Genomic DNA, 56,511 nt, shown 5'->3' with positions numbered 1-56,511 from the left:
TTCCCCGACACCGACCCTGAATTTAAAGATGCTGATTCCCGCAAATTATTGACCCATATCTGGCAATATGTTAAAGAACAGGGCTATGAACTGGGGAATGTCGATTGTACAGTGATTGCCCAGAAACCAAAGCTTGCTCCATACATTGAACAGATGCGCCAATCGATTGCTGAGTTGCTGGAAGCGGATGTTTCGCAGGTCAATGTAAAAGCCACCACTTCAGAGAAGCTGGGGTTTACAGGACGGGAAGAAGGGATTGCAGCGTTGGCCGTAATTTTATTGACGTCACGCCCGCTTTCACTGGACGTTCCGGAATGATAGAATAACAGAAGGATTAACGTAATTTTAGGAGGAAATCAAATGACACAAGAAGTACGCGTACGTTACGCACCGAGTCCGACTGGGCATTTACATATCGGCGGTGCCCGCACAGCCCTTTTCAATTATTTATACGCACGCCACAACGATGGCAAATTCATCGTCCGTATTGAAGACACGGATACGGGCCGCAATATCGAAGCTGGAGAATTGTCCCAACTGGATAATTTGAAATGGTTGGGTCTGGAGTATGACGAATCAGTGGATATCGGCGGTGAATACGGGCCGTATCGTCAGATGGAGCGGCTGGAAATTTATCAGGCCTACGCAGCTGAAATGCTGGATAAAGGAAGTGCCTATAAATGTTTCTGTACACCTGAGAAGTTGGAAGCCGAGCGTGAAGCACAACGCGAAGCGGGCATTGCTGCCCCTCAATACAGCGGGACTTGCCGCAATCTATCAGCTGCTGAAGTAGCTGAAAAAGAAGAGGCAGGAATGCCTTTTACCATTCGAATGAAAGTGCCGGCTGACGTTACGTATAAGTTCGATGACCTGGTGCGCGGCCCGATTTCTTTTGAATCGAAAGATGTGGGAGATTGGGTGTTGATGAAAACAACCGGCATTCCGACGTATAATTTCGCAGTAGTCATTGACGATCATTTGATGAAAATTTCCCATGTATTCCGCGGGGAAGAGCATTTGTCCAATACGCCAAGGCAGCAAATGGTGTTTGATGCATTCGGGTGGGAATACCCTACCTATGGTCATATGACACTGATTATTAATGAAGAACGGAAAAAATTATCAAAACGTGATGAGTCAATTTTGCAGTTCATCTCTCAATACAAGGAACTTGGCTATATTCCGGAAGCCCTGTTCAATTTCTTTGCGCTTCTTGGCTGGTCTCCTGAAGGAGAGGAAGAGATCTTCTCGAAAGAGGAACTTATCCGTATCTTTGATGTAGAGCGTCTGTCAAAATCTCCTTCCATGTTCGATAAACAAAAATTGACGTGGATGAACAACCAATACATCAAGCAAAAGCCGCTTGAAGAAGTGGTGGAGCTATGTTTGCCCCATTTGAAAAAAGCCGGGAAGCTGCCGGACACTCTGTCAGAAAAACAGGCGGATTGGGCGGAAAAGCTGGTTGCCCTTTATCATGATCAATTGAGCTTCGGAGCAGAAATCAATGAGCTTTCCGAATTGTTCTTTGTTGACGAACTAACATATGGAGACGCTGAGAAAGAAGTGCTGGCCGGAGAACAGGTTCCTGAAGTGATGGCAGCCTTCAAGGAACAGTTGGAGTCACTTGAAGCATTTGAACCAGCGGAAATCAAAGCCGCGATCAAAGCTGTTCAAAAATCGACTGGCCACAAAGGGAAAAATCTATTCATGCCGATCCGTGTAGTCACAACAGGGCAGACGCATGGCCCGGAATTGCCGGATGCTATTTCTTTATTGGGCAAAGAAAAGACCATTGCCCGTGTCGCACAGTACGCAAGTGCGTAAAATTGACTTCTCCATTGAAACGTGTACAATGAACTTACTATTATTCAAATCATTGACGAGAAGAAGTACAGACAGCATGCTCTAAAGAGAGGGTCATCACCGGCTGAAAGTGATCCGAGCCCCTGTTGTTTGGAAATGCCTCTCTGAGTGCTGAGTCGAATCGAGTAGACCAGACGTAGGCCTGCGTTAAAGGCGTTGGAGAGAGAAAGGCCAGTACCATGTCCTTTCTAATCAGAGTGGAACCGCGCATGTAAGCGTCTCTGTCATTAAGTTGACAGGGGCGCTTTTTAATTTGCAGAAAAAAGGAGTTGTGTAATGTGTGGAAATTTTTGAAAGACGATGTTGACGTCGTTTTCGAACAAGACCCGGCTGCGCGAAATTATTTAGAAGTGATTTTGACATATTCAGGTTTGCACGCCATCTGGCTGCACCGTTTGGCACATTTCTTTTTTACAAAGAAGCTGTTTTTTATCGCTCGTGTCATATCGCAAATCAGCCGCTTTTTAACAGGAATTGAAATTCATCCGGGTGCTGTGATCGGCCGCCGTTTCTTCATTGATCACGGAATGGGTGTTGTAATTGGAGAAACCTGTGAAATCGGTAATAATGTCACGCTTTACCAAGGCGTGACCCTCGGGGGAACGGGTAAAGAAAAAGGAAAGCGTCATCCTACACTGGAAGACAATGTGCTGGTCGCGACAGGAGCGAAAATTCTCGGCTCAATTGTAGTCGGCGTCAATTCAAAAGTAGGGGCAGGGTCTGTTGTATTGAAAGATGTGCCGGCTAATTCGACGGTTGTCGGCATACCCGGAAAAGTCGTCATTCAGGACGGCGTGAAAGTAAAACGGGATCTGAACCACCAGAATATGCCGGATCCGGTGATGGATAAATGCGATGCAATGGAAGCGAAAATTGCTTCGCTGCAGCGGGAAATCGAATTACTGAAAAAAGCTAAGCAGGAAGAAGGGAACACGGAATGAGTATTCAGATCTTCAATTCATTATCGCGTCAAAAAGAAGAGTTTGTTCCATTGGAAAAAGGAAAAGTGAAGATGTATGTATGCGGACCGACAGTCTATAATTACATCCATATTGGCAATGCCAGACCGGTCATCGTCTATGATACAGTACGCCGTTACTTGAGTTACCGCGGCTATGACGTTACGTATGTGTCTAACTTTACTGACGTTGACGATAAATTGATCAATGCGGCACGGGAACTGGGAGAAGAAGTGCCGCAAATAGCCGAACGCTTTATCAAAGCTTATTTTGATAATACGAAAGCGCTGGGTTGCGCCGAAGCGGATGCTCATCCACGTGTTATGGAGCATATGCCCCAGATTATTGAATTCATCGAAGCGCTGATTGATAAAGAGTATGCCTATGAATCGCAAGGTGATGTCTATTACCGTACGCGTAAATTCGACGGGTACGGCAAACTATCCCACCAGTCGGTTGATGAACTGAAGAGTGGGGCCCGTGTGGAGATGGGCGATAAAAAAGAGGATCCTTTGGACTTTGTACTGTGGAAAGCAGCCAAGCCAGGGGAAATTTCCTGGGACAGCCCATGGGGAGCAGGCCGCCCGGGGTGGCATATTGAATGCTCCGTCATGGCGCGTGAGCATTTGGGTGACACCATCGATATCCATGCCGGTGGCCAGGATCTTACTTTCCCCCATCATGAAAACGAAATTGCGCAATCGGAAGCAATGACTGGAAAACCATTCGCACGTTACTGGATGCATAATGGCTATATTAATATTGATAACGAAAAAATGTCGAAGTCCTTGAATAACTTTGTTCTCGTTAATGACATTTTAAAAGAGCTGGACCCGCAAGTGCTGCGGTTTTTCATGTTATCCGTCCATTACCGGAATCCGATCAATTATTCGCAGGAGCTGGTGGAAGATGCCATCGCGGGCCTTGAACGTTGGCGGACAGCTTACAACAATGTAAAGCATCGCCTGAGTGTTACAGCCGATCTGGGCGACCAGACGGATATCTGGCAGTCAAAAGTCGACGAAATCAAACAAGCCTTTATCGAAACGATGGATGATGATTTCAATACAGCAAATGGTATTTCCAAGCTATTCGATTTGTCGCGTCTGTCCAATCAGTACCTGGCGGAAAAACAGACGTCAAAACAGGTGCTGGAATCCTTTATCCAGACATTTGAAGAGCTGGCGGGCGTTTTGGGCTTGCCATTTCAGCAGGAAGAAGAGCTGCTGGACGCAGAAATCGAAGCCTTGCTGGAAGAGCGGATCGAGGCACGGAAAAACCGCAATTTCGCCAGAGCGGATGAAATCCGGGATTTAATGAAAGAGAAAAACATCCTTTTGGAAGACACAGCGCAAGGCACTCGCTGGAAGAGGGGGTAATGAAGTGGATGTGTTGCGAAACAATGATGTGGACCAGCTGAATGCGCTGGCACTGGCTTATATGGGCGATGCTGTTTTTGAGCAGGCAGTTCGTGAACATCTGCTGCGTTCCGGAAGGGTAAAGCCCAATACGCTGCATCGGCAATCGACAGCTTTTGTTTCTGCCAAAGCCCAGGCCATGGTGTTGAAGCGATTGACTGAAGAAGGGTTTTTGACAGAAGCGGAATTGGCTGTCATGAGAAGAGGGCGCAATGCCAAGTCGGGAACGGTGCCGAAAAATACAGACGTGCAGACCTATAACTTCAGTACCGCATTTGAAGCGGTACTGGGCTGGCTGTACCTGAAGAAACAACAAGATCGGCTTCAGGAAATGGTATCTTACGCCATTGAAATTGTCGAAGAGCTGAGAGGAGTGATCAAATGACTGAAGACATGTCCCCCGAAATCATCGGCGGCAAAAATCCGGTACTTGAAGCATTGCGGGCCGACCGTGACGTCAATAAGATATGGATTGCAGAAGGCGTACAGAAAAAAGGCCTAACAGAATTGCTGCAACTGGCAAAAGAAAAAGGAGTTCTTGTGCAGTTCGTGCCGAAAAAAAAGATAGACGGCTTGACGGACTCAAATCACCAGGGAATTGCTGCTGCAGTTGCTGCCTATAATTATGCCGAACTTGAGGATCTGTTTGAAATTGCTGCTTCCCGATCTGAAGACCCGTTCTTTCTCATTCTGGATGAGTTGGAAGATCCTCATAATCTTGGTTCGATCATGAGGACGGCAGACGCAGTGGGAGCCCACGGGTTGATTATCCCTAAGCGACGCGCTGTGGGACTGACAGCAGTGGTGGCTAAATCTTCCACCGGTGCCATTGAGCATATACCGGTTGTGCGGGTGAACAACTTATCCCAAACCGTGGACGAGTTGAAAAAGCGTGGCGTCTGGATCGCAGGTACAGACGCAAAAGAGTCGGTGGATTACCGGAAAATGGATGCCACTCTTCCGCTAACGGTAATCATCGGCAGCGAAGGACGAGGAATGAGCCGAATTTTACGGGACAAATGTGATTTCCTTTACCAATTGCCGATGATTGGGCATGTGACATCGCTGAATGCCTCTGTAGCAGCAAGCCTGCTCATGTACGAAGTTTATAGAAAGCGCCATCCAATCGGTTGAGCATATGAACATTCTGCTTGTGGACGGCTATAACATCATCGGTGACTGGCCGGAGTTAAAGAAATTAAAAGAGGACAAGCTGGCAGATGCGAGAGATCGCTTGATCGAATTGATGGCTGAGTACCGGAGTTACAAAGGGTGGCGTGTCATTATTGTTTTCGATGCGCATTTTGTTCCCGGCATCGAAGCGAAAAATGTCCAGCATGAAGTAGAAGTTATTTTTACACGGGAAAACGAATCGGCGGATGAGCAGATTGAGAAGTTAGCGATCAGTTTAAAGAACCGCCGTGATCAAGTGTATGTGGCAACGTCTGATATGACCGAGCAGTGGGTGATTTTCGGTAAAGGAGCGCTGCGGATTTCTGCCCGGGAACTGCAAATTGAAATGGAAGAAATCCAAAAGAAAATCTCTTTGAAAGTGAAGGAAATACAGGAGCAGCAGGCATTTTCCAAAATACATTTATCCGTAGAAGTGGCAGAAATTTTTGAAAAATGGCGCCGCGGGCAGAAATGACAGGTTGACGCTCAAATTTTTCTTCCTGTATACTGAATCTATCGAGGCTCGCGCAACCGGAGGGATACCCGTGGGAAATCATGAGCAAGTTCAACCGCAACCATTTACAGCCATGACAGATGAAGAACTTGTCGATCTAGTCCACAGCGGAAATTCCGAAGCATTGGACTTTTTAATCACAAAGTTTCGGCATTTTGTCCGCATGAAAGCCCGTTCTTATTTTTTGATTGGCGCAGATAAAGAGGACATTATCCAAGAAGGCATGATCGGTTTGTACAAAGCAATCCGGGATTTTCGAAGCGACAAACTGTCTTCCTTCAAGGCGTTTGCAGAATTGTGTATTATTCGTCAAATTATCACGGCGATCAAAACAGCTACCCGGCAAAAGCATATTCCTTTGAATTCCTATGTATCGTTGGACAAACCCATTTACGATGAAGAATCCGACCGGACTTTAATGGATGTACTGACCGGAAATGGTGTGGACGATCCGGAAGAGCTGATTATCAATAACGAAGAATTTTTGTATATGGAAGAGAAAATGGGCGAAGTATTAAGTGAGCTTGAGCGTGAAGTATTGACGCTGTATTTGGATGGGCAGTCTTACCAGGAAATCTCCGAGAAACTTGAACGCCACGTCAAATCAATCGATAACGCACTTCAGCGAGTAAAGCGAAAGTTGGAGCGGCACCTTCAGGCAGATGAAACGAGGACGTCCTGAGCTGAGTTGACAGTCAACAAGTAAGGTGATAACCTTGAAAAAGCTTCAAACTCGAATAAGGTGAAAAAATGGCTAAAAAAATCGTTTTGAGCTGCTCGAAATGTGCATCACGCAATTATGCGGTTCCGTCTAAAGCGGAGTCAGGCACTCGTTTGGTTCTCAAAAAGTTCTGTGCCTATTGCAATGAGCATACCGAGCATAAACAGACAGTATGAATTTCAGGGATATACCAGACGATATAAAGTGATATTGAAATTCGGAGGTTAGTAATACCATGGGTAACATTGGCGCTTTCTTTAACAACGTCATGTCGGAAATGAGAAAAGTCAGCTGGCCGAGACGCAAAGAATTGACGAAGTATACAGTTGTCGTTCTTTCGACGGTAATTTTTATGGCTCTCTTCTTCGCAGTGGTCGACATAGGCATTTCAGAATTATTCCGCTGGTTCATCGCATTTTAATGGCAGCAAACAAGAATAACGCATAAAAAATAGCCCGTCATTCTACGCGAACGGGTTTTTTCATTTGGAGAAAAAGGAGGGATGGACGCTTAGTCCGCACGAATATGGAGAAAAATTGGTATGTGGTCCATACGTATTCCGGTTATGAGAACAAAGTGAAAGCCAACCTGGAAAAGCGTGTTGAAACAATGGGCATGCAGGATAAGATCTTCCGCGTCATTATTCCGGAAGAACAGGAAACGGATTTTAAAGACGGCAAAAAGCGTACAGTCATGCGCAAGACTTTCCCCGGCTATGTGCTGGTGGAGCTGATTATGACGGATGAGTCCTGGTATGTAGTCCGCAATACGCCGGGTGTTACCGGATTTATTGGTTCATCAGGCGGAGGGGCAAAGCCAACGCCATTGCTGGATGAAGAAGTTGATTTTATTCTGAAGCAGATGGGTATGACAGAACGCAAAGTGGACATTGATTTTGCTGTCAGCGACGTAGTCGAAGTGACGGATGGCCCGTTTGCCAGCTTCCAGGGCAAAGTGGAAGAGATTGATGATACGAAAGGGAAAGTTAAGGTTTCCATTGATATCTTTGGCAGAGAGACAAAAATGGAGCTTGATTTCGAGCAGGTCCAAAAAATATAAAAGCTGCTTGCTATTCCTTTTCATAAGTGGTATTATTTCATAGGTCAGACTGTCATAGGACGCTCTGTACAATTTAGCTAATTCTATCAACAAAGTTGACAGACTAGATATTGAGTGGGAGGGGAAACCCTATTACCACATCACGGACTTAAGGAGGTGTGTTTCGTGGCTAAAAAAGTAATTAAAGTTGTAAAATTGCAGATTCCTGCAGCAAAAGCTAATCCAGCGCCACCGGTTGGTCCAGCATTGGGTCAAGCAGGTGTTAACATCATGGGCTTCTGTAAAGAGTTCAACGCACGTACTGCTGAACAAGCAGGACTGATCATTCCGGTTGAGATTTCAGTATTTGAAGACCGTTCATTCACATTCATTACGAAAACTCCACCAGCTGCCGTTCTTTTGAAAAAAGCAGCAGGTATTGAATCAGGTTCAGGCGAACCGAACCGCAATAAAGTAGCGACTGTGAAACGCGATCAAGTTCGCGAAATCGCAGAAACTAAAATGCCGGATCTAAATGCCGCTTCAGTAGAAGCTGCAATGATGATGGTTGAAGGTACTGCTCGCAGCATGGGCATTACAATCGAAGACTAATTACAGCAGTTGTTTTTGGATGGGTTGCGTGCGTTCGTAATGGACCACGCAGCCTTTAATCGTGGGAGGTTCATTCCGCTATACCACAACAAGGAGGACGTTTTAAAATGGCTAAATCAGGCAAAAAACTGCAAGAAGCAGCAAAGTTAGTTGACCGTACAAAATTGTACAGCGCAACAGAAGCAATCGAACTTGCGAAAAAAACAAGCGTAGTCAACTTCGACGCAACAGTAGAAGTGGCTTTCCGTTTGGGGATCGATACGCGTAAGAACGACCAGCAGATCCGCGGAGCAGTTGTGCTTCCGAATGGTACTGGTAAATCGCAAAGTGTATTGGTATTCGCAAAAGGCGATAAATTGAAAGAAGCAGAAGCAGCTGGCGCAGATTACGTTGGCGATGCTGAATATATCCAAAAAATCCAACAGGGATGGTTTGACTTCGATGTAATCGTGGCAACTCCTGACATGATGGGTGAAGTTGGTAAGCTTGGACGCGTTTTGGGACCAAAAGGCTTGATGCCGAACCCGAAAACAGGCACAGTTACATTTGATGTAACAAAAGCTGTTCAAGAAATCAAAGCCGGTAAAGTAGAATACCGTGCTGACAAAACAGGTATCATCCATGCACCGATCGGTAAAGTATCTTTTGACGATCAGAAGCTTGCTGAAAACCTGGAAGCAATCTACGATGTAGTCCAAAAAGCGAAGCCTTCAGCCGCCAAAGGGACTTACGTTAAATCGTTGAATGTTACAACTACGATGGGACCTGCTGTAAAAGTGGATCCAAGCAAAGTAGCTGTAAAATAATTATTGACATATCATTTTCTTTTCGCTATAATAGCGAAGTTGGAAATATATATATTTGTACCGCAGACAGCAGGGGCGCCAGCCGCTTAATTTATCCCTGCCGAGGACATGATGAATTCAGAGAACATCTTTTATGATGCTGATTTTATGCCTCTGTGTCTGTTAAAGGCCAGAGGCTTTTCTTGTGCCCGGGGACGGTACGAATGAAAATTTTATAGGAGGTGCCAAAATGGGAAAAGCAATTGAAACGAAAAAAGTCGTTGTACAGACAATCGCTGATAAGTTCGAAGCTTCAGCTTCTGTTGTAGTTGTGGATTATCGCGGATTGAACGTTGCTCAATTGACAGAACTTCGTAAACAGCTTCGGGAAGCAGGCGTTGAATTCAAAGTTTACAAGAACTCAATGACTCGCCGTGCGACTGAAATGCATGGTCTTGAAGCGATCAACGAACACTTTACAGGTCCAAACGCGATTGCATTCTCAAACGAGGATGTAGTAGCACCGGCGAGAATCATCAATGATTTCGCTAAAGCAAACGAAGCGCTTGAAATCAAAGCGGGGGTTATCGAAGGTGCGGTTGCATCTGCTGATCAAATGAAAGCTTTGGCAGAACTTCCATCACGCGATGGCTTGCTGTCTATGCTTCTCAGCGTACTACAAGCTCCAGTCCGCAACTTTGCTGCTATTACAAAAGCAGTTGCAGATCAAAAGGAAGAACAAGGCGCTTAATAAGTTAGCCGGCTAAGCAACACAAAAAAATTAACCATCCAATAGGAGGAAAATATAATGACTAACGAACAAATCTTAGACGCAATCAAAGAAATGACAATTCTTGAACTTAACGACCTAGTAAAAGCAATTGAAGACGAGTTCGGCGTAACTGCTGCTGCTCCAGTTGCTGCAGCTGCTGCAGGCGGCGCTGCTGAAGAAGAACAAACTGAATTTGATGTAGTCCTAGCTTCTGCTGGTGACCAAAAAATCAAAGTCATCAAAGCAGTACGCGAAGTTACAGGCCTTGGCTTGAAAGAAGCGAAAGCTCTTGTTGACGAAGCTCCAAAAGCTCTTAAAGAAGGCGCTTCTAAAGAAGAAGCTGAAGAAATCAAAGGCAAACTTGAAGAAGTTGGCGCATCAGTAGAAGTTAAGTAATTTTATGAACAAGACAGAAAGCTCGTCAGTATCCACCGACGAGCTTTTTCTTCTTTTCAAATGAAGTTAGTGAAGGCAGTTCATATCTGCAAGGAGGGCTCCGTATGTCACAGCATTATTATTCCAAAAATCCTCAAACAAAAAGCAATCCTCAAGAATGGACATACACGTTGCGGGGGGAGCAGTTCCGGTTCCAGACGGATGCTGGTGTATTCAGCAAAGGGGAAGTGGATTTCGGTTCCCGCTTATTGATCGAAGCTTTTAGAGAATCGGGAGTGGACGGCCCAATGTTAGATGTAGGGTGTGGTTACGGACCGATTGGAATGGCAATTGCAAAGGAATTTCCCCAAACAGAAATTCATATGGTGGACGTTAACTCGCGGGCACTGGAATTGGCAAAAAAAAATACGGAAAAAAATGGCGTGACGAACGTGTCTATATATGAGAGTGATGGCTTGGCTTCTGTAAAAGAAACCGGCTTTTCGTCCATTTTGACAAACCCACCGATACGGGCAGGAAAAGAGACCATTTTTCGTTTTTATGAAGAAGCATACCAAAAGTTAACGGATGGCGGTTCTTTGTGGGTGGTCATCCAGAAAAAGCAGGGAGCACCTTCCACGCAAGCGAAATTAGAAGAACTTTTCGGGGAAGTTCGCGTAGCGGACAAGAAGAAAGGGTACTTTATTTTTGAAGCGAGAAAAGTTTGACTTGACAAAACGGCTATGATATTATAATAAAATGCAAAATTTATTATTTTGAGGTCGTTTGCCCTTTTTGGGCATGGCATAACGACAGTTTTAATCACGGGTTAACCGAAAATGAGCTAATTTTTAGTCTCGTTTTCTTTTTGTCTTTTCGATATCATACACTATTTTGTGGAAATCGCAAAGACCTATAATCGTTTTATTGAGGGGTGAATAAGTTGGCAGGTCAACTAGTTCAGTACGGTCAACATCGTCAACGCAGGAGTTTTTCGAGAATCAGTGAAGTACTTGATCTCCCGAACCTGATTGAAATTCAATCAGCTTCTTATGAGTGGTTCCTTGAAGAGGGGCTGCGCGAAATGTTTCGGGACATCTCGCCGATTGAAGATTTCACAGGGAATCTTTCACTCGAATTTGTTGATTACAGTCTCGCGGAACCAAAGTATCCAGTAGATGAATCGAAGGAACGGGACGTCACATACGCTGCACCGCTTCGCGTGAAAGTACGTCTCCATAACAAAGAAACAGACGAAGTGAAAGAACAGGACGTCTTCATGGGTGATTTCCCACTGATGACCGAAACTGGAACGTTCGTCATCAATGGCGCTGAACGTGTCATCGTTTCTCAGTTGGTTCGTTCGCCAAGTGTTTATTTCCATGACAAAACAGATAAAAACGGTAAAAAAGGTTTCGGAGCTACTGTCATCCCGAACCGTGGAGCATGGCTAGAATATGAAACAGACGCCAAAGACGTCGTCTATGTCCGAATTGATCGTACACGGAAATTGCCGGTAACGGTTTTGTTGCGCGCATTAGGATTCGGTTCTGACCAGGAAATCATCGACTTGCTTGGTGATAACGAATATCTTCAAAACACCCTTGAAAAAGATAATACCGAAAGCACTGAAAAAGCGCTTCTTGAAATTTATGAACGTCTGCGCCCCGGAGAGCCACCGACAGTCGAAAGTGCGAAAAGTTTGTTGTACTCTCGATTCTTCGACCCGAAACGCTATGATTTGGCGAATGTCGGCCGCTATAAGATGAACAAAAAACTTCATATCAAAAACCGCTTGTTCAACCAGACCATCGCTGAGACATTGGTGGATCCGGAAACGGGCGAAATTTTGGTGGAGGCAGGAACTGTCATCGACCGTCGTGTCCTGGATCGGCTGATTCCGAATCTGGAAAGCGGCGTCGGATTCCATACCGTTTCTCAAGCAGGCGGTGTTCTTGACGAAGATGTCACATTGCAATCAGTCAAAATTTATGCGCCGAATGACGAAAATCAAAAAGAAATCAAAGTCATCAGCAATGCTTATATAGAAGATAAGATTAAGCATGTAACATCTGCAGACATCATTTCTTCCATCAGTTATTTCTTTAACCTGTTGTATGGAGTCGGAAACACAGATGATATCGATCACTTGGGTAATCGCCGTCTTCGTTCAGTAGGCGAGCTGCTGCAAAACCAATTCCGTATCGGCCTTTCCCGTATGGAGCGTGTGGTGCGTGAGCGGATGTCAATCAATGACACGCAAGCAATTGTGCCGCAGCAATTGATCAATATCCGTCCGGTTATTGCATCGATCAAAGAGTTTTTCGGCAGCTCCCAGCTTTCCCAGTTTATGGACCAAACAAACCCATTGGCTGAATTGACGCACAAACGTCGTCTGTCAGCGCTTGGACCTGGTGGTTTGACGCGTGAACGCGCTGGTTTCGAAGTGCGTGACGTTCACTATTCTCACTATGGCCGGATGTGTCCGATTGAAACGCCTGAGGGACCGAACATCGGATTGATCAATACACTCTCCACTTTTGCGAAAGTGAATAAGTTCGGTTTCATTGAAACACCATATCGCCGTGTGGACCATGAAACAGGAATTGTAACGCCTCAGATTGATTATCTGACGGCAGATGAAGAAGATAACTACGTAGTGGCTCAGGCCAATGCGAAGTTGGCGGATGACGGCTCATTCGTGGAAGAGGAAGTTGTAGCGCGTTTCCGCGGGGAAAACACCTTGTTCAAACGGGATCGCATCGATTACATGGATGTATCTCCGAAGCAAGTAGTATCTGTGGCAACTGCGTGTATCCCGTTCCTTGAAAACGATGACTCCAACCGGGCGCTTATGGGCGCCAACATGCAACGGCAAGCAGTTCCACTCTTAAACCCGGAAGCTCCTTTTGTCGGAACAGGAATGGAACATCTTGCAGCCCGTGATTCAGGAGCTGCAGTGACTGCCAAAAACGAAGGAATCGTTGAATATGTAGAAGCGAAAGAAATTCGTGTTCGCCGTGTCGAAGTTGTTGATGGCAACGAAGTAAAAGGCGACTTGGATACTTACAAACTGCAGAAGTTTATCCGTTCCAACCAAGGAACAAGCTACAATCAACGCCCGATTGTAAAAGTTGGAGACCGCGTTTCCAAGCGGGACATCTTAGCTGACGGCCCTTCAATGGAGCGCGGTGAAATGGCATTGGGCCGGAACGTCCTGGTGGCATTTATGACATGGGACGGCTTCAACTACGAGGATGCCATCATCATGAGCGAACGGTTAGTGAAAGATGATGTGTATACATCTGTTCATATTGAAGAGTACGAATCCGATTCACGTGACACCAAGCTCGGGCCGGAGGAAATTACACGCGATATTCCAAACGTCGGAGAAGATGCTTTGCGCAACTTGGATGACCGCGGCATTATCCGTGTCGGAGCTGAAGTGAAAGACGGAGATATTCTGGTGGGGAAAGTTACTCCTAAAGGTGTGACGGAACTTACTGCTGAAGAACGCCTCTTACACGCTATTTTCGGAGAAAAAGCGCGTGAAGTGCGTGATACTTCGTTGCGGGTGCCTCACGGTGCTGGCGGTATTGTGCTGGACGTTAAAATCTTCAACCGTGAAGATGGCGACGAATTGCCACCGGGTGTAAACCAGTTGGTTCGTGCATATATCGTTCAGAAGCGGAAAATCTCTGTCGGCGATAAAATGGCTGGTCGTCACGGAAACAAAGGTGTTATCTCAAGAATTCTGCCTGAAGAAGATATGCCATTCATGCCAGACGGCACACCGGTCGACATTATGTTGAACCCACTGGGTGTACCATCCCGTATGAATATCGGTCAGGTACTTGAGCTGCACCTTGGAATGGCTTCCCGTTCCCTCGGAATCCATATGGCTTCCTCTGTATTTGATGGAGCAAATGAAGAAGACGTGTTGGAAACGATGGAAGAGTCGGGCATGCCGCGCGACGGTAAGACGGTTCTATATGATGGCCGCTCGGGTGAAGCATTCGACAACCGCGTTTCTGTAGGGATCATGTATATGATCAAACTTGCACACATGGTTGATGATAAACTTCATGCCCGTTCAACTGGACCTTACTCCCTCGTTACGCAGCAGCCTCTTGGAGGGAAAGCGCAGTTCGGTGGTCAGCGTTTTGGTGAAATGGAAGTTTGGGCACTTGAAGCATACGGTGCTGCTCATACGCTTCAGGAAATCCTGACGGTTAAATCGGATGACGTAGTTGGACGAGTAAAAACTTACGAAGCAATTGTAAAAGGCGAAAGCGTACCGGAACCAAGTGTGCCGGAGTCGTTTAAAGTGTTGATAAAAGAGCTTCAAAGTTTGGGTATGGATGTTAAAATGCTGACAATTGACGATGAAGAAATTGAATTGCGGGACTTGGACGATGAAGAAGATCTGCAACCGGCAGATTCATTGAATATTTTACCGATCGCAGATAAAGAAGCACCTGTTAGTACAATTGAGTAATAGATGGAACCGGACAGCTCCGACGGGCTGTTCGCCTTCCAGTCACTTGGTCATAAAAGAGGAAGAGCCACGCAGAAACTCGAGACAAAAGGGAGGTAGGCTCCTTGATAGATGTTAATAATTTTGAGTATATGAAAATCGGATTAGCGTCACCCGATAAAATTCGCTCATGGTCTTATGGAGAAGTCAAAAAGCCGGAAACAATCAATTACCGTACATTAAAACCCGAAAAAGACGGGTTGTTCTGTGAACGTATTTTTGGACCTACAAAAGACTGGGAATGTCATTGTGGGAAATACAAGCGAGTTCGCTATAAAGGCGTTGTCTGTGATCGTTGTGGCGTTGAAGTCACCCGTTCAAAAGTACGCCGCGAGCGCATGGGCCACATTGAATTGGCAGCCCCTGTATCTCACATCTGGTATTTTAAAGGGATTCCGAGCCGTATGGGCCTTATCTTGGATATGTCCCCACGCTCACTCGAAGAAGTAATTTACTTTGCATCTTATGTAGTAATCGACCCTGCCGATACACCACTTGAAAAGAAACAGCTTCTTTCCGAGAAGGAATACCGTGCTTATCGCGATAAGTTCGGCAAAAAATTCCAAGCGGCAATGGGCGCCGAAGCGATCAAGCGCCTTCTGCAGGAAATTGATCTTGAACGCGAAACAGATACGTTGAAAGAAGAATTGAAGACGGCTCAGGGCCAGCGTCGCACTCGTGCCATCAAGCGCCTTGAAGTTGTGGAGTCATTCCGTAATTCAGGAAACAATCCTGACTGGATGATTCTTGACGTTCTTCCTGTAATTCCACCGGAGCTTCGTCCGATGGTTCAGCTGGATGGAGGCCGTTTTGCAACTTCTGATTTAAATGATCTGTACCGCCGTGTCATCAACCGGAACAACCGGTTAAAACGTTTGCTGGACCTTGGAGCGCCAAGCATCATTGTTCAGAACGAAAAACGGATGCTGCAGGAAGCAGTAGATGCACTGATTGACAATGGACGCCGTGGCCGTCCGGTAACAGGGCCAGGAAACCGTCCATTGAAATCACTTTCCCACATGCTGAAAGGGAAGCAAGGGCGTTTCCGTCAGAACCTTCTTGGTAAGCGTGTTGACTATTCAGGCCGTTCGGTTATCGTAGTCGGACCTACCTTGAAAATGTATCAATGCGGTCTGCCGAAAGGAATGGCAATCGAGCTGTTCAAGCCGTTTGTGATGAAAGAACTGGTGGAGCGCGGCTTAGCCCATAACATTAAGAGCGCGAAACGCAAAATTGAACGCCTTCATTCCGAAGTTTGGGACGTCCTGGAAGAAGTGATCAAGGAGCATCCGGTTCTGTTGAACCGCGCACCGACACTTCACAGATTAGGTATCCAGGCATTTGAACCGACACTTGTGGAAGGAAAAGCGATCCGTCTGCATCCTCTTGTATGTACTGCATACAATGCCGACTTTGATGGTGACCAAATGGCCGTTCACGTGCCGTTGTCATCTGAAGCGCAGGCTGAGGCCAGATTGTTGATGCTTGCAGCTCAGAACATTTTGAACCCGAAAGACGGAAAACCTGTAGTTACACCGTCTCAAGATATGGTTTTGGGGAACTATTACTTAACTCTTGAGCGCAAAGATGCGGCAGGCGAAGGAGCTACCTTCTCCAGTCCGGAAGAAGTGCTGGTTGCTTATCAGACAGGGCACGTTCATTTGCATACACGAATTGCGATTCAAGCGAAGTCGGTCAATAACCCGACTTTTACAGATGAGCAAAACAAAATGCTGCTATTGACTACAGTCGGTAAGGTGATTTTCAACGAAATCCTGCCGGAGTCATTCCCGTATATCAATGAACCGACGGATTATAATTTGCAGGTGGAAACACCGGCGAAATATTTCGTCTCGACAGCAACGGATGTTCGCAAGCATATTCAAGAAGCAGAGCTTGTGACGCCATTCAAGAAAAAAATTCTCGGTGAAATCATCGCTGAAGTGTTCAAACGTTTCCATATTACCGAAACGTCCAGAATGCTTGACCGCATGAAGAGCCTAGGATTCAAGTATTCCACACAGGCAGGGATCACGGTCGGTGTTTCTGACATCGTGGTGCTTCCTGACAAAGGTGAAATTCTGGTGGATGCGCAAGCCAACGTGGATAAAGTGTTGAAACAATTCCGGCGCGGTCTTATTACCGAAGAGGAACGTTATGCACGTGTTATTTCTTACTGGAGTAACGCAAAAGACATCATTCAGGATAAACTGATGGCGTCTCTTGATAAAACCAACCCAATTTATATGATGAGTGATTCCGGTGCACGTGGTAACGCGTCCAACTTTACGCAACTTGCCGGTATGCGCGGACTCATGGCCAACCCGGCTGGACGCATCATTGAATTGCCGATCAAGTCTTCATTCCGTGAAGGGTTGACGGTACTCGAGTACTTCATCTCTACTCACGGTGCCCGTAAAGGTCTTGCCGATACAGCACTGAAGACGGCCGACTCCGGTTACTTGACACGCCGCTTGGTCGATGTGGCACAGGATGCGATTGTGCGCGAAAACGATTGTGGCACTGACCGTGGTTTGCTGGTCGGAGCATTGATGGAAGGCACGGAAGTAATCGAAGAGCTGGATGAGCGTATTGTTGGGCGTCATGCGAAGAAAACAATCCGTCATCCTGAAACTCAGGAAATCCTTGTGAAAAGAGACGAATTGATCACTCAGGATTTAGCCCGCCTCATTGTTGAAGCAGGCATTAAAGAAGTGACAATCCGTTCAGCATTTACTTGTAACACCAAGCATGGCATTTGTAAAAAATGCTATGGTACCAACTTGGCGACTGGTGACGAAGTTGAAGTGGGTGAAGCAGTCGGTATCATCGCTGCCCAATCAATCGGTGAACCAGGAACTCAGTTGACGATGCGTACTTTCCACACAGGTGGTGTAGCAGGGGATGACATCACGCAAGGTCTCCCGCGTATCCAGGAAATTTTTGAATCTCGTAATCCGAAAGGACAAGCGGTTATTTCGGAAATTACTGGTACGGTTACAGAAATTGATGAAATCCGTGAAGGCCAAAAAGAGATTACAATTCAAGGGGACGTCGAAACGCGTAAATACCTGGCTCCTTACAATGCCCGTTTGAAAGTGGAAGAAAACGACGTGATCAAACGCGGCGAGGTATTAACGGACGGTTCGATTGATCCGAAACAATTATTGCAGGTTAAAGATGTTCAATCTGTTCAAGTATACTTGTTGAAAGAAGTCCAAAAAGTATACCGGATGCAAGGGGTTGAAATCGGCGATAAACACGTTGAAGTTATGGTGCGTCAAATGTTCCGTAAAGTTCGTGTGATTGAAGCTGGCGATACCGACTTGCTTCCAGGCTCATTGTTGGATATTCACCAATTTACAGAAGCGAATGAAAAAGCGGTGCTTGAAGGCAATATGCCTGCAACGAGCCGCCCAGTAATTCTTGGTATTACCAAAGCTTCTCTTGAAACTGAATCATTCCTGTCAGCGGCATCGTTCCAAGAGACAACTCGCGTTCTTACAGACGCGGCCATCAAAGGAAAACGAGATGAGTTACTGGGATTGAAAGAAAATGTCATCATCGGTAAGCTGGTTCCAGCAGGAACAGGCATGCAACGTTATCGTCAGATCAACATTGCCCAACCCGAAGAAGACACACAAGAAGAAGTAGTAAGCAGCGAATCATAAAAACATTCCGGGAAGCTCATAAGCTATTGAACTTCCCGGAGATTTTTTTGAAATTCAGTTGACATCAGCTGCGTACAATGATAATATGTTGAGGGTTGATGGTTAGCTGACTGAATCATGTCGGCGAAACAATCATCGGTACAAAGCAAACAGTAAAAGCAAAGAAAGCGGGATTGTCCAAGAAATAATAGTGGCAAAAGACGCGGACGATCGAATAGCCGAGCAGATGGTTCAGCTAACGTAAGAAAAGGTATTCCGGTCGGATTTGCAGTTTCACGATTAAAGCTTGGCAAAGCGGGACATTCTTGTCGCGCCAACAGCTGCAGCGGTTACTGGATAACAGTTTTTGTGTGAAAAACACAAAGACTTTGTTTTTACCCAAAAAATGAACCACCTGGATATGTGGTATTAGAACACCTTTTGAGAGGAGGAAAAATCGATGCCTACAATTAACCAATTAGTTAACAAGCCTCGTAAACCAAAAAGCTCGAAATCAGACTCACCAGCGTTGAACAAAGGGTATAACAGCTTCAAAAAGTCTCAGACTGACGTAAGCTCACCTCAAAAACGTGGAGTTTGTACTCGTGTCGGTACAATGACACCGAAAAAACCAAACTCGGCATTGCGTAAATATGCCCGTGTACGGTTGACTAACCAAATCGAGGTCAACGCATACATCCCTGGAGAAGGCCATAACCTTCAAGAGCACAGTGTAGTTCTTCTTCGCGGCGGACGCGTAAAAGACTTACCGGGTGTGCGTTACCATATCGTACGTGGAGCACTTGATACAGCTGGAGTAAACGGCCGTATGCAAGGTCGTTCTAAATACGGAACAAAACGTCCTAAAGAAAAAAAATAATCAGTTAAAGTAACGAAGAGATTTCGTTGAAAGGAGGAACATACATGCCTCGTAAAGGTCCTGTAGCTAAACGTGACGTGTTGCCGGATCCAATTTATAATTCGAAATTGGTGACACGCTTAATTAACAAAATGATGGTCGATGGAAAAAGAGGTACTTCACAAAAGATCCTATACGGAGCGTTCGAACTAGTTAAAGAACGCAGTGGTAAAGATCCGATTGAAGTATACGAACAAGCATTGTCGAACATTATGCCGGTTCTTGAAGTACGTGCCCGCCGTGTAGGTGGAGCGAACTATCAAGTACCAGTGGAAGTTCGCCCTGAGCGCCGTACGACTTTAGGTCTGCGCTACCTTGTAAACTATTCACGTCTTCGTGGGGAGAAAACAATGGAAGAGCGTTTGGCTAATGAAATTCTTGATGCAGCAAACAACACTGGTGCATCAGTTAAGAAACGTGAAGATATTCACAAAATGGCGGAAGCAAACAAAGCATTTGCTCACTACCGCTGGTAATTTCTTTCAAGATGTTAAAATCTTAATCCGAAACGGAAGGAGAAAAACAACATGGCTAGAGAGTTCTCCTTAGACAAAACACGTAATATTGGTATCATGGCTCACATCGATGCCGGTAAAACGACTACTACGGAGCGTATTTTATACTACACAGGCCGTATCCATAAAATTGGTGAAACACACGAAGGTGCTTCTCAAATGGACTGGATGGAGCAAGAGCAAGAGCGTGGAATCACGATCACTTCTGCTGCTACTACAGCTTCATGGAAAGGCCACCGTGTTAACATCATCGATACTCCAGGACACGTAGACTTCACTGTTGAAGTTGAACGTTCTTTGCGTGTACTTGATGGTGCGGTTACGGTTCTTGATGCTCAATCAGGTGTTGAGCCTCAAACTGAAACAGTGTGGCGTCAAGCTACAACATACGGGGTGCCACGTATCGTATTCATCAACAAGATGGATAAAATTGGTGCGGACTTCCTGTATTCTGTAAACACTCTTCATGAGCGTTTGCAGGCTAACGCTCATCCGATTCAATTGCCAATCGGTGCAGAAGACAGCTTCTCCGGGATCATTGACCTGGTTGAAATGAACGCGCGCTTCTATGCCAACGACTTGGGAACTGAAATCACTGAAGGTGAAATTCCGGAAGAATACAAAGAGCAAGCTGAAGAATGGCACACCAAATTGGTGGAAGCTGTTGCTGAGCTTGACGAAGATTTGATGGAAAAATACCTGGGTGGCGAAGAAATCACTGTGGACGAACTGAAAGCAGCCATCCGTAAAGGAACATTGGATGTTGAGTTCTACCCGGTAGTTTGCGGAACTGCCTTCAAAAACAAAGGTGTTCAGCTGATGCTTGATGCAGTATTGGATTACTTGCCATCACCATTGGATGTACCACCAATGACAGCTTTACTTCCGAACTCTGATGAAGAAGTATTGCGTCGCCCTGATGAAAACGAGCCTTTCTCTGCATTGGCATTTAAAGTAATGACAGATCCATACGTCGGGAAATTGACTTTCTTCCGTGTGTACTCTGGAACACTTAAATCAGGTTCTTATGTACAAAACTCTTCAAAAGGTAAGCGTGAACGTGTAGGACGTATCCTTCAGATGCACGCAAACTCCCGTGAAGAAATCGCTGAAGTTTACTGCGGCGATATCGCAGCGGCTATCGGTCTTAAAGATACATCTACGGGTGATACTTTAAGTGATGAGAAAAACCAGGTAATCCTTGAGCGTATGGTATTCCCTGAGCCAGTAATTTCTCTTTCAGTAGAACCGAAGTCAAAAGCGGACCAGGACAAAATGAGCCAGGCTCTAGGGAAATTACAGGAAGAAGATCCAACATTCCGTGCGCATACAGATCAGGAAACTGGTCAGACAATCATCGCAGGTATGGGTGAGCTTCACCTTGATATCCTAATTGACCGCATGCGCCGTGAATTCAACGTAGAAGCTAACGTGGGTGCTCCACAGGTATCATACCGTGAGACATTCCGTCAGTCTGCTAAAGTTGAAGGTAAATTCGTACGTCAATCAGGTGGACGTGGACAATTTGGACACGTTTGGATTGAATTTGCTCCTAACGAAGAAGGAGCCGGTTTTGAATTCGAAAATGCGATCGTCGGTGGTGTAGTTCCGCGTGAATACATCCCAGCTGTTGAAGCGGGTCTTCGCGACTCACTGGACAACGGTGTTATTGCCGGCTATCCATTGGTGGATATCAAAGCTAAATTGTTTGATGGTTCATACCATGATGTTGACTCGAACGAAATGGCATTTAAAGTTGCTGCTTCCATGGCACTTAAAAATGCAGTTTCTAAAGTTAACCCGGTTATCCTTGAGCCGATCATGAAAGTCGAAGTGGTAATTCCTGAGGAATACCTTGGAGACATTATGGGTGACATTACGTCACGCCGTGGACGCGTAGAAGGTATGGACGCTCGCGGTAACGCTCAAGTGGTCCGTTCAATGGTTCCACTTTCTGAAATGTTTGGTTATGCCACTTCATTGCGTTCGAATACGCAAGGCCGCGGTGTGTTCTCAATGCACTTCGACCACTATGAAGAAGTACCAAAATCAATTGCAGAAGAAATCGTCAAAAAAAATAAAGGCCAATAATTGAATTTTGGTCTTTAATAAAGTATAAATAATTTGTATGGTCAAAGCGGTAGGCGCCTATCGTTTTGGCACTCAAATTGCCAGCTAACATAAATTTTGAGGAGGATTTTTCTAATGGGAAAAGCTAAATTTGATCGTTCTAAAACACATGCGAATATTGGTACAATCGGTCACGTCGACCATGGTAAAACAACTTTGACTGCTGCAATCGCGACAGTTCTTGCTAGAGCGTCAGGCGGGGAAGCTCGTTCTTACGACCAAATCGACAACGCACCTGAAGAAAAAGAGCGCGGTATCACAATCAATACTTCACACGTTGAGTATGAAACTGCTACTCGTCACTATGCACACGTTGACTGCCCAGGTCACGCTGACTATGTTAAAAACATGATCACTGGTGCTGCACAAATGGACGGCGGGATCCTTGTAGTATCTGCTGCTGACGGCCCAATGCCACAAACTCGTGAGCACATCCTTCTTTCACGTCAAGTAGGTGTTCCTTACCTGGTAGTATTCTTGAACAAATGCGACATGGTAGACGACGAAGAACTACTTGAACTAGTAGAAATGGAAGTTCGTGACCTTCTTTCTGAATATGACTTCCCTGGCGATGATGTTCCTGTCATCAAAGGTTCTGCTCTTAAAGCTCTTGAAGGAGAAGCTGAGTGGGAAGAAAAAATCATGGAATTGATGAACGCAGTTGATGAGTATATCCCAACTCCTGAACGTGACACTGACAAACCATTCATGATGCCTGTTGAGGACGTATTCTCAATCACTGGCCGTGGTACGGTTGCAACTGGACGTGTTGAACGTGGACAAGTTAAAGTCGGCGACAACGTTGACATTATCGGTATCACTGAAGAAGCAAAATCTACAACTGTAACAGGTGTAGAAATGTTCCGTAAATTGCTTGACTATGCTGAAGCTGGTGACAACATCGGTGCACTTCTTCGCGGGATCTCTCGTGATGACGTTCAGCGTGGACAAGTATTGGCTAAACCAGGCTCAATCACTCCACACACAAACTTCAAAGCTGAAGTTTATGTTTTATCAAAAGAAGAAGGTGGACGTCACACTCCATTCTTCACAAACTACCGTCCGCAGTTCTACTTCCGTACAACTGACGTAACTGGTGTTTGTAACCTTCCTGAAGGCGTAGAAATGGTTATGCCTGGCGATAACATCGAAATGGATGTTGAGTTGATTTCTCCAATCGCTCTTGAAGAAGGAACTAAGTTCTCTATCCGTGAGGGTGGACGTACTGTAGGCGCTGGCGTTGTAGCTTCTATCACGAAGTAATTTCGTCAAAACCGACCCCCATCTCAGTTTTTCTGAGATGGGGGTTTTTTTATTGTCTAAAATTACCTCACTCCAACTGTCGTAAATTCGGGGTTTTCTGGTCCGTTCACAAATTTTTCGAAAAAAAATATTTTTGTCGGAAAGTGCGATATATCGCTGATGTAAACGGATACATGAAAAAGGAAAATTCAAAATTGCCTAAAAAGTTTCAAAAGGCGATTGACAGAGCTTGAAATAGGCGATATGATAGCAACAATTTACTGAAAGCATTTGAATATTACGTCAATTACTAATTAAATCATATAAAGAAAGAAGTGGACATCATGAGCGAACAAGTTATCTACATTAACGGCGAATTTGTGGGTAAAGAAGATGCTAAAATTTCCGTTTACGATCACGGATTTTTATACGGGGATGGAGTTTTTGAAGGCATTCGTTCATACAACGGGAACGTCTTCCGTTTAGAAGAACATCTGGGGCGTCTTTACGATTCAGCAAAGTCCGTTATGCTGGAGATTCCACACACCGTTGAAGAGATGACAACACTTGTTGTCGAGACGCTTCGACGCAATAAGTTGAAGGATGCTTATATCCGGCTTGTCGTTTCGAGAGGGATTGGGAATCTGGGGTTGGATCCTTTCAGCTGTGCCAAGCCCAATGTCATCGTAATTGCGGAGCCGTTGTCCATTTTCCCAAAAGCTCTATACGAAACGGGAATTGAAATTGTCTCGGTGGCAAGCAGACGAAGTCGCTCAGATGTACTAAGCCCAAAAGTAAAGTCACTCAATTACATGAACAATATTTTGGTCAAGATTGAAGCTAATTTGGCCGGTGTCTCGGAAGCATTGATGCTGAACGATCAAGGGTATGTGGCTGAAGGTTCGGCCGATAACATCTTCATTGTACGCAACAATAAGTTATTGACGCCGCCCGGATATGTGGGAGCGCTGGAAGGCATTACACGCAACGCCATTATGGAAGTGGCTGCTGAAAAAGGATACGACGTGCAGGAAGGTGTATTCACCAGACATGACGTTTACGTAGCAGACGAAGTATTTCTAACCGGAACTGCTGCAGAAGTGATAGCGGTAGTGAAAGTGGACGGACGAGTTATTGGGAAAGGTACTCCAGGCCCGGTAACAAATGATTTACTTTGCTCATTCCGCCAGCTTGTTCAGGAAGACGGCGTTAAAGTATACGGAGAACAGTTGAACGTAGTGTAAAAAGTTCAGACAGAAAAAAATAGTTGTATCTCAATGACGAGGTAAAAGTAAATGGAACTTGTATTCACAGAGAGCCGGTATTGGTGGAAGCCGGCAATACTCCCATTTACGACATCCCCTCTGAGTGGATTGCTGAATGGTTTCGATCGTATAGGCAGTCCCGGTGCTCGACTAAGGGCATCGTTATCAAAGGACGAGCATTGCTTGTCCATGAGGTTGCGGTTGCGCAACGAAATAGGGTGGTACCATGAAGCTTTTTCATCCCTAGACGAAGAACATGTTTCTTTGTGTAGGGATGGAAAAGCTTTTTGTTTTGTTCCACTAAGACTTAAAAAGAAGGAGGCGGACAGATTGGAAGCACAAGTAAAAGTAAAAGAGAAAACAGAACAGCAGCCAGGCGGCAACGGTGCAGACGTCCTTATTCAATCATTAAAAGCGCAAGGTGTGGATGTGATTTTCGGCTACCCGGGAGGGGCTGTACTTCCTATTTACGATGCATTGTACAAAAATCCAATCCGACATGTTCTTGCACGTCATGAGCAAGGAGCCATACATGCCGCCGAAGGATATGCCCGAGTTTCAGGGAAGACCGGAGTTGTTCTGGCAACTTCAGGACCAGGAGCCACAAACCTGGTGACTGGTATAGCGGATGCTATGCTCGATTCCCTTCCGCTTGTCGTGTTTACCGGACAAGTTGCAAGTTCGGTGATTGGAACGGATGCTTTCCAGGAAGCGGATATAGTGGGAATTACACAACCGATTACAAAACATAATTATCAAATAAAGAATGTTGAAGATTTACCGAGAATCATTAACGAAGCTTTTTACATCGCTTCCACTGGCCGCCCCGGGCCGGTAGTAGTGGATATTCCGAAAAATATTTCCACAGGGTTGTTTCTGACCATTCCTGAACATGATAAGGAAGTGGAGCTGCCGGGGTATCAGCCGACAACGAAACCGAATTATCTCCAAATCCAAAAAGCGGTACAAGCTCTGACGAAAGCAAAAAAACCTCTGATTCTGGCAGGTGCGGGTGTACTTGCTGCAAAAGCTTCAGACGAATTGAAAGAATTTGTGGAACGCCATCAAATACCGATAACAAATACGTTGCTGGGACTTGGCAGCATTCCAGGGAATCATCCACTGTTTCTGGGGATGGCTGGAATGCACGGAACCTATACAGCGAATACGGCCATATGTGAATGCGATTTGTTATTGAACATCGGCGCAAGGTTTGACGATCGCCTGACTGGCAATCTCGCTCATTTTGCACCGAACGCAAAAGTGATTCACATTGATATCGATCCAGCTGAAATCGGGAAAAATGTTCCTACCGCTATTCCGATAGTGGCTGATGCAAAAGAAGCATTGAAGGAGTTGTTGCGGCAAAACTTTACCGGAGAAGAAACGGATGCATGGCTGATGAAACTATCAGCAGATACAAAGAAATTCCCTCTTCAGTATAAGGCTGAAAAAACAGAGGAAATCTTGCCGCAACAAGCAGTCGAGTTAATCCACCGCTTGACGAAAGGAGACGCTATCGTCACGACTGACGTTGGACAGCACCAAATGTGGACCGCTCAGTATTACGAGTTTAACCACCCGCACAACTGGGTGACTTCAGGAGGACTCGGAACGATGGGCTTTGGCTTTCCGGCTGCCATCGGTGCTCAATTGGCCAAGCCGGACCAACAGGTAGTATCCATAGTCGGTGATGCCGGATTCCAGATGACTTTGCAGGAACTCTCACTTTTACAGGAGCTTCGCCTTCCCGTGAAAGTTGTCATTCTGAATAATCAGAGCCTGGGAATGGTGAGACAATGGCAGAACACATTTTACGACGAACGTTATTCCCAATCGTTGATTCATGTGCAGCCCGATTTTGTGAAACTGGCACAAGCATACGATATTAAGGGTTATAAGGTGGAGACGATGGAAGAAGCGGAGAAAGTGTTTGCTGAAGCATTCAATTCGCCGGAACCGGCATTGATTGATTGCCGGGTGATGCAAATGGAAAACGTATATCCAATGGTCGCACCAGGCAAAGGGTTGAACGAGATGATTGGGGTGACGGATGAATGAAACGAATTATCACAACAACAGTAATCAATCAAAGTGGTGTGCTGAACCGCGTCACCGGCCTTCTGATGAAGCGGCAGTTCAATATAGAGAGCATATCGGTTGGTCATACCGAGCAACCGGGGATGTCCAAGATGACATTCGTCGTCAATGTAGAAGATGAAGGCAAGTTGGAGCAACTGCTGAAACAATTGCAGAAGCAGATTGATGTGATCAAAGTAAACGACATCACTGACAAGGCGATGGTGATGAGGGAACTGGCTTTAGTGAAAGTTGTCACTCCGCCGGCTGTCAGAAGTGAAATCTACAGTATCGTTGAACCGTTCCGGGCGACTGTTGTTGATATGAGCAAAAACGTAACGACATTTCAAGTAACAGGCGACCCGGAGAAAATTGAAGCATTCATCGACATGGTCAAACCTTACGGAGTCAAAGAACTGACAAGAACCGGTGTTTCGGCTTTCGTCAGGGAAACTCAAAAAGCGCAAACCGCGCAATTGAATATACTATAAAAAACCCACAAACCTTAGGAGGAAATGAAAAATGGCAAAAATGTATTATAACCAAGACGTAAACGAGCAGGTACTGAACGGAAAGACAATCGCAATCATCGGATATGGTTCACAGGGCCATGCGCACGCACAGAACTTAAAAGAATCAGGAAATGACGTGATTGTGGGTGTTCGCCCAGGGAAATCGTTCGACCAGGCACAATCCGACGGCATGCAAGTAGCGACGGCAGCCGAAGCGGCAAAAGCGGCAGACATCATCATGATTCTGGTACCGGATGAGCGCCAGACGCAAGTCTATAACCAAGACATCAAACCAACGTTGACAGCCGGAAAATCACTTGTTTTCGCCCATGGTTTCAATGTTCACTTTAACCAAATTGTCGCACCGGAAGATGTGGATGTCTTCCTGGTAGCTCCAAAAGGACCGGGACATCTTGTACGCAGAACATTCGAAGCGGGAGCTGGTGTGCCAGGACTGTTCGCCATTCATCAGGACGTTTCAGGCCAGGCGCGTGATGTAGCCCTTGCATACGCAAAAGGTATTGGTGCTACTCGTGCCGGTGTACTGGAAACGACGTTTAAGGAAGAAACAGAAACGGATTTGTTCGGTGAGCAGGCAGTTCTTTGCGGCGGCGTAACTTCTCTTGTAAAAGCAGGATTTGAAACACTTGTAGAAGCGGGTTATCAGCCTGAACTTGCCTACTTCGAATGTATGCATGAATTGAAATTGATTGTTGACCTTATGTATGAAGGTGGCTTGTCAGGAATGCGTTATTCCATTTCAGATACAGCGCAATGGGGCGACTTTGTATCAGGACCGCGCGTTGTCGACGCAGATACAAAAGATCGCATGAAAGACATCCTGACAGACATCCAAACAGGAAAATTCGCGAAAGGCTGGTTGCTTGAGAACCAATTGAACCGTCCGGAATTTACGGCAATTGAAAAAGCGGAAGAATCTCATCAAATCGAGCAAGTTGGACGCGAATTACGTGCAATGATGCCGTTCGTCAATGAAGGAAAGAAAGACAAACCAAAAGAGGTGGTCGCGAATGCACAAAATTGATATTTTCGATACAACACTGAGAGATGGAGAGCAATCGGCAGGCATCAATTTGAATACCGCAGAAAAAATTGAGATTGCCCGCCAGCTCGAACGTTTTGGAGCGACAATTATCGAGTCAGGATTCCCGGCTGCTTCGCCGGGGGACTTTGACGCAGTTCAGCGCATTGCTGGGATGGTGAAAAACTCCATTGTCACAGGATTGGCGCGATCCGTGAAAGGGGACATTGACCGGGCATGGGAAGCGCTGAAAGGTGCCGAACAGCCACACGTTCATATCTTCCTGGCAACATCACCTATTCATATGGAACACAAATTAATGCAAACACCAGATCAAGTCGTTGAAAATGCGATCGAATCGGTGAAATATGCAAGAAAATTTTTCCCGCTTGTCCAGTGGTCAGCGGAAGATGCATCCCGTTCGGAGCCGGAATTCCTGGTTCACATTATCCAAAAAGTAATTGAAGCCGGCGCCACTACGATCAACATCCCGGATACGGTCGGTTATGCGACTCCTCATGAATACGGAGCGCTGTTCAAATACATTAAGGAAAACGTACGGGGAATCGAAAAAGTGAAGTTGTCGGCTCATTGCCATAATGACTTGGGCATGGCGACCGCCAATACACTGGCTGCCATTGAAAATGGAGCTACGCAAATTGAAGGCACCATCAACGGCATCGGCGAGCGGGCAGGGAACGTGGCTCTTGAAGAAATCGCTGTAGCGTTGCATATCCGCAAGCAGGTATATGGTGTAGAGACGGATATCAACCTGGGTGAGATTAAACGAACAAGCCAACTTGTCAGCCAGCTGACAGGCAGCCTGATCCAGCCGAACAAAGCTGTGGTCGGTAAAAACGCTTTTGCTCACGAATCCGGTATCCACCAGGATGGAATGCTGAAGAACCCGTTGACGTATGAAATCATCACCCCAGAATTAATCGGGGATGCTAGCACAGAGCTGGTATTGGGCAAACACTCCGGAAAACATGCATTCAAAGACCGTGCCATCAAAATGGGCTTTGACTTGAGTGATGAAAAACTTAAAAAGGCGTTTGTTGAATTTAAAAAGCTTGCAGACCGCAAGAAACAAATTGTGGAAGATGATTTATTCGTTTTGCTGACAGATCAGCAGATCCAGGACAAAGACACACCGGTATACGAATTGGAAAGTGTACAAGTTCAATATGGTACAGCAAACATCCCAACAGCGACTGCCTCAGCAAAAGATCCAAAAGGTGAAATCATCCATGAAGCGGCAACGGGGGCAGGATCGGTTGAAGCGATTTTCAATACGCTGGAACGCATCGTGGAAGGAAAAGTTCACATTCTGGATTATCGTGTAACATCAATCGGCAAAGGGCGTGACGCTCTTGGAGAAGCCGTCATCAATATGAGTTATAACGGAGAAACTGTGACAGGGCGTGATGTAGCCCAGGATGTACTTGAAGCAACAGCTAAAGCATACTTGAATGCAGTTAACCGTCAAATTATTAAAGAAGATCAAAAAATACCATCACCAGTGGCAGCAGGATAATACAGACGTATCAAACGAGGAGGAATTTATAATGGAAAAAACAATAGCGGTATTGCCAGGCGACGGAATCGGACCAGAAGTAACAGAGGCGGCAGTTAAAGTGCTGCAATCCATTGCAATGCGTTATGGACACACTTTTCATTTAAAGCAGGCGGCGATTGGTGGAACAGCGGTGGATCAATTTGAAAATCCATTGCCTCAGGAAACAATTGAGGTTTGTGAAGCGAGCGACGCGATTCTCCTCGGTGCAGTCGGAGGTTCAAAGTGGGACCGTAATCCTGCTCACTTGCGTCCAGAAAAAGGATTGCTGAATATCCGAAAGCATTTTGATTTGTTTGCGAATATCCGACCTGTCAAAGCAATTCCTGCTCTTTTGGGCTCATCGCCTTTGAAACAGGAAGTTGCCAAGGAAGTGGACATGGTGATTGTCAGAGAATTGACAAGCGGTTTGTATTTCGGGGAGCCAAAGCAGCGTTCCGAAGAAGCGGCAGTCGATACACTGGTTTATACAAGAAAAGAAATTGAACGCATTGTCGATCAGGCTTTTGAAATTGCGCGTACACGCAGAGGAAAAGTCACTTCCATCGATAAAGCGAATGTATTGGAAACAAGCAAGCTGTGGCGCGAAGTGATGGAAGAACGTATGACAGCTTATCCCGATGTGGAAGTAGAGCATATGCTTGTCGATTCGGCAGCAATGAAGCTGATTACAGATCCACGCGCATTTGATGTCATGGTAACGGAAAATATGTTCGGCGACATCCTGAGCGATGAAGCTTCGGTCATCACAGGTTCTTTGGGGATGCTGCCTTCAGCAAGCGTCCGCTCAGATGGCTTCGGCCTTTACGAACCGGTACATGGCTCAGCACCTGATATTGCAGGGCAAGGGAAAGCGAATCCATCAGCCGCAATTCTGTCGGCAGCGATGATGCTGCGCCATTCATTCGGCCTTCATACGGAAGCTTCGGCAATTGAAGCAGCGGTTATGGGCGTTTTGGATGATGGATACGGCACAGGAGATGTAATGAGAAATGGCAAAGGCATCGTCTCTACTGAAAAATTTGTGACAAAAGTAATCGAAGAGTTGGAAAGAGAATTGGTATCAGAACACATCATGTATGCGTATGTGTAAGTGAAAGGAGCGGTTCGCATGGCGAAAACGATTATTGAGAAGATATGGGAGCAGCACATTGTATACGAAGAGCAAGGAAAGCCGGACCTGCTCTATATCGATCTTCATTTATTGCATGAAGTTACATCTCCTCAAGCATTTGAGGGACTGCGCCTGAACGGCCGGAAAGTCCGGCGTCCGGATTTGTGCTTTGCAACGATGGACCATAATGTGCCGACGCGGAATCGGGACATCATTACCGATCCGATTTCCCGCAAGCAAATTTCCACGCTGCAGGACAATTGTGATGAGTTCGGCATCCCGCTGGCGGGAATCAACCATCCTGACCAGGGCATTGTCCATGTCATCGGTCCGGAACTCGGATTGACACAACCGGGCAAAACCATCGTCTGCGGTGACAGCCATACCTCCACGCATGGCGCATTCGGCGCTTTGGCGTTTGGGATTGGAACAAGTGAAGTGGAGCACGTTTTATCCACGCAAACCCTTTGGCAATCAAAACCAAAAACCATGGAAATCCGTATTGACGGGGAGCTTGGATTTGGTGTGGCGGCGAAAGATGTTATTTTGGCGATTATCTCGAAATTCGGAGTGGATATGGGGACTGGCCATATCATTGAATACACAGGGGAAGCGATTCGCAACCTATCGATGGAAGAACGTATGACCATTTGCAACATGTCCATTGAGGCAGGTGCACGGGCAGGGTTGATCAGCCCTGACGAAACGACAGTGGAATACCTAAAAGGCCGTCGTCACGTGCCAAAAGGCGAAGAGTTCGAGAAAACGGCAGCTGGCTGGTTGGCGCTGGCTACGGACGCCGATGCTGAATATGACGTTTCATTGAGCATCCATGCCGATGAAATTTCACCTTTTGTTACGTGGGGAACAAATCCTTCTATGGGCTCCGGTATTGCTGAACACGTTCCATATGCTTCGGACTATGAAACACAGGCCGACCGTGAAGCATTGCAGCAGGCACTGAAGTACATGCAATTGGAGGAGGGGACACCATTGTCTTCCATCGACATCCAACATGTCTTTATTGGCTCTTGCACCAACGCCCGCCTGGGAGATCTTCGGGCAGCAAGTGAAATCGTGAAAGGCAAAAAAGTGCATCCTTCTGTTACGGCCATCGTAGTTCCGGGTTCTGAAACGGTAAAAAGAGCGGCAGAAGAAGAAGGGCTTGATCAAATCTTCCTGGAAGCCGGCTTTGAATGGCGGGAAACAGGCTGCAGTATGTGTCTGGCGATGAACGAAGATGCGGTGCCTGCAGGGGAACGTTGCGCATCCACTTCCAACCGGAATTTTGAAGGCCGCCAAGGTGCAGGCTCGATGACGCATCTCGTCAGTCCGGTGATGGCTGCAGCAGCTGCTATTGAAGGGCATTTGACCGATGTTCGAAAATTTATGCAAGAACCCGTGCCATCATCATGAAATTGGCGAAGGAGGAGGCCTTTTAATGAAACCCATCAATAAAATCTCAAGCATCTTAACACCGCTTGACCGAAAAAACGTAGACACAGACCAGATCATTTCAAAAGAATTTCTGAAACGCATTGAACGGACCGGGTTTGGAAAATATTTATTTTATCATTGGCGCTTCCATCCGGATGGCACGCCGGTAGAAGAATTCGTATTGAACAATCCGCGCTACAACGGCTCCGAAATTTTAGTCGCACAGGAAAACTTCGGCTGCGGCTCTTCACGCGAGCACGCCCCGTGGGCAATCCAGGATTACGGTTTCAATGTCGTCATTGCTCCGAGTTATGCAGATATCTTCTATAACAATTGCGTAAAAAACGGAATTTTACCGATTCGGCTGTCCAATCAGCAAGTCGATGAGCTTATAGCCAAAGGAACTGAGAAGCCATTTCAGCTGGAAGTGAATTTGGAAGAGCAGACGGTAACCGGGGAAGACGGAACACGATATGAATTTACGATTGATCCTTACTGGAAAGAAATGCTGTTGAAAGGATGGGACGAAATCGCTTTGACTTTTCAATACGATTCGCACATCCAGGAATATGAAGAAAAAAGACAGCAGGCATAGAACTTTGAAAACCTTCGCTTAACGAGCGGAGGTTTTTTATTTTTCTAACTGTTTTAACAATGGATGTTCGTGTTGACAGCGATATAGCATTTTGGTATTTTAAATCCTGTGCTTTAATGCTTTAGTAAACTAAAGGGGATTAATTATTATGAATGCAGTTATCGTGGCCGTTCTGGTCATGCTCGTTTTAAGTTTGCTCCGTGTCAACGTCGTGTTCGCTTTGCTGGTCGGGGCATTGGCGGGAGGATTAAGCGGCGGCTTGTCTTTCGCGGACACCGTCACTTCGTTTACAGAGGGGCTGGGGGAAGGAGCGACAATCGCTCTCAGCTATGCCATGCTTGGGGGCTTTGCGGTGGCCATCTCGAGAACCGGAATCCCGGAACTCTTGGTTGCGGGCGTGTTGAAAATTGTCAACCGCGATGGAGAAACGACAAGAGCCAGTCTGGCAAAAGTGTTGATCGTATTGGCGCTATTGGCCATGTCGATTTTTTCACAAAACCTGATTCCGATTCACATCGCCTTCATACCGCTATTGGTTCCGCCAATCCTTCATGTAATGAATGAACTACGGATCGATCGCCGGTTGATTGCAGCCGTTCTGACATTCGGCCTGACGGCTCCTTATATTTTGCTGCCGTATGGCTTTGGATTGATTTTTCATGAGACTATACATGAACAAATGGAGCTTGCGGGATTGGCAATTGATATGGCGGATATTCCGCGCGCGATGGCTTTGCCGGTGGCTGGCCTGGCAGCGGGGCTTGCTATTGCGATTTTCTTTTCCTATCGAAAGCCACGGGATTACCAGAAGAGAACAACTAATATAGTAGAAATTCAAAAAAGGACGGCTTCGATGAAAGACGTCATCGTCACAGTAGTTGCGTTAATTGCAGCACTGTATGCACAGGTTGCGACAGACTCGATGATTATTGGAGCGCTTGCCGGTATTTTGGTGCTGTATGTGTTCGGCGCGATGAAATGGCGGGAAGCGGATGACGTGTTGAGCGAAGGCATGCGTATGATGGCGTTTATCGGATTCGTCATGATTTCCGCCAACGGCTTTGCGTCAGTTCTTAAAGCAACGGGAGCGATTGAATCATTGGTCGGAGGTGTATCCGACTTGTTCGCAGGCAATCAGGGAGTGGCAGCGCTTGCCATGTTGCTGGTTGGTTTGGTGGTGACAATGGGGATTGGCTCTTCGTTTGCGACCATTCCGATCATCGCCGCCATCTTTGTCCCAATGAGCCTGGAGTTCGGTTTCAGTACGATTGCCATCATCGCTTTGGTCGGTACAGCGAGTGCGTTAGGTGACGCCGGTTCTCCCGCATCCGACTCGACGCTTGGACCGACTGCCGGATTGAACGTGGATGGACAGCACAACCATATTTGGGATACGGTGGTGCCGACGTTTATCCATTACAATATTCCGCTCGTCATTTTTGGCTGGATTGCCGTCATGCTGCTGGGGTAAGCTCGAAATGTTCGGACTATTAGCGTATGTGTTGAATCTGAAACAAAACCTGCTATACTAATAAAAGCGAATTAAAAAGAATTTCGCGCAACCACTTGCGAAGTTCTTTTTTCTTTTGTATAATGGTGAATGTTGGTCTTTGACTGCGATGAAGCGAGAGGTTACCGATACACCCGGCCGCTTTGCCATGGCGAGTGATTGGAAAATTTTCGTGGAGAATGTCTATCAAAAATAGGCGAAAAGGAGGGAAAGTAATGGCAAAACAGAAAATTCGTATCCGTTTAAAAGCATATGATCACAGAGTCTTGGATCAGTCTGCTGAGAAAATTGTAGAAACAGCTAAACGTTCAGGTGCAAGCGTATCGGGGCCGATCCCGTTGCCAACTGAGAAATCAGTTTATACAATCTTGCGTTCAGTGCATATTTACAAAGATGCTCGTGAGCAATTTGAAATGCGCACACATAAACGTCTAATCGATATCATTAATCCGACACCACAAACTGTCGATGCATTGATGAAACTGGATTTACCATCCGGCGTTGACATTGAAATCAAACTTTAATCGGTAAACGAAATAGAAAACATAAAAATTTGCAGGAGGTGTGACGACATGACCAAAGGAATCTTAGGTAGAAAAATCGGTATGACGCAAGTTTTTGCTGAGAACGGTGATTTAATCCCTGTAACTGTAATTGAAGCTTCTGCAAACGTAGTTCTTCAAAAGAAAACAGTTGAGGTTGATGGTTACGAAGCAGTTCAGTTAGGTTTTGAAGACAAGCGCGAAAAGCTTTCCAACAAACCGGCTAAAGGCCACGTAGCTAAAGCGAACACTGCTCCTAAGCGCTTCATTCGCGAACTTCGCAATGTAAACTTAGCTGATTACGAGATTGGTCAGGAAGTCAAAGTTGATGTATTCGCAGAAGGCGATGTAGTAGATGTAACAGGAACAACAAAAGGTAAAGGTTTCCAGGGTGTTATCAAGCGCCACGGACAATCACGCGGACCAATGAGTCACGGTTCACGTTACCACCGTCGTCCTGGTTCAATGGGTCCGGTTGCTCCAAACCGTGTATTCAAACAAAAGAAATTGCCTGGTCAAATGGGTGGCAACACAATTACGATTCAAAACCTTCACATCGTGAAAGTTGACGCTGAGCGTAATTTGCTTCTTGTTAAAGGGAATGTCCCTGGATCCCGCAAATCGTTAGTCCGAGTAAAATCGGCTATCAAAGCGAAATAATCATTTTCATAGGAAAGGAGGAAACAAGAATGCCTAAAGTAGCTTTATTAAATCAAACAGGTTCACAAGTTGGCGACATCGAATTGAACGACTCCATCTTCGGTATCGAACCAAATGAATCAGTATTATTTGACGCAGTCGTATCGCAGCGCGCTTCACTTCGTCAAGGTAATCATAAAGTAAAAAATCGTTCTGAGGTAGCTGGCGGCGGTAAAAAGCCATGGCGTCAAAAAGGTACTGGACGTGCCCGCCAAGGTTCAATCCGTTCACCACAATGGCGCGGAGGCGGTATCGTATTCGGTCCGACACCACGCAGCTACAGCTACAAACTTCCTAAGAAAGTCCGTCGTTTGGCTCTGCGTTCTGCTCTTTCATCAGCAGTGGCTGGAGAAAACCTGATGGTACTTGAAGGATTGAACTTCGATGCGCCAAAAACAAAGGAATTCACTAAATTGGTGCAAGACCTTTCAGTTGGCAAAAAAGCGTTGTTCGTAACTGCTGACCTTGATGAGAACGTAGCATTGTCTGCGCGCAATATCCAAGGCATGACAGTAGTGCCGGCAAACGGCATCAACGTATTAGATCTGCTTGGACATGACAAAGTGGTCATGACAAAAGCGGCAGTAGAAAAAATTGAGGAGGTGCTTAGTTAATGGAAGCACGTGATATTCTAAAGCGTCCGGTCATTACTGAGCGATCTTCTGAAGTAATGGCAGATAAAAAGTACACTTTCGAAGTGGACACTCGCGCTAACAAAACACAAGTAAAACAAGCGGTTGAAGAAATCTTTGACGTGAAAGTTGAAAAAGTCAACATCATGAACTACAAAGGCAAATTCAAGCGCATGGGCAAACATGCAGGCTACACAAACAAACGCCGCAAAGCGATTGTGAAATTGACTGCTGACAGCAATGACATCGAATTATTCGAAGTATAATTTGAAAAGTTCTTAAAAGAACTACTATATGAAGGAGGGAAACAACATGGCGCTTAAAAAATACAAACCTACCTCCAACGGCCGTCGTAACATGACCAGTTCAGATTTCGCTGAAATCACGACGAACAAGCCTGAAAAATCGCTTTTGAAACCGACAAAGCGCAAAGGTGGCCGTAACAACCAAGGTAAGTTAACTGTACGCCATCACGGTGGTGGCCATAAACGCCAATACCGTGTCATCGATTTCAAACGTAACAAAGATGGCATTCCAGGACGCGTTGCTACAATCGAGTACGATCCGAACCGTTCTGCGAACATCGCATTGATTCATTATGCTGACGGAGAAAAACGTTACATTCTGGCTCCTAAGGGAATTTCAGTTGGAACGCAAATCATGTCAGGTACTGAAGCGGACATCAAATCAGGAAATGCTTTGCCATTGGCAAACATTCCAATGGGTTCTACAATCCACAACATCGAATTAAAACCAGGTGCTGGCGGTCAGCTTGTACGTTCAGCTGGAGCTTCAGCTCAAATTCTTGGTAAAGAAGGAAAATACGTAACTGTTCGTCTGCAATCAGGCGAAGTTCGCATGATTCTTGCTACTTGCCGCGCTACAATCGGTTCTGTAGGGAACGAACAACACGAATTGATCAACATCGGTAAAGCAGGACGTTCACGCTGGTTAGGCAAACGCCCAACAGTACGCGGATCTGTTATGAACCCGAACGATCACCCACATGGTGGTGGTGAAGGTCGCGCGCCAATCGGACGCAAATCACCAATGTCTCCATGGGGCAAACCAACTCTTGGATACAAAACACGCAAGAGAACGAACAAGTCAGACAAGTTCATCGTGCGTCGTCGTAAAAAATAATTTGATTTCGCTACGGTTCCAGAGTAGAACCGTGGTGCAATCACGAAGGGAGGATCCCAAATGGGCCGCAGCTTGAAAAAAGGACCTTTTGTTGACGATCATCTTATGAAAAAAGTTGAAGCGCAAAAAGGTTCCGAGAAAAAACAAGTGATCAAAACTTGGTCTCGCCGTTCTACAATTTTCCCGACATTCATCGGACAGACAATTGCAGTATACGATGGCCATAAGCACATCCCTGTATACGTGACTGAAGATATGGTAGGCCATAAACTAGGTGAATTTGCTCCAACACGCAAATACGCTAGTCATGGTGCAGATGATAAGAAAACAAGACGTTAATTGAGAGGAGGATTTCCCCATGCAAGCAAAAGCTGTCGCTAGAACAGTACGTATTGCTCCTCGTAAAGTCCGTTTAGTAGTAGATTTGATCCGAGGCAAGCAAATCGGCGAAGCCGTTGCGATTTTGCGTCACACTCCGAAAGCAGCATCGATTGTTGTTGAGAAGTTGCTAAAATCTGCAGCTGCTAACGCAGAACACAACTACGAAATGAACCTGGACAACTTGGTTGTCAGCGAAGTGTTCGTAGACGAAGGACCAACATTGAAACGTTTCCGTCCAAGAGCAATGGGACGTGCAAGCGCGATTAACAAACGTACAAGCCACATCACATTAGTGGTATCTGAGAAGAAGGAGGGATAATTCGTGGGACAAAAAATAAATCCAATCGGGATGCGTATCGGCATCATTCGTGACTGGGAGTCAAAATGGTACGCTGAAAAAGACTATGCGACACTTCTTCACGAAGATATTAAAATCCGTGAATACATCGAAGCACGCTTGAAAGAAGCTTCCGTTTCTAAAACAGAAATTGAACGCGCTGCAAACCGTGTCAACATTACAATTCACACTGCGAAGCCAGGTATGGTAATTGGTAAAGGTGGATCCGAAGTAGAAGTACTTCGCAAACAGCTGAACGCAATGACTGGCAAGCGTGTACACATCAACATCGTAGAAATCAAAAGAGCTGACCTTGATGCGACATTGGTTGCTGAAAGCATTGCACGTCAATTGGAAAACCGCGTGTCTTTCCGTCGTGCTCAAAAGCAAGCCATCCAACGCACTATGCGTTCTGGCGCTAAAGGGATCAAAACACAAGTATCTGGACGTCTAGGCGGCGCTGACATTGCGCGTGCTGAACACTACAGTGAAGGTACTGTTCCGCTCCATACGCTACGCGCTGATATCGATTATGCGCATGCTGAAGCAGACACAACTTATGGTAAGCTTGGCGTAAAAGTATGGATCTATCGCGGTGAAGTCCTTCCAACTAAGAAGAAATCTGAGGAAGGAGGCAAATAATATGTTAATGCCTAAACGCGTTAAATATCGTCGTGAGCACCGAGGCAAGATGCGCGGAGAAGCTAAAGGCGGCAAAGAAGTAGCATTCGGCGAGTTCGGACTTCAAGCTACAGAATCAGCTTGGATCACTAACCGTCAAATTGAAGCTGCACGTATTTCCATGACTCGTTACATGAAACGTGGCGGTAAAGTTTGGATTAAAATTTTCCCGCATAAGCCATATACGAAAAAGCCTCTAGAGGTACGTATGGGATCTGGTAAAGGTTCACCTGAAGGCTGGGTAGCGGTTGTTAAAACCGGTAAAATAATGTTCGAACTTGCTGGAGTATCTGAAGAAGTGGCACGCGAAGCATTGCGCCTTGCATCTCACAAACTTCCGATCAAAACCAAGTTCGTAAAACGTGAAGAAATTGGTGGTGAATCGAATGAAAGCTAATGAAATCCGTGACCTAACCACTGCTGAAATCGAACAAAAAGTGAAATCACTGAAAGAAGAGCTTTTCAACCTTCGCTTCCAATTGGCTACTGGTCAATTAGAAAATACTGCGCGCATCCGCGAAGTACGCAAAGCGATTGCCCGTATGAAAACTGTGATTCATGAAAGAGAAATCAGTGGCACTAACTGATAAATCGAGAGGAGGTTTGCAAGTATGACTGAGCGTAACCAACGCAAAGTATACACAGGCCGTGTTGTGTCTGACAAAATGGACAAAACCGTTACAGTAATGGTGGAGACTCAAAAGAAGCACGCATTTTACGGCAAACGTGTTAAATACTCGAAAAAATACAAGGCTCATGATGAGCAAAACGAAGCGAAAATGGGCGACATCGTTCGCATCATGGAAACTCGTCCGCTATCAGCTACTAAACGCTTTCGCGTCGTAGAAGTGATTGAAAAAGCGGTTATTATCTAATTTAAATAAGTTCGGAATACAAGAAATTCCGGAGGGAGGTTACCTAAGTGATCCAACAGGAAAGTCGTTTAAAAGTTGCAGACAACTCGGGTGCTCGTGAAGTATTAGCGATTAAAGTACTTGGTGGTTCTGGTCGCAAGACTGCAAACATCGGTGACGTAATCGTTTGTACCGTGAAAAAAGCAACACCAGGTGGCGTTGTTAAGAAGGGTGAAGTCGTTAAGGCTGTAATCGTTCGCACGAAAAGCGGAGCTCGCCGTAAAGACGGTACTTACATTAAATTTGATGAAAATGCATGTGTTATTATTCGTGACGACAAAGGTCCACGCGGAACTCGTATTTTCGGACCTGTGGCGCGTGAACTTCGCGACAACAGCTTCATGAAAATCGTTTCACTTGCTCCTGAAGTTCTTTAATAAATCAATGTGCCATACCAAGGAGGTGCGACAGAATGCATGTTAAAAAAGGCGATACAGTTAAGGTGATCTCTGGTAAAGATAAAGGCAAAACAGGTGTTGTTTTGACTGCTTTACCAAAGAAGGACCGTGTGCTTGTAGAAGGTGTTAACATCGTGAAAAAGCATACAAAACCGAACCAGGCAAACCCGCAAGGCGGAATTGTCAGCCAAGAAGCAGCAATCCACGTTTCCAACGTTATGCTACTTGACCCGAAATCCGGCGAGCCGACTCGTGTAGGATACAAGGTTGAAGATGGTAAAAAAGTTCGTGTTGCAAAAAAATCCGGTGAAAAATTAGATAAATAAAATTCCTGAATGAAGGGAGGGTACACACATGAACCGCCTACAAGAAAAATATACGAATGAAATCACTCCTGCTCTAGTGAGCAAGTTTGAATATGAATCAGTGATGCAGGCTCCTAAAGTCGACAAAATCGTTGTCAACATGGGTGTCGGTGAAGCTGTCCAAAACACGAAGTCTCTTGACTCAGCTGTTGAGGAATTGCAAACAATCACTGGTCAAAAACCAGTTATCACAAAAGCTAAGAAATCTATCGCAGGCTTCCGTCTACGTGAAGGTATGCCGATCGGATGTAAAGTGACACTGCGCGGAGAGCGTATGTATGACTTCCTGGATAAATTGATTGCTATCTCACTTCCACGTGTACGTGACTTCCGTGGGGTTTCGAACAAATCGTTCGACGGCCGCGGCAACTACACACTTGGTGTGAAAGAACAATTGATCTTCCCTGAAATCGATTATGATAAAGTTTCGAAAGTACGCGGGATGGACATCGTAATTGTAACAACTGCGAATTCTGATGAAGAAGCTCGTGAGTTATTGACACAATTCGGAATGCCGTTCCAAAAGTAAACATGAGGGAGGCGTAAACGTGGCTAAAAAATCCATGATCGCAAAACAAAAACGCACGCCAAAGTATAAAGTACAAGATTATACGCGCTGTGAACGATGCGGACGCCCGCATTCAGTAATACGCAAATTCAAACTTTGCCGTATTTGTTTCCGTGAACTTGCATACAAGGGACAAATTCCTGGCGTGAAAAAAGCCAGCTGGTAATCCCCTAATTTGGGAAGGAGGTAAAAGTAATGACAATGACAGATCCGATTGCAGATATGCTGACACGCATTCGTAATGCAAACATGGTTCGTCACGAGAAATTAGAGCTTCCGGCTTCTAATGTGAAAAAAGACATCGCTGAAATCCTTAAGCGTGAAGGTTTCGTTCGTGACGTAGAATATGTTGAAGATGATAAACAAGGCATGATCCGGATTTTCTTGAAATACGGAGCTAACAACGAACGCGTTATTACTGGATTGAAACGTATTTCAAAACCAGGATTGCGTGTTTACGCGAAAACTAACGAGGTGCCACGCGTACTAAACGGTTTGGGAATCGCATTAGTATCAACATCACAAGGATTAGTAACAGACAAAGAAGCCCGCGCGAAACAAATCGGCGGAGAAATCATAGCATACGTTTGGTAATAAGCAACAAACGAATGGAGGTGCAACAGAATGTCACGTGTAGGTAAAAAACCAATCGAGGTGCCTGCTGAAGTTACGGTTACAGTTGACGACAACAACTTCGTAACAGTCAAAGGCCCTAAAGGCGAGCTATCTCGCTCAATTAACAAAGATATTACAATCACACAAGAAGATAACGTGTTAACATTGACACGTCCTTCCGATTCAAAAGACCACCGTACAAACCACGGTACAAGCCGCGCATTGCTGGCAAACATGGTAACAGGTGTTTCTGCTGGATTCGAACGTGCGCTTGAATTGGTCGGTGTCGGATATCGTGCTCAATTACAAGGGTCAAAATTGATTCTTAACGTGGGCTACTCACACCCAGTCGAGTTCACACCTCCAACAGGAGTTGAGATCGAAGTTGCCGGCAACACAAGAGTCGTTGTCAAAGGCATTGATAAAGAAAGCGTTGGAGCACTTGCTTCAAACATCCGCGCAACGCGTCCACCAGAGCCGTATAAAGGCAAAGGGATCCGTTACGAAGGAGAAGCAGTTCGCCGCAAAGAAGGTAAGACAGGTAAATAATGCTGCTTAGGCAGGCTGAAAGGAGTGACCTCAGTGATTACGAAACTCGATAAAAACGCATCACGCAAAAAACGTCACGCTCGTGTCCGTTCAAAAATTACGGGTACAGCAGAACGTCCGCGTTTGAACGTTTTCCGCTCAAATAAATACATTTACGCTCAATTGATCGATGACATGAATGGTGTGACACTTGCAAGTGCATCTTCTATGGAAAAAGACTTCGGAAGCGATGCTACAGGCAACGTGGAAGCAGCAGCAAAAGTTGGCGAACTAGTCGCAAAACGTGCTACTGAAAAAGGGTTGAAATCGGTTGTTTTTGACCGCGGTGGTTATTTATATCATGGGCGTGTTAAAGCGCTAGCAGAAGCAGCACGCGAAAATGGTTTACAATTTTAATAGAAGGAGGGACACATTTCATGCGTCGTATTGATCCAAACAAACTTGAACTTGAAGAACGCGTAGTTACGATTAACCGCGTAGCGAAAGTTGTAAAAGGTGGACGTCGTTTCCGTTTCTCCGCATTAGTTGTTGTTGGCGACAAAAATGGCAAAGTCGGTTTTGGTACTGGGAAAGCACAAGAAGTTCCAGAAGCTATCCGCAAAGCTGTTGAAGATGCGAAGAAGAACCTAATTGAAGTACCAATGGTTAAAGGAACAACTCCACACTTAGTAACTGGCCGCTTTGGTGCAGGTCAGATTCTTATCAAACCTGCTTCACCGGGTACTGGAGTTATCGCAGGCGGACCTGTCCGTGCGGTACTTGAGCTTGCCGGAGTACAGGATATCTTGTCTAAATCTCTAGGTTCAAGCACACCAATCAACATGGTACGTGCTACTATTAATGGTTTGACTCAACTGAAGAATGCTGATGAAGTGGCTAAGCTTCGTGGCAAAACTACAGAAGAGTTATTCGGATAAGGAGGGAAAATGACATGGCAACTAAACTGGAAATTACCCTCACAAAATCTGTGATCGGTTCAAAACCGGCACAGCGCAAAACAGTTCAATCTCTTGGGTTGCGCAAAATGCATCAAACAGTTGAGCACCAAGACAACGCAGCCATTCGTGGAATGCTGGACAAAGTCGCTCACTTAGTAACTATCAAAGAAGTTTAATCCCTGATTTCTATAGAAGGAGGTGCCAACCAAATGAAACTTCATGAATTAAAACCAGCAGAAGGTTCACGCAGCTCGAGAAAGCGCGTTGGACGTGGTATCGGTTCAGGAACTGGTAAAACGGCAGGTAAAGGTCATAAAGGTCAAAACGCTCGTTCAGGCGGCGGTGTTCGTCCTGGCTTTGAAGGTGGTCAAAACCCATTGTTCCGTCGTTTGCCGAAGCGTGGATTTACGAACATTAACCGTAAAGAATACGCAATCGTGAACGTCGATACGCTGAACCGTTTCGAAGACGGCACAGAAATTACACCAGAATTGCTTATCGAAACAGGTGTTGTGAGCAACGAAAAAGCTGGAATCAAAATTCTGGGCAACGGTAGCCTGGAAAAGAAATTGACAGTGAAAGCTCACAAATTCTCTGGATCAGCTAAAGAAGCGATTGAAGCTGCCGGCGGACAAACCGAGGTGGTTTAATGTTTCAGACAATCTCCAATTTTATGCGCGTGACTGATATTCGAAATAAAATCATCTTTACATTACTGATGCTCGTCATTTTCCGTATCGGGACATTCGTTCCGGTGCCGAATGTTGATGCAGAAGTATTACAGGCGACAGACCAAATGGGTCTGATCGGCTTCTTAAATACTTTCGGTGGAGGCGCCCTTGCTAACTTTTCGATTTTAGCAATGGGAATCATGCCTTACATTACCGCGTCAATCATTGTGCAGCTTCTGCAGATGGACGTTGTACCGAAATTTGCAGAGTGGGCCAAACAAGGAGAAGTCGGAAGACGAAAACTTGCACAATTCACTCGCTATTTCACAATTATACTGGCCTTTATCCAGGCAATCGGAATGTCTTACGGGTTTAACCAAATGTATGGTGGGTCCTTAATACAGAATGATACGATTTCAACTTACATCGTCATCGCGATTGTGTTAACTGGTGGTACAGCATTTCTATTGTGGCTTGGTGAGCAGATTACGGCAAAAGGTGTGGGGAACGGTATTTCGATTATCATCTTCGCAGGGATTGTCGCTGCAGTACCAGGCGCCATCAATCAATTATATGCTCAGCAGATCGAAGGGGCTGGAGATCAACTCCCGATCAACATTGCCATCATGGCTTTGCTGGCATTGGCTGTTGTTGCCATTACTGTATTGGTGATTTATGTTCAACAAGCGTTGCGTAAAATTCCGATCCAGTATGCAAAGCGGGTTGCTGGTCGTGGCCAAACAACCGGTGGGCAACAAACACATTTACCTTTGAAAGTAAACGCGGCCGGAGTTATCCCGGTAATCTTTGCAGTGGCGTTCATCATTACGCCGCAAACCATTGCTTCTTTCTTTGGTGCCAACGCGTTTACGGATGCCATTCAAAATACGTTCGACTATACACGTCCGGTCGGCATGGTCATCTATGTCGCTCTGATCGTAGCGTTCACGTATTTCTACGCATTCATCCAGGTGAATCCTGAAAACGTGTCGGATAACTTGAAAAAGCAGGGTGCATATATTCCAGGAATCCGTCCGGGTAAAAATACGCAGGATTATTTGACAAGTGTGCTGTACCGTTTGACTTTTGTCGGAGCCATCTTCCTGGCAGTCATTTCAATTCTTCCGATTTTCTTTATCAACGTTGCGAATTTACCGCAATCGGCGCAAATCGGCGGAACCAGTTTATTGATTGTTGTAGGGGTTGCGCTTGAAACGATGAAGCAATTGGAATCGCAGCTTGTGAAACGTCATTATAAAGGCTTTATGAAATAATCAATGGATGAAGAGGGGGCGTGAAAACGTCTCTTGTCCAATTGTCTGAGGGGGCAAAACGTATGAATATCGTATTAATGGGTCTACCAGGTGCCGGCAAAGGCACACAAGCAGACAAAATTGTTGAGAAGTACGACATCCCTCATATTTCTACAGGTGATATGTTTCGTGCAGCCATCAAAGGTGAAACGGAACTGGGCTTGAAAGCAAAATCGTTCATGGATCAAGGTGCACTTGTACCTGACGAAGTGACTATCGGTATCGTCCGGGAGCGACTCAGCAAGCCGGATTGTGAGAAAGGCTTCCTATTGGATGGCTTCCCTCGCACAGTTCCTCAAGCTGAAGCGCTGGAATCTCTTCTGGCTGATCTTGGCAAACGAATCGAGCATGTCGTAAATATCCAAGTTGAACAAGACGAACTAATTGCACGTTTAACAGGTCGTTGGATTTGCAGACAATGCGGAACTGCTTATCATACTGTCTTCAACCCGCCGAAAGTGACGGGAGTGTGCGACAAAGATGGTGCGGAACTGTATCAGCGTGAAGACGACAAACCTGAGACCGTCACAAAGCGTTTAGAAGTAAATATGCAACAAACACAACCGCTTCTTGACTTCTATGAAGACAGAAACGTGTTGGAAAATATAAATGGACAGCAGGATATTCAAAAAGTATTTGCTGACATTGATGCTCTTCTAAAGGGCGACCGAGGATAATTCCCGGCGCCGGGCGCAGTTAGTTGCCTCCATGTGGCTTTAAGGAGCACCGGAGATATGAATTTTCGTGAGCTGCAAAAGCAAACAAGGCCTGCTATGCGAATGCTGGTGAAGAATTGCATGACCGTGCATTTCCTCGTCGGAACGAGTATAATGGGTTTCGTGGAAGCATCTGTGTAACGGGTTTGGAACTCATCCAAGGCAGTCCGGGCAGTCGAGGATACATGAGACGACAGACTGACTTAACCGGATTACCCCCGCCCCGCTTGTGTGCGGGAGGCGGAACTCGGATAGCGTCTTTCAAATGTCACTCATGCATTCCTTGCGAATGAATAACATACACCTATTCAATCAGCAAATACTGTTTGAAGATGAGAACCTGATTTGTATACAGAAGGGAGACTGGGTCGATGGCGAAAGACGATGTAATTGAAATCGAAGGAACAGTCGTTGAGACTTTGCCTAACGCGATGTTTAAAGTGGAACTGGAAAACGGCCATACGATTCTTGCACATGTATCAGGCAAGATTCGCATGCATTTCATCCGCATTCTGCCAGGAGATAAAGTGACAGTGGAACTTTCTCCTTACGATTTAACACGCGGTCGTATCACATACCGTTTTAAATAATCTTTTGCACTCCGGACTACTAAGGAGGTTGGGTTAGATGAAAGTGAGACCATCTGTAAAGCCGATCTGTGAAAAATGTAAAGTTATTCGCAGAAACGGTAAAGTAATGGTAATCTGTGAAAATCCGAAACACAAACAAAGACAAGGCTAATTTGAAGGAGGTGCATCGCACACATGGCACGTATTGCTGGTGTTGACATTCCGCGCGATAAACGCGTTGTTATTTCATTAACATACATTTACGGTGTTGGGAAAACTACTGCACAGAAAGTTCTTTCTGCTGCTGGAATCTCTGAAGACACACGAGTTCGTGATCTTACAGAAGATGAGTTGAACAATCTCCGTGAGCAACTAGATCAGTACAAAATCGAAGGTGACCTTCGTCGTGAAGTTTCTATGAACATCAAACGCTTGATGGAAATTGCTAGCTTCCGGGGAATTCGCCACCGCCGTGGACTACCTGTACGCGGTCAAAACACGAAGAACAATGCGCGTACGCGTAAAGGTCCTCGTAAAACTGTAGCTAACAAGAAAAAATAATCAGTAAAGGAGGTTTCTTCTTAACATGGCACGTAGACAACAAACTCGTAAGCGTCGTGTGAAAAAGAATATCGAATCCGGTATTGCTCACATCCGCTCAACATTCAATAACACAATTGTTACTATTACCGATACGCAAGGAAACGCAGTATCTTGGTCAAGCGCAGGTGCTCTAGGATTTAGAGGTTCACGTAAATCGACACCTTTCGCTGCTCAAATGGCTGCTGAAACTGCTGCGAAAACATCAATGGAACATGGCCTTAAAACTTTGGAAGTTACAGTTAAAGGTCCTGGTTCAGGTCGTGAGGCTGCTATCCGTGCACTTCAAGCTGCCGGACTGGAAGTTACAGCTATCAAAGACGTAACTCCGGTACCTCATAACGGTTGCCGTCCGCCAAAACGCCGTCGCGTGTAATCGTTAATCTGAATAGGATTTCTGAACATCACGACTTACTGAATGTGTTCCGAACTGTAGCGAAAGTCTGTGACTATCGAATTCTTGATGAAGCGAAAAATACACCGACGTTTTGAAGGAGGGTAAAATGAATGCTCGAAATAGAAAAACCAAAGATTGAAACGGTTGAGATCGGCAACGATTCCAAGTTTGGTAAATTTGTTGTTGAACCTCTTGAGCGTGGATATGGAACCACTTTAGGAAACTCCTTACGTCGAATCTTACTTTCATCTTTACCAGGCGCCGCTGTTACTTCTATTCAAATTGACGGAGTACTGCATGAATTTTCTACAGTCGAAGGTGTAGAAGAAGATGTGGCTTCCATCATCTTGAATATCAAGAAACTGGCTCTGAAAATTTACTCTGACGAAGAAAAAGTCATTGAAATTGATGTGAAAGGTGACGGAACGGTTACGGCTGCAGATATCACGCACGACAGTGACGTGGAAATTCTGAATCCGGATCTATATATTGCAACAATCGCGAAAGGCGGCCATCTCCGTATGCGCATGTATGCGAACCGTGGTCGTGGATACGCCCGTGCAGATCAGAACAAACGTGAAGATCTTCCGATTGGTGTCATCCCGATTGACTCTATTTACACTCCTGTTTCACGCGTTAATTTCCAAGTGGAAAATACCCGTGTGGGCCAACTGGCGCATTTCGATAAACTTTCCCTTGATGTCTGGACAGATGGCAGCATCGGTCCGAAAGAAGCAATCGCGCTTGGCGCAAAAATCTTTACAGAGCATTTGAATATCTTCGTAGGATTGACAGACGAGGCGCAAACGGCTGAAATCATGGTTGAAAAAGAAGAAGACCAAAAAGAAAAAGTCCTCGAGATGACGATCGAAGAACTTGATCTTTCGGTTCGTTCTTACAACTGCTTGAAGCGTGCGGGTATCAACACGGTACACGAACTGGCAAGCAAGTCGGAAGACGACATGATGAAAGTCCGCAACCTTGGACGTAAATCACTTGAAGAAGTGAAAGTGAAATTGGAAGATTTAGGACTGGGTCTTCGTAAAGAAGATTAAGCATCCAAAGTCCGTTCCGAACTATTCAACAAAGGAGGGAAACTTCAATGAGAAAGCTTCAACGTACAAGTTCTCAACGTAAAGCACTATTACGTGACCTTACAACAGACCTAATCGTACACGAACGCATTCAAACGACTGAAGCTCGTGCGAAAGAAGTGCGTTCAACTGTAGAAAAAATGATTACACTTGGCAAACGCGGAGATCTTCATGCACGCCGTAAAGCTGCAGCTTATATCCGTCGTGAGCTAGTAACGACTACTGATGAGGAAGGCAACGAAAGCACATCTTTTGCTTTGCAAAAATTGTTTGACGACGTTGCACCGCGTTATGCAGACCGTCAAGGCGGCTACACACGCATCATGAAAATGGGGCCTCGTCGTGGAGACGGCGCACCAATCGTTATCATCGAATTAGTTTAATTTGGGTCATCGATCCAGGTTAAAGCCTTTGGCGGTTGCCACGGATTTAGATTGGCGCATGCGCTCTTCGGGATTCTGACGCAACGACGCCGGGGCATCATTGAATTACTGGGAGAGGGTATTGACCCTCTTCTTTTAGCATCATGGTTTATACGACAATATGAAAAGCTGAGTGTTATGATGAGCGAGCCTGTATGGTGGCGTCTCGTCTAGCTCTACGCACCTCATTCAACCCCGGCTTAAGCAACCGGGGAGCCATAGAGACAGAAAAGCGCATTTCTCTGAATGAGGTGCGCGCTTTTTTTATTTATTCTGCTTTAACGGAAAATCAATTGACTGTCAAAGCCTGTAGAGTGCAACTGGCAACTCGCAGAAAGCCACGCTGGTTGGGGTTTCAATTTATTTTACATATGCTTCTGAAAACGAGTAGAGTAGAGCTTAGGAGAGAACGGGGAGGCGAGCTTAGATGAATTCGACGATATTGTCATTTGAAGATGTGACATTCACATATATGCCGGAAGACGAGTCGGTCCGTCCTGCAGTGGAGAACTTATCCTTTTCGATACAGGATGGGGAATGGATCGCCATTGTCGGCCATAACGGTTCAGGCAAATCAACCATCGCCAAGTTGATGAATGGGTTACTGTTTCCGCAGCAGGGGACAGTCCGTGCCATGGGCCAAACCATGTCCGAGGAAAGTTTATGGGATATCCGGTCCCAGATGGGCATGGTGTTCCAAAATCCGGATAATCAGTTTGTCGGGGCTACGGTTCAGGACGACGTGGCTTTTGCGCTGGAGAACAACGGTGTACCGCACGAAGAAATGGTGAAGCGTGTGAAAGAATCTCTCCATCAAGTAAAGATGGAAGAGTACGTGGATCACGAACCCCATCATTTATCCGGCGGCCAGAAGCAGCGCGTCGCCATTGCAGGCGCACTGGCTTTAAAGCCGAGACTGCTGATTCTGGATGAAGCCACTTCCATGCTGGATCCGCAGGGCCGTGTGGAAGTGATCGAGACCATCCGGGAACTCCGTGAAGCCACGGGGCTAACTGTTATTTCCATTACCCATGACCTGGAAGAAGCGGCGCTGGCTGACCGCATCCTGGTGATGAATGCAGGGCATAAGCACGGGGAAGGTACGCCTGATTCGGTATTTTTGGAAGGAAATGAACTGACCAAACTGGGCCTGGATCTGCCTTTTGCTATGCGGATGACGCATTTACTCCGGGAAGCGGGTTTGCCGCTCACGAGAGAACACATGACTGAAGACGAATTGGTGGATGAACTATGGACATTTTACTCCGACAAGTAGGCTATAGCTATGCAGTGGACACGCCTTTTGAAAAAAGGGCGTTAACTGATGTTTCGCTGCATATCCCGTCCGGGTCCTACACAGCAATCATTGGCCATACAGGCTCAGGGAAGTCGACGGTGCTGCAGCATTTAAATGCTTTGCTGAAGCCGACAGAAGGCGCGGTCATCATCGGAGACCGAAAAATCGAAGCCGGCGTCAAAGCGAAAAATCTGCGGGATATACGCCGCCAGGTCGGCATTGTGTTTCAGTTTCCCGAACAGCAGCTGTTTGATGAAACGGTGCTGAAAGATATTATGTTCGGACCTTTGAATTACGGAGTTCCGGAAGAAGAAGCAAGCCGCCGGGCGCACGAACTTGTCGAACAGTTGGGTCTGCCCAAAGAAGTGTTGGGCAAATCCCCTTTTGACTTGTCTGGAGGGCAAATGCGCAGAGTCGCGATTGCCGGTGTGCTGGCCATGGATCCTGAAGTGCTGGTGCTGGATGAACCGACTGCCGGGTTGGATCCGCGCGGACGGCGGGAAATCATGGACTTGTTCCATCAGCTGCACATCCAGAAGGGGCTCACGACGGTGCTGGTTACCCACAGTATGGAAGATGCGGCGCGCTATGCTGATCAAGTCGCCATCATGCACAACGGCCGCTGTGTGGTCACTGGGGAGCCGGGTGTGATTTTTGCAGATGAGGAACAATTGGGAGATTACCGCCTGGAGCCTCCCCGGACAGTCCGCCTGCAGCGGCATTTTGAAGCGCGGACGGGGCTCAAGCTGGACGGCATTTCATTAACAGAAGAGGCGTTGGCTAAAAACATCGCGCTGGCACTGGCGGAAGGGCGTGATTCCGAATGATGGAGAAAATGATTTTCGGTCGCTTTATTCCCGGTGATTCGCTCGTGCACCGCCTGGATCCGCGCGCTAAAATCCTGTTTGTCTTTTTGTTCATCGCCATTGTCTTTGTGGCTAACAATGCCATCACATATGGCCTGTTAATAGGCTTTACTTTGCTTGTGGTATTTATGTCCAGAATCCGTTTGTACTTTTTAGTGAACGGCTTGAAACCAGTGATGATTTTAGTGATTTTCACTTTTCTGCTCCATATCCTTTTCACAAGAGAAGGAGCGGTGCTGCTGGATTTAGGGTTTATGTCCATATATGAAGAAGGGTTGCGGCAAGGGATTTTCATTGCCATCCGATTTTTGGTGCTGGTCTTTATCACGAGTATTTTAACACTCACCACATCCCCTATTTCCATTACGGACGGCATTGAGGTTCTGCTTGGGCCGTTCAAACGCCTCAAGCTGCCGGTGCATGAACTGGCACTCATGATGTCCATTTCGCTTCGGTTCATCCCGACGCTGATGGATGAGACCGGCAAAATACTGAAAGCGCAAATGGCCCGTGGCTCGGACATCGGGTCCGGTCCTGTCAAAGAACGGATCAAAGCGGTGGTTCCATTGCTCATTCCCTTATTCGTCAGTGCCTTTAAGCGGGCGGAAGATTTGGCGACAGCAATGGAAGTGCGGGGTTACCGCGGAGGAAGCGGCCGGACGCGTTATCGCCAGCTGAACTGGCGCTTCAAAGACACAGCCAGTTTGCTGGTGCTGGTTGCACTGGCCGGCACGCTTTGGTATTTCCGCTCATAAGGAGAGAATATATGAAACGATTACGTGCGAAGATTGCTTATGACGGCTCGGGGTTTGCAGGCTATCAAATCCAGCCGGACTCACGAACCGTGCAGTTGGAGCTGATGAACGTCCTGGAAAGGATTCATAAAGGGCAAAGGGTTCAAGTCGTGGCAAGTGGCAGGACCGATGCAAAAGTCCATGCCACAGGGCAGGTCATCCATTTCGATACGCCGCTCACTATTCCGCTGGCAGGGTGGCTGAGAGCGTTGAATGTATTGCTGCCGGAAGATATCCGGATCTGGCATATCGAAGAAGTGGATCAAACTTTCCATGCACGCTATCATGCATCCGGGAAGACATACCGCTACAAATGGGACCGGCGCCAGATCATCAGTCCGTTTACCCGCAATTACCTGGTCCATGTCAAACAGCCTTTGGATGTAGAGGCGATGAAACAGGCGGCTCAAGCGTTGCTGGGCACTCATGACTTTTCCAGTTTCTGCGCGGCGAACACAGCAGTCGTCGATAAAGTCCGGACCATTCGCCGGTTGGAATTTGAAGAACACGGTGAAGAATTGCATATGGTGATAGAAGGCTCCGGCTTTTTATACAATATGGTCCGGATCATTGCCGGCACGCTGCAGGAAATAGGAGTCGGACGGCGAAAGCCGGAAGAGCTTGCTGAAATCCTCCGGGCAGCCGATCGGGATGCAGCTGGAAAAACTGCGGCAGCCCACGGTTTATACCTGGAAAAAGTGACGTATGAACACTGAAGCAACTTTTCCTGGTGTTTTTACAAAAACGCTTGACTTTCAGGCGCTGGCGTTATAAGATGATGTATGGTATTTTCATTACCCCCACGATATGCCCCGGAAGGTTATTTGTGTTTAGGGATAACGAAAAAACGGAACAACGGAACACATGATTTTTTAAATGAGACGATACATTAGGAGGACAATATACATGCGTACAACATTCATGGCTAAAGGTCACGAAGTAGAGCGTAAATGGTTGGTTGTCGATGCAGAAGGACAAACTCTTGGACGTTTGGCTTCTGAAGTCGCTTCAATCCTGCGCGGTAAATACAAACCAACATTCACACCGAACGTTGACACTGGTGATCACGTAATCATCATCAATGCAGACAAGATTCACCTTACAGGTAAAAAGCTTACAGACAAAATCTACTACCGCCACACACAATACAGCGGTGGCTTGAAACAGCGTACAGCACTTGAAATGCGCACGAAATACCCAACAAAAATGCTTGAATTGGCGATTAAAGGGATGCTTCCTAAAAACTCCCTAGGCCGTCAGATCTTCAAGAAATTGCACGTATATGCAGGACCAGAGCATAACCATCAGGCTCAACAACCAGAAACTTACCAGCTTCGCGGATAATAATAGCAAATAAGAGGAGGATACACCCTTGGCACAAGTTCAATATATTGGTACAGGTCGCCGTAAAAACTCAACAGCTCGCGTACGTTTAGTACCGGGTGACGGCACAATCACAATCAACAAGCGTGACGTATCGGATTATGTCCCTTACGAAACTCTTGAGCAAATCATCAAACAACCATTGGTAGCTACTGAAACTCTAGGAAGCTACGATGTACTCGTAAACGTCAATGGCGGCGGGTTCACTGGACAAGCTGGCGCAATCCGTCACGGTATCGCACGCGCTCTACTTACTGTAGACCCTGCTTTCCGTCCGGCATTGAAATCAGCTGGACTTTTGACACGCGACCCACGGATGAAAGAACGTAAAAAATACGGTCTTCGTTCAGCTCGTCGTGCGCCTCAGTTCTCAAAACGTTAATTTATCGAAAACCCCTTTTCTCTTCGGAGAACAGGGGTTTTGTTTTTTTGTGGAAATGTTTTTGGCTAAGAGGCCGGTCCTGCTTTTCTTTGTCCAGGCTTCAACGGCCAGCTCCTCGGGTCGTAAGCCACTCTGGCTGTGCGGCTGAGAACATGCCGCTTCGCCAGACCGTCTTACGCCTGTCGGAACTGAACGGCCGTTTCCGCTTTTCTTTGTCCAGACTCCAACGGCCAGCTTCTGAGGTCGTAAGACAGTCGGAACTGAACGGCCGTTTCCGCTTTTCTTTGTCCAGACTCCAACGGCCAGCTTCTGAGGTCGTAAGACAGTCGGAACTGAACGGCCGTTTCCGCTTTTCTTTGTCCAGACTCCAACGGCCAGCTTCTGAGGTCGTAAGACAGTCGGAACTGAACGGTCCATTTCCGCTTTTCTTTTAAAAGACTGAATAGATTTAAAATGATGGCAGCTGTGTTATACTTGACGGTGAGCTAAAGACATAAGGAGTGTATGGATATGTTAACAGAACAACAAGTTCGCGAATTACTCGGAGAGTTGCAGGATCCGTTTTTACATAGATCGTTGACAGAAACAAACGGCATTACGTCGGTGACGATCAAAGAAGAGAAAAACCACGTCAGTGTCAAATTGGCGATTGCCAAGACCAACACGCCGGAACAGATGCAATTGCAGATGAAAGTCGTGGAAACACTGAAAGGAGCGGGAGCGGGTTCTGTCGGTATCCGTTTTGAAGAACTGCCGCCTGAAGCCTTGTCTCAGTTCCGCGGTACAGCCAGCGAATCGGAAGCGCAGGATCTACTGTCTCCGATGAACAAAGTTGAATTCATCTCCATCGCCAGCGGAAAAGGCGGTGTAGGGAAATCGACCGTTTCCGTCAACCTGGCGATTGCCCTTGCACGCATGGGAAAAAAAGTGGGTTTGATCGATGCGGATATTTACGGCTTCAGTGTGCCGGATATGATGGGAATTGAAAAAACGCCGGTTGTCCGCGGAGACACCATCATCCCGGTGGAACGCTTCGGCGTAAAAGTCATTTCCATGGGCTTTTTCGTAGAAGAGAACATGCCGGTCGTGTGGCGTGGCCCGATGCTCGGGAAAGTGTTGGATCAGTTTTTCCGTGACGTAGAGTGGGGCGATCTTGATTACCTGCTGCTGGACCTTCCACCAGGGACAGGAGATGTGGCTCTGGATATTCACCAGATGCTTCCGGCGTCCAAGGAAATCGTGGTCACCACTCCGCATCCGACGGCCGCTTTCGTAGCAGCCCGTGCAGGAGCGATGGCGCTGCAGACGGATCATGAAGTACTGGGTGTCATTGAAAACATGGCATGGTTTGAAAGCAAGGAAACCGGCAACAGAGAATACCTCTTTGGACAAGGTGGCGGACCTAAGCTGGCTGAAGAATTGCAAGTGCCGCTGCTCGGTCAAATCCCTCTCGGTCAACCGGATTGGAACGAAGAAGATTTTGCACCTTCCGTTTACTTGGAAGATCATCCGACAGGCAAGATTTACGGAGAAATTGCCGACCAGATCCTGAAACAGTTTGAGAAAAAATAAAATACATGCAAAACCGGGAAATCCTTTGATTTTCCGGTTTCTTTATTGGGAAGCGCTGAAGATAAGGGGCGGTCTTGAAAAGGGAACAGCCGCTTCAGACAACATTCCTGTAGTGTCAAGGTTTGTTCACAAGTTTGGAGCGGGGCTGATGGATTTTTTTTCTTCAGGTTGATACAATCTTAGAAGGACTTCAAATAACGGAGGCATTCAAGTGACAATACGAAATTGGGTAAAATTTTTCATAAATGCAATCTTGATCGGTGGAGGAATCACCGGCGTTCTTGGTTTATTCATCCGCTGGAATGATGTCTTTGCAGAAGCTTTTCAAAATGGCCAATGGGGAGAATTTCTGGCTGGCTTTGCATGGATGGTGGTTGTTGGTATTACGATGAGTATCATTGCGCAAATGGGCTTTTTCGCTTATTTGACGATTCACCAGTTCGGCGTCAACATGTTCCGGACGCTGCGCTTATGGAATTGGGTGCAACTGCTGATCATTGCGATTGTGATATTCGATTTGATAACGTTCCGCTTTGCGCCAAACGCCGAAACGGCAGCACAGGGCTGGCTGTATGCGGGTCTATTGGCCATTCTGATCGGAACGGCATTGGTGACAGCTTATTTCAAGGCCAAGTGGACCAACAAGTCGACATTCATCTCGGCGTTGTTTTTCATGATCGCCGTAACGACATTGGAATGGCTCCCTGCACTGATGGTGGAAGCCGGAAACATCGACAGCTGGGTGACCCTGCTGCTGTTCCCGTTCTTATCAGTCAATGCTTATCAGCTGCTGATGTTGCCGAAATACAATGCCAAGTCTGAAGAAGACCGCCTGAAACTCGAAGAACGCCGTGCGAAACGAAGAGCCGCAGCAAACAAGCCGGCTGTGAAGAAACAATAATAGTAAGAAGCGCTGTTGCGAATTTCCCTTGAAGGGAGAGTAGCAACGGCTTTTTTATTGGCGATAAAGCTTGGCGAAGTGTAAACCGGCACAACGGAAACTAAATCGGTTGACTACGTTCCAGCCGTTTTTTTGCGTCATTCAGGAAAATGAAAAACAAAAATCTTTCAGCGTGTTGGTTTTTGAAGCAGCGAAGAAGATGAGAGTCACTTTTCCCATTGAAGGCGAAACATAATAGAAGAGAAAGGCAATGGAGGCCTGGAATTTCGGGCTAATTACACAGTTTATAAAGAAATAAAAGAACTTGAAAAAAACTTTTTGAAATCTGTTGACAGGAATTGAATCATGCTTTAATATAATAAAAGTCGTCAAGAACGACAGCAACTTAAACAAACAACTTGAACCTTGAAAACCGAACA

The 56,511-nt window shown here is 46.1% G+C and carries 68 protein-coding genes and 2 other annotated features (1 of these 70 only partly in view); all 68 genes read left to right on the top strand.

Translation table 11 applies throughout. The features are described from left to right. Window positions 1-318, top strand: partial view of a 2-C-methyl-D-erythritol 2,4-cyclodiphosphate synthase gene (ispF, locus tag EEX84_RS13690; protein WP_123166215.1) — the 3' portion only. Its footprint begins 183 nt before the window's first position; the window shows 318 of its 501 coding nt (coding positions 184-501); the start codon falls outside the window, past its left edge; its stop codon occupies window positions 316-318. 42 nt (window positions 319-360) lie between these two features. Beyond that, the gene (gene gltX / locus EEX84_RS13685; RefSeq protein ID WP_123166214.1) at window positions 361-1,824 is read left to right on the top strand and encodes a glutamate--tRNA ligase; all 1,464 of its coding nucleotides are present in this window, start codon (window positions 361-363) and stop codon (window positions 1,822-1,824) included. 43 nt (window positions 1,825-1,867) lie between these two features. Next, window positions 1,868-2,089, top strand: a binding site (T-box leader). Between the two features lie 52 nt (window positions 2,090-2,141). After that, entirely contained in the window at window positions 2,142-2,804 is a 663-nt protein-coding gene (gene cysE, locus EEX84_RS13680; protein WP_123166213.1) for a serine O-acetyltransferase, read from the top strand. Beyond that, window positions 2,801-4,201: a cysteine--tRNA ligase gene (cysS, locus tag EEX84_RS13675; RefSeq protein WP_123166212.1), complete on the top strand. Its 1,401-nt coding sequence runs from the start codon at window positions 2,801-2,803 to the stop codon at window positions 4,199-4,201. Before cysE ends, cysS begins: the two co-directional genes overlap by 4 nt. A 4-nt stretch (window positions 4,202-4,205) precedes the next feature. Continuing rightward, window positions 4,206-4,625, top strand: a complete 420-nt coding sequence (locus EEX84_RS13670; protein ID WP_123166211.1) for a Mini-ribonuclease 3 — start codon at window positions 4,206-4,208, stop codon at window positions 4,623-4,625. Continuing rightward, entirely contained in the window at window positions 4,622-5,374 is a 753-nt protein-coding gene (gene rlmB, locus EEX84_RS13665; protein ID WP_123166210.1) for a 23S rRNA (guanosine(2251)-2'-O)-methyltransferase RlmB, read from the top strand. The genes EEX84_RS13670 and rlmB overlap by 4 nt, the downstream gene beginning before the upstream one ends. 4 nt (window positions 5,375-5,378) lie before the next feature. Further along, window positions 5,379-5,888 (top strand): NYN domain-containing protein, encoded by a 510-nt coding sequence (locus EEX84_RS13660; protein ID WP_123166209.1) that lies wholly within the window; start codon window positions 5,379-5,381, stop codon window positions 5,886-5,888. A 112-nt stretch (window positions 5,889-6,000) separates the two neighbouring features. Beyond that, complete coding sequence (gene sigH / locus EEX84_RS13655; RefSeq protein ID WP_240033995.1) at window positions 6,001-6,609, top strand: RNA polymerase sporulation sigma factor SigH; 609 nt, start codon at window positions 6,001-6,003, stop codon at window positions 6,607-6,609. Window positions 6,610-6,677: 68 nt separating this feature from the next. Continuing rightward, window positions 6,678-6,824: a 50S ribosomal protein L33 gene (rpmG, locus tag EEX84_RS13650; protein WP_123166207.1), complete on the top strand. Its 147-nt coding sequence runs from the start codon at window positions 6,678-6,680 to the stop codon at window positions 6,822-6,824. A gap of 59 nt (window positions 6,825-6,883) precedes the next feature. Continuing rightward, complete coding sequence (gene secE, locus EEX84_RS13645) at window positions 6,884-7,069, top strand: preprotein translocase subunit SecE (RefSeq protein WP_123166206.1); 186 nt, start codon at window positions 6,884-6,886, stop codon at window positions 7,067-7,069. A 104-nt stretch (window positions 7,070-7,173) separates the two neighbouring features. Further along, window positions 7,174-7,707 (top strand): transcription termination/antitermination protein NusG, encoded by a 534-nt coding sequence (gene nusG, locus EEX84_RS13640; protein ID WP_123166205.1) that lies wholly within the window; start codon window positions 7,174-7,176, stop codon window positions 7,705-7,707. A gap of 165 nt (window positions 7,708-7,872) precedes the next feature. After that, the gene (gene rplK / locus EEX84_RS13635) at window positions 7,873-8,298 is read left to right on the top strand and encodes a 50S ribosomal protein L11 (protein WP_148039027.1); all 426 of its coding nucleotides are present in this window, start codon (window positions 7,873-7,875) and stop codon (window positions 8,296-8,298) included. Between the two features lie 107 nt (window positions 8,299-8,405). Next, the gene (gene rplA, locus EEX84_RS13630) at window positions 8,406-9,104 is read left to right on the top strand and encodes a 50S ribosomal protein L1 (protein WP_123166203.1); all 699 of its coding nucleotides are present in this window, start codon (window positions 8,406-8,408) and stop codon (window positions 9,102-9,104) included. Window positions 9,105-9,146: 42 nt separating this feature from the next. Continuing rightward, window positions 9,147-9,296 (top strand) — a sequence feature (ribosomal protein L10 leader region). Between the two features lie 37 nt (window positions 9,297-9,333). Next, window positions 9,334-9,834, top strand: a complete 501-nt coding sequence (rplJ, locus tag EEX84_RS13625; protein WP_123166202.1) for a 50S ribosomal protein L10 — start codon at window positions 9,334-9,336, stop codon at window positions 9,832-9,834. A 57-nt stretch (window positions 9,835-9,891) separates the two neighbouring features. Then, window positions 9,892-10,251, top strand: coding sequence for a 50S ribosomal protein L7/L12 (gene rplL, locus EEX84_RS13620; RefSeq protein ID WP_123166201.1), 360 nt, complete (start codon window positions 9,892-9,894; stop codon window positions 10,249-10,251). Window positions 10,252-10,355: 104 nt separating this feature from the next. After that, window positions 10,356-10,958 carry a class I SAM-dependent methyltransferase gene (locus tag EEX84_RS13615; protein ID WP_123166200.1) on the top strand — a complete coding sequence of 201 codons (603 nt, stop codon included), beginning with the start codon at window positions 10,356-10,358 and terminating at the stop codon, window positions 10,956-10,958. Window positions 10,959-11,173: 215 nt separating this feature from the next. After that, complete coding sequence (gene rpoB / locus EEX84_RS13610; protein ID WP_123166199.1) at window positions 11,174-14,728, top strand: DNA-directed RNA polymerase subunit beta; 3,555 nt, start codon at window positions 11,174-11,176, stop codon at window positions 14,726-14,728. A 104-nt stretch (window positions 14,729-14,832) separates the two neighbouring features. After that, a complete protein-coding gene (gene rpoC / locus EEX84_RS13605; RefSeq protein WP_123166198.1) occupies window positions 14,833-18,438 on the top strand; it encodes a DNA-directed RNA polymerase subunit beta' in 3,606 nt (1,201 codons plus the stop codon). Window positions 18,439-18,877: 439 nt separating this feature from the next. Beyond that, window positions 18,878-19,297: a 30S ribosomal protein S12 gene (gene rpsL, locus EEX84_RS13595; RefSeq protein ID WP_121636485.1), complete on the top strand. Its 420-nt coding sequence runs from the start codon at window positions 18,878-18,880 to the stop codon at window positions 19,295-19,297. 44 nt (window positions 19,298-19,341) lie between these two features. Continuing rightward, window positions 19,342-19,812, top strand: coding sequence for a 30S ribosomal protein S7 (gene rpsG / locus EEX84_RS13590; protein WP_123166197.1), 471 nt, complete (start codon window positions 19,342-19,344; stop codon window positions 19,810-19,812). Between the two features lie 51 nt (window positions 19,813-19,863). Beyond that, a complete protein-coding gene (gene fusA / locus EEX84_RS13585; RefSeq protein WP_123166196.1) occupies window positions 19,864-21,942 on the top strand; it encodes an elongation factor G in 2,079 nt (692 codons plus the stop codon). 114 nt (window positions 21,943-22,056) lie between these two features. Beyond that, window positions 22,057-23,244, top strand: a complete 1,188-nt coding sequence (gene tuf, locus EEX84_RS13580) for an elongation factor Tu (protein ID WP_123166195.1) — start codon at window positions 22,057-22,059, stop codon at window positions 23,242-23,244. A gap of 323 nt (window positions 23,245-23,567) precedes the next feature. After that, entirely contained in the window at window positions 23,568-24,467 is a 900-nt protein-coding gene (ilvE, locus tag EEX84_RS13575) for a branched-chain-amino-acid transaminase (RefSeq protein ID WP_123166194.1), read from the top strand. Window positions 24,468-24,818: 351 nt separating this feature from the next. Next, window positions 24,819-26,549 carry an acetolactate synthase large subunit gene (ilvB, locus tag EEX84_RS13570; protein WP_123166193.1) on the top strand — a complete coding sequence of 577 codons (1,731 nt, stop codon included), beginning with the start codon at window positions 24,819-24,821 and terminating at the stop codon, window positions 26,547-26,549. Then, window positions 26,546-27,058: an acetolactate synthase small subunit gene (gene ilvN / locus EEX84_RS13565; RefSeq protein WP_123166192.1), complete on the top strand. Its 513-nt coding sequence runs from the start codon at window positions 26,546-26,548 to the stop codon at window positions 27,056-27,058. Before ilvB ends, ilvN begins: the two co-directional genes overlap by 4 nt. Window positions 27,059-27,089: 31 nt before the next feature. Then, complete coding sequence (gene ilvC, locus EEX84_RS13560) at window positions 27,090-28,124, top strand: ketol-acid reductoisomerase (RefSeq protein ID WP_123166191.1); 1,035 nt, start codon at window positions 27,090-27,092, stop codon at window positions 28,122-28,124. Then, window positions 28,111-29,658 carry a 2-isopropylmalate synthase gene (locus EEX84_RS13555; RefSeq protein WP_123166190.1) on the top strand — a complete coding sequence of 516 codons (1,548 nt, stop codon included), beginning with the start codon at window positions 28,111-28,113 and terminating at the stop codon, window positions 29,656-29,658. Before ilvC ends, EEX84_RS13555 begins: the two co-directional genes overlap by 14 nt. Before the next feature lie 31 nt (window positions 29,659-29,689). After that, window positions 29,690-30,790, top strand: coding sequence for a 3-isopropylmalate dehydrogenase (leuB, locus tag EEX84_RS13550; protein WP_123166189.1), 1,101 nt, complete (start codon window positions 29,690-29,692; stop codon window positions 30,788-30,790). 18 nt (window positions 30,791-30,808) lie between these two features. Further along, entirely contained in the window at window positions 30,809-32,227 is a 1,419-nt protein-coding gene (leuC, locus tag EEX84_RS13545) for a 3-isopropylmalate dehydratase large subunit (protein ID WP_123166188.1), read from the top strand. 25 nt (window positions 32,228-32,252) lie between these two features. Next, window positions 32,253-32,843, top strand: coding sequence for a 3-isopropylmalate dehydratase small subunit (leuD, locus tag EEX84_RS13540; protein ID WP_123166187.1), 591 nt, complete (start codon window positions 32,253-32,255; stop codon window positions 32,841-32,843). A gap of 148 nt (window positions 32,844-32,991) precedes the next feature. Next, a complete protein-coding gene (locus EEX84_RS13535; protein ID WP_123166186.1) occupies window positions 32,992-34,314 on the top strand; it encodes a Na+/H+ antiporter family protein in 1,323 nt (440 codons plus the stop codon). A gap of 254 nt (window positions 34,315-34,568) precedes the next feature. Further along, window positions 34,569-34,877, top strand: a complete 309-nt coding sequence (gene rpsJ / locus EEX84_RS13530; RefSeq protein WP_123166185.1) for a 30S ribosomal protein S10 — start codon at window positions 34,569-34,571, stop codon at window positions 34,875-34,877. A gap of 48 nt (window positions 34,878-34,925) precedes the next feature. After that, window positions 34,926-35,555 carry a 50S ribosomal protein L3 gene (gene rplC, locus EEX84_RS13525; protein WP_123166184.1) on the top strand — a complete coding sequence of 210 codons (630 nt, stop codon included), beginning with the start codon at window positions 34,926-34,928 and terminating at the stop codon, window positions 35,553-35,555. A gap of 29 nt (window positions 35,556-35,584) precedes the next feature. After that, complete coding sequence (rplD, locus tag EEX84_RS13520; protein WP_123166183.1) at window positions 35,585-36,208, top strand: 50S ribosomal protein L4; 624 nt, start codon at window positions 35,585-35,587, stop codon at window positions 36,206-36,208. Beyond that, on the top strand, window positions 36,208-36,492 hold the full coding sequence (gene rplW, locus EEX84_RS13515) for a 50S ribosomal protein L23 (protein ID WP_123166182.1): 285 nt from the start codon (window positions 36,208-36,210) through the stop codon (window positions 36,490-36,492). The genes rplD and rplW overlap by 1 nt, the downstream gene beginning before the upstream one ends. A 46-nt stretch (window positions 36,493-36,538) precedes the next feature. Further along, window positions 36,539-37,369: a 50S ribosomal protein L2 gene (rplB, locus tag EEX84_RS13510; protein WP_123166181.1), complete on the top strand. Its 831-nt coding sequence runs from the start codon at window positions 36,539-36,541 to the stop codon at window positions 37,367-37,369. A 60-nt stretch (window positions 37,370-37,429) separates the two neighbouring features. Next, window positions 37,430-37,708 carry a 30S ribosomal protein S19 gene (gene rpsS, locus EEX84_RS13505; RefSeq protein WP_123166180.1) on the top strand — a complete coding sequence of 93 codons (279 nt, stop codon included), beginning with the start codon at window positions 37,430-37,432 and terminating at the stop codon, window positions 37,706-37,708. Window positions 37,709-37,727: 19 nt separating this feature from the next. Beyond that, complete coding sequence (gene rplV, locus EEX84_RS13500; protein WP_123166179.1) at window positions 37,728-38,069, top strand: 50S ribosomal protein L22; 342 nt, start codon at window positions 37,728-37,730, stop codon at window positions 38,067-38,069. Window positions 38,070-38,072: 3 nt separating this feature from the next. Further along, window positions 38,073-38,729, top strand: a complete 657-nt coding sequence (gene rpsC / locus EEX84_RS13495) for a 30S ribosomal protein S3 (protein WP_123166178.1) — start codon at window positions 38,073-38,075, stop codon at window positions 38,727-38,729. Between the two features lies 1 nt (window position 38,730). Then, entirely contained in the window at window positions 38,731-39,165 is a 435-nt protein-coding gene (gene rplP, locus EEX84_RS13490) for a 50S ribosomal protein L16 (RefSeq protein WP_123166177.1), read from the top strand. Then, entirely contained in the window at window positions 39,155-39,355 is a 201-nt protein-coding gene (gene rpmC, locus EEX84_RS13485) for a 50S ribosomal protein L29 (RefSeq protein ID WP_123166176.1), read from the top strand. The genes rplP and rpmC overlap by 11 nt, the downstream gene beginning before the upstream one ends. A gap of 24 nt (window positions 39,356-39,379) precedes the next feature. Then, the gene (gene rpsQ, locus EEX84_RS13480; protein WP_123166175.1) at window positions 39,380-39,643 is read left to right on the top strand and encodes a 30S ribosomal protein S17; all 264 of its coding nucleotides are present in this window, start codon (window positions 39,380-39,382) and stop codon (window positions 39,641-39,643) included. Between the two features lie 47 nt (window positions 39,644-39,690). Then, complete coding sequence (rplN, locus tag EEX84_RS13475) at window positions 39,691-40,059, top strand: 50S ribosomal protein L14 (RefSeq protein WP_052654106.1); 369 nt, start codon at window positions 39,691-39,693, stop codon at window positions 40,057-40,059. A gap of 35 nt (window positions 40,060-40,094) precedes the next feature. Then, window positions 40,095-40,406 (top strand): 50S ribosomal protein L24, encoded by a 312-nt coding sequence (gene rplX, locus EEX84_RS13470; RefSeq protein WP_008432514.1) that lies wholly within the window; start codon window positions 40,095-40,097, stop codon window positions 40,404-40,406. 28 nt (window positions 40,407-40,434) lie between these two features. Further along, window positions 40,435-40,974, top strand: coding sequence for a 50S ribosomal protein L5 (gene rplE, locus EEX84_RS13465; protein ID WP_123166174.1), 540 nt, complete (start codon window positions 40,435-40,437; stop codon window positions 40,972-40,974). A gap of 19 nt (window positions 40,975-40,993) precedes the next feature. After that, complete coding sequence (rpsN, locus tag EEX84_RS13460; protein ID WP_123166173.1) at window positions 40,994-41,179, top strand: 30S ribosomal protein S14; 186 nt, start codon at window positions 40,994-40,996, stop codon at window positions 41,177-41,179. Window positions 41,180-41,208: 29 nt separating this feature from the next. Then, entirely contained in the window at window positions 41,209-41,607 is a 399-nt protein-coding gene (gene rpsH / locus EEX84_RS13455; protein WP_006828942.1) for a 30S ribosomal protein S8, read from the top strand. Between the two features lie 30 nt (window positions 41,608-41,637). After that, a complete protein-coding gene (gene rplF, locus EEX84_RS13450; protein WP_123166172.1) occupies window positions 41,638-42,177 on the top strand; it encodes a 50S ribosomal protein L6 in 540 nt (179 codons plus the stop codon). Between the two features lie 33 nt (window positions 42,178-42,210). Further along, window positions 42,211-42,573 (top strand): 50S ribosomal protein L18, encoded by a 363-nt coding sequence (gene rplR, locus EEX84_RS13445; RefSeq protein ID WP_123166171.1) that lies wholly within the window; start codon window positions 42,211-42,213, stop codon window positions 42,571-42,573. Window positions 42,574-42,593: 20 nt separating this feature from the next. Then, window positions 42,594-43,094, top strand: a complete 501-nt coding sequence (rpsE, locus tag EEX84_RS13440) for a 30S ribosomal protein S5 (RefSeq protein ID WP_123166170.1) — start codon at window positions 42,594-42,596, stop codon at window positions 43,092-43,094. Window positions 43,095-43,108: 14 nt separating this feature from the next. Then, window positions 43,109-43,291, top strand: coding sequence for a 50S ribosomal protein L30 (gene rpmD / locus EEX84_RS13435; protein WP_084242175.1), 183 nt, complete (start codon window positions 43,109-43,111; stop codon window positions 43,289-43,291). Between the two features lie 33 nt (window positions 43,292-43,324). Next, complete coding sequence (gene rplO, locus EEX84_RS13430; protein ID WP_123166169.1) at window positions 43,325-43,765, top strand: 50S ribosomal protein L15; 441 nt, start codon at window positions 43,325-43,327, stop codon at window positions 43,763-43,765. Continuing rightward, the gene (gene secY / locus EEX84_RS13425; protein WP_123166168.1) at window positions 43,765-45,060 is read left to right on the top strand and encodes a preprotein translocase subunit SecY; all 1,296 of its coding nucleotides are present in this window, start codon (window positions 43,765-43,767) and stop codon (window positions 45,058-45,060) included. The genes rplO and secY overlap by 1 nt, the downstream gene beginning before the upstream one ends. A 62-nt stretch (window positions 45,061-45,122) precedes the next feature. Continuing rightward, window positions 45,123-45,776 carry an adenylate kinase gene (locus tag EEX84_RS13420; protein ID WP_123166167.1) on the top strand — a complete coding sequence of 218 codons (654 nt, stop codon included), beginning with the start codon at window positions 45,123-45,125 and terminating at the stop codon, window positions 45,774-45,776. A 410-nt stretch (window positions 45,777-46,186) separates the two neighbouring features. After that, complete coding sequence (infA, locus tag EEX84_RS13415) at window positions 46,187-46,405, top strand: translation initiation factor IF-1 (protein WP_006828950.1); 219 nt, start codon at window positions 46,187-46,189, stop codon at window positions 46,403-46,405. Between the two features lie 37 nt (window positions 46,406-46,442). Next, on the top strand, window positions 46,443-46,556 hold the full coding sequence (gene rpmJ, locus EEX84_RS13410) for a 50S ribosomal protein L36 (protein WP_006828951.1): 114 nt from the start codon (window positions 46,443-46,445) through the stop codon (window positions 46,554-46,556). A gap of 23 nt (window positions 46,557-46,579) precedes the next feature. Continuing rightward, the gene (gene rpsM / locus EEX84_RS13405; protein ID WP_123166166.1) at window positions 46,580-46,945 is read left to right on the top strand and encodes a 30S ribosomal protein S13; all 366 of its coding nucleotides are present in this window, start codon (window positions 46,580-46,582) and stop codon (window positions 46,943-46,945) included. A gap of 25 nt (window positions 46,946-46,970) precedes the next feature. Continuing rightward, on the top strand, window positions 46,971-47,360 hold the full coding sequence (gene rpsK, locus EEX84_RS13400; RefSeq protein ID WP_123166165.1) for a 30S ribosomal protein S11: 390 nt from the start codon (window positions 46,971-46,973) through the stop codon (window positions 47,358-47,360). A 131-nt stretch (window positions 47,361-47,491) separates the two neighbouring features. Continuing rightward, entirely contained in the window at window positions 47,492-48,436 is a 945-nt protein-coding gene (locus tag EEX84_RS13395; RefSeq protein ID WP_123166164.1) for a DNA-directed RNA polymerase subunit alpha, read from the top strand. 47 nt (window positions 48,437-48,483) lie between these two features. Continuing rightward, on the top strand, window positions 48,484-48,858 hold the full coding sequence (rplQ, locus tag EEX84_RS13390; RefSeq protein ID WP_123166163.1) for a 50S ribosomal protein L17: 375 nt from the start codon (window positions 48,484-48,486) through the stop codon (window positions 48,856-48,858). A gap of 466 nt (window positions 48,859-49,324) precedes the next feature. Then, complete coding sequence (locus tag EEX84_RS13380; RefSeq protein WP_123166161.1) at window positions 49,325-50,173, top strand: energy-coupling factor ABC transporter ATP-binding protein; 849 nt, start codon at window positions 49,325-49,327, stop codon at window positions 50,171-50,173. Continuing rightward, window positions 50,149-51,021 (top strand): energy-coupling factor ABC transporter ATP-binding protein, encoded by an 873-nt coding sequence (locus tag EEX84_RS13375; protein WP_123166160.1) that lies wholly within the window; start codon window positions 50,149-50,151, stop codon window positions 51,019-51,021. The genes EEX84_RS13380 and EEX84_RS13375 overlap by 25 nt, the downstream gene beginning before the upstream one ends. Further along, window positions 51,018-51,815 carry an energy-coupling factor transporter transmembrane component T family protein gene (locus EEX84_RS13370; RefSeq protein ID WP_123166159.1) on the top strand — a complete coding sequence of 266 codons (798 nt, stop codon included), beginning with the start codon at window positions 51,018-51,020 and terminating at the stop codon, window positions 51,813-51,815. The genes EEX84_RS13375 and EEX84_RS13370 overlap by 4 nt, the downstream gene beginning before the upstream one ends. Before the next feature lie 11 nt (window positions 51,816-51,826). Beyond that, window positions 51,827-52,570, top strand: coding sequence for a tRNA pseudouridine(38-40) synthase TruA (gene truA, locus EEX84_RS13365; protein WP_123166158.1), 744 nt, complete (start codon window positions 51,827-51,829; stop codon window positions 52,568-52,570). Window positions 52,571-52,760: 190 nt separating this feature from the next. Then, the gene (gene rplM / locus EEX84_RS13360; protein WP_123166157.1) at window positions 52,761-53,198 is read left to right on the top strand and encodes a 50S ribosomal protein L13; all 438 of its coding nucleotides are present in this window, start codon (window positions 52,761-52,763) and stop codon (window positions 53,196-53,198) included. A 28-nt stretch (window positions 53,199-53,226) separates the two neighbouring features. Beyond that, the gene (rpsI, locus tag EEX84_RS13355; protein WP_123166156.1) at window positions 53,227-53,619 is read left to right on the top strand and encodes a 30S ribosomal protein S9; all 393 of its coding nucleotides are present in this window, start codon (window positions 53,227-53,229) and stop codon (window positions 53,617-53,619) included. A gap of 510 nt (window positions 53,620-54,129) precedes the next feature. Beyond that, on the top strand, window positions 54,130-55,191 hold the full coding sequence (locus EEX84_RS13345; RefSeq protein WP_123166154.1) for an Mrp/NBP35 family ATP-binding protein: 1,062 nt from the start codon (window positions 54,130-54,132) through the stop codon (window positions 55,189-55,191). A 211-nt stretch (window positions 55,192-55,402) separates the two neighbouring features. Continuing rightward, a complete protein-coding gene (locus EEX84_RS13335) occupies window positions 55,403-56,092 on the top strand; it encodes a KinB-signaling pathway activation protein (RefSeq protein WP_123166152.1) in 690 nt (229 codons plus the stop codon). Window positions 56,093-56,511: the final 419 nt, after the last annotated feature.

Origin of the sequence: Planococcus salinus (genome assembly GCF_003719725.1) — a bacterium.
Taxonomy (GTDB): Bacteria; Bacillota; Bacilli; order Bacillales_A; family Planococcaceae; genus Planococcus; species Planococcus salinus.
Note: the sequence above shows the minus strand (reverse complement) of the source record. Positions and strands in the feature narration are given on the sequence as shown.

What these genes read in the sequence shown, in the direction of transcription:
- gltX (WP_123166214.1), top strand. Translation starts at nt 361, where the DNA reads ATGACACAAGAAGTACGCGTACGTTACGCACCGAGTCCGACTGGGCAT.
- cysS (WP_123166212.1), top strand. Translation starts at nt 2,801, where the DNA reads ATGAGTATTCAGATCTTCAATTCATTATCGCGTCAAAAAGAAGAGTTT.
- rlmB (WP_123166210.1), top strand. Translation starts at nt 4,622, where the DNA reads ATGACTGAAGACATGTCCCCCGAAATCATCGGCGGCAAAAATCCGGTA.
- EEX84_RS13660 (WP_123166209.1), top strand. Translation starts at nt 5,379, where the DNA reads ATGAACATTCTGCTTGTGGACGGCTATAACATCATCGGTGACTGGCCG.
- sigH (WP_240033995.1), top strand. Translation starts at nt 6,001, where the DNA reads ATGACAGATGAAGAACTTGTCGATCTAGTCCACAGCGGAAATTCCGAA.
- rpmG (WP_123166207.1), top strand. Translation starts at nt 6,678, where the DNA reads ATGGCTAAAAAAATCGTTTTGAGCTGCTCGAAATGTGCATCACGCAAT.
- secE (WP_123166206.1), top strand. Translation starts at nt 6,884, where the DNA reads ATGGGTAACATTGGCGCTTTCTTTAACAACGTCATGTCGGAAATGAGA.
- nusG (WP_123166205.1), top strand. Translation starts at nt 7,174, where the DNA reads ATGGAGAAAAATTGGTATGTGGTCCATACGTATTCCGGTTATGAGAAC.
- rplA (WP_123166203.1), top strand. Translation starts at nt 8,406, where the DNA reads ATGGCTAAATCAGGCAAAAAACTGCAAGAAGCAGCAAAGTTAGTTGAC.
- rplJ (WP_123166202.1), top strand. Translation starts at nt 9,334, where the DNA reads ATGGGAAAAGCAATTGAAACGAAAAAAGTCGTTGTACAGACAATCGCT.
- rplL (WP_123166201.1), top strand. Translation starts at nt 9,892, where the DNA reads ATGACTAACGAACAAATCTTAGACGCAATCAAAGAAATGACAATTCTT.
- EEX84_RS13615 (WP_123166200.1), top strand. Translation starts at nt 10,356, where the DNA reads ATGTCACAGCATTATTATTCCAAAAATCCTCAAACAAAAAGCAATCCT.
- rpsL (WP_121636485.1), top strand. Translation starts at nt 18,878, where the DNA reads ATGCCTACAATTAACCAATTAGTTAACAAGCCTCGTAAACCAAAAAGC.
- rpsG (WP_123166197.1), top strand. Translation starts at nt 19,342, where the DNA reads ATGCCTCGTAAAGGTCCTGTAGCTAAACGTGACGTGTTGCCGGATCCA.
- fusA (WP_123166196.1), top strand. Translation starts at nt 19,864, where the DNA reads ATGGCTAGAGAGTTCTCCTTAGACAAAACACGTAATATTGGTATCATG.
- tuf (WP_123166195.1), top strand. Translation starts at nt 22,057, where the DNA reads ATGGGAAAAGCTAAATTTGATCGTTCTAAAACACATGCGAATATTGGT.
- ilvE (WP_123166194.1), top strand. Translation starts at nt 23,568, where the DNA reads ATGAGCGAACAAGTTATCTACATTAACGGCGAATTTGTGGGTAAAGAA.
- ilvN (WP_123166192.1), top strand. Translation starts at nt 26,546, where the DNA reads ATGAAACGAATTATCACAACAACAGTAATCAATCAAAGTGGTGTGCTG.
- ilvC (WP_123166191.1), top strand. Translation starts at nt 27,090, where the DNA reads ATGGCAAAAATGTATTATAACCAAGACGTAAACGAGCAGGTACTGAAC.
- EEX84_RS13555 (WP_123166190.1), top strand. Translation starts at nt 28,111, where the DNA reads ATGCACAAAATTGATATTTTCGATACAACACTGAGAGATGGAGAGCAA.
- leuB (WP_123166189.1), top strand. Translation starts at nt 29,690, where the DNA reads ATGGAAAAAACAATAGCGGTATTGCCAGGCGACGGAATCGGACCAGAA.
- leuC (WP_123166188.1), top strand. Translation starts at nt 30,809, where the DNA reads ATGGCGAAAACGATTATTGAGAAGATATGGGAGCAGCACATTGTATAC.
- leuD (WP_123166187.1), top strand. Translation starts at nt 32,253, where the DNA reads ATGAAACCCATCAATAAAATCTCAAGCATCTTAACACCGCTTGACCGA.
- EEX84_RS13535 (WP_123166186.1), top strand. Translation starts at nt 32,992, where the DNA reads ATGAATGCAGTTATCGTGGCCGTTCTGGTCATGCTCGTTTTAAGTTTG.
- rpsJ (WP_123166185.1), top strand. Translation starts at nt 34,569, where the DNA reads ATGGCAAAACAGAAAATTCGTATCCGTTTAAAAGCATATGATCACAGA.
- rplC (WP_123166184.1), top strand. Translation starts at nt 34,926, where the DNA reads ATGACCAAAGGAATCTTAGGTAGAAAAATCGGTATGACGCAAGTTTTT.
- rplD (WP_123166183.1), top strand. Translation starts at nt 35,585, where the DNA reads ATGCCTAAAGTAGCTTTATTAAATCAAACAGGTTCACAAGTTGGCGAC.
- rplW (WP_123166182.1), top strand. Translation starts at nt 36,208, where the DNA reads ATGGAAGCACGTGATATTCTAAAGCGTCCGGTCATTACTGAGCGATCT.
- rplB (WP_123166181.1), top strand. Translation starts at nt 36,539, where the DNA reads ATGGCGCTTAAAAAATACAAACCTACCTCCAACGGCCGTCGTAACATG.
- rpsS (WP_123166180.1), top strand. Translation starts at nt 37,430, where the DNA reads ATGGGCCGCAGCTTGAAAAAAGGACCTTTTGTTGACGATCATCTTATG.
- rplV (WP_123166179.1), top strand. Translation starts at nt 37,728, where the DNA reads ATGCAAGCAAAAGCTGTCGCTAGAACAGTACGTATTGCTCCTCGTAAA.
- rplP (WP_123166177.1), top strand. Translation starts at nt 38,731, where the DNA reads ATGTTAATGCCTAAACGCGTTAAATATCGTCGTGAGCACCGAGGCAAG.
- rpmC (WP_123166176.1), top strand. Translation starts at nt 39,155, where the DNA reads ATGAAAGCTAATGAAATCCGTGACCTAACCACTGCTGAAATCGAACAA.
- rpsQ (WP_123166175.1), top strand. Translation starts at nt 39,380, where the DNA reads ATGACTGAGCGTAACCAACGCAAAGTATACACAGGCCGTGTTGTGTCT.
- rplX (WP_008432514.1), top strand. Translation starts at nt 40,095, where the DNA reads ATGCATGTTAAAAAAGGCGATACAGTTAAGGTGATCTCTGGTAAAGAT.
- rplE (WP_123166174.1), top strand. Translation starts at nt 40,435, where the DNA reads ATGAACCGCCTACAAGAAAAATATACGAATGAAATCACTCCTGCTCTA.
- rpsH (WP_006828942.1), top strand. Translation starts at nt 41,209, where the DNA reads ATGACAATGACAGATCCGATTGCAGATATGCTGACACGCATTCGTAAT.
- rplF (WP_123166172.1), top strand. Translation starts at nt 41,638, where the DNA reads ATGTCACGTGTAGGTAAAAAACCAATCGAGGTGCCTGCTGAAGTTACG.
- rpsE (WP_123166170.1), top strand. Translation starts at nt 42,594, where the DNA reads ATGCGTCGTATTGATCCAAACAAACTTGAACTTGAAGAACGCGTAGTT.
- rpmD (WP_084242175.1), top strand. Translation starts at nt 43,109, where the DNA reads ATGGCAACTAAACTGGAAATTACCCTCACAAAATCTGTGATCGGTTCA.
- rplO (WP_123166169.1), top strand. Translation starts at nt 43,325, where the DNA reads ATGAAACTTCATGAATTAAAACCAGCAGAAGGTTCACGCAGCTCGAGA.
- secY (WP_123166168.1), top strand. Translation starts at nt 43,765, where the DNA reads ATGTTTCAGACAATCTCCAATTTTATGCGCGTGACTGATATTCGAAAT.
- EEX84_RS13420 (WP_123166167.1), top strand. Translation starts at nt 45,123, where the DNA reads ATGAATATCGTATTAATGGGTCTACCAGGTGCCGGCAAAGGCACACAA.
- infA (WP_006828950.1), top strand. Translation starts at nt 46,187, where the DNA reads ATGGCGAAAGACGATGTAATTGAAATCGAAGGAACAGTCGTTGAGACT.
- rpmJ (WP_006828951.1), top strand. Translation starts at nt 46,443, where the DNA reads ATGAAAGTGAGACCATCTGTAAAGCCGATCTGTGAAAAATGTAAAGTT.
- rpsM (WP_123166166.1), top strand. Translation starts at nt 46,580, where the DNA reads ATGGCACGTATTGCTGGTGTTGACATTCCGCGCGATAAACGCGTTGTT.
- rpsK (WP_123166165.1), top strand. Translation starts at nt 46,971, where the DNA reads ATGGCACGTAGACAACAAACTCGTAAGCGTCGTGTGAAAAAGAATATC.
- EEX84_RS13395 (WP_123166164.1), top strand. Translation starts at nt 47,492, where the DNA reads ATGCTCGAAATAGAAAAACCAAAGATTGAAACGGTTGAGATCGGCAAC.
- rplQ (WP_123166163.1), top strand. Translation starts at nt 48,484, where the DNA reads ATGAGAAAGCTTCAACGTACAAGTTCTCAACGTAAAGCACTATTACGT.
- EEX84_RS13380 (WP_123166161.1), top strand. Translation starts at nt 49,325, where the DNA reads ATGAATTCGACGATATTGTCATTTGAAGATGTGACATTCACATATATG.
- EEX84_RS13375 (WP_123166160.1), top strand. Translation starts at nt 50,149, where the DNA reads ATGGACATTTTACTCCGACAAGTAGGCTATAGCTATGCAGTGGACACG.
- EEX84_RS13370 (WP_123166159.1), top strand. Translation starts at nt 51,018, where the DNA reads ATGATGGAGAAAATGATTTTCGGTCGCTTTATTCCCGGTGATTCGCTC.
- truA (WP_123166158.1), top strand. Translation starts at nt 51,827, where the DNA reads ATGAAACGATTACGTGCGAAGATTGCTTATGACGGCTCGGGGTTTGCA.
- rplM (WP_123166157.1), top strand. Translation starts at nt 52,761, where the DNA reads ATGCGTACAACATTCATGGCTAAAGGTCACGAAGTAGAGCGTAAATGG.
- EEX84_RS13345 (WP_123166154.1), top strand. Translation starts at nt 54,130, where the DNA reads ATGTTAACAGAACAACAAGTTCGCGAATTACTCGGAGAGTTGCAGGAT.